We start from the raw sequence: 55,825 nt of genomic DNA on the forward strand, positions 1-55,825 counted from the left end.
CGAGCCGCGTCCGCTCCCGGGACGGGTCGATGTCCGCGACCCGCAGCCGGCCGCCGCTCGGCGTCAGGATGCCGGTCAGCATCTTGATGGTGGTGGACTTCCCCGCGCCGTTCGGCCCGATGTAGCCGACCATCTCCCCTCGCGCCACGGTGAACGAGATCGAGTCGACGGCCCGCACCTCGCGCCGCTCCCGCCGCAGGAACCCGGTCTTCTTCCGGACGTCGAAGACCTTCTCCACCCGGTCGAGTTCGATGAACGCGCTGTCTGTCATGGTCGGCACCCTCAGCTCCCTGTACTTCGATACGAACGCAGCCCCGCCCGCCACGCGAGCCCCGCCAGCGCACAGCAGGCCACGCCGACCAGCGGAGGCGCGAAGGCCGCCCAGTCCGGCAGGCCGAGGGGGTAGGGGCGGCCCAGGACGTACAGTCCGGGCACCCAGTTGACGAAGGCGAGCGGCAGGACGAAGGTCACCCCGCGCAGCAGGTCCTTGGCGAAGAGCGCGGGCGGGTACTGAAGGAGGGTCGCGCCGCCGTACGTGAAGGCGTTCTGCACCTCGGAGGCGTCCTGCGCGACGAACTGGAAGGCCGCGCCGCCGACGAACACCGCCGCGAAGATCAGCCCGCCGCTGCCCACCATCAGCGGGATCATCAGCGCCTTGGCCGGTGTCCAGGCGATGTCGAGCGTGGTCAGGGCGTACCCGAGGACGAACAGGCCCTGGGTGACCCGGCCGAGGCGGCGCAGCGCGAACTTGTCCGCGGCGACCTGGGCGAGCACCGGCACCGGACGGACGAGAAGGGTGTCGAGCGTGCCGTCGCGGACCCTGCGCCCCAGCCGGTCCATCGAGCCGATCATCAGGTCGGCGAGGCCGAAGGCGACGGCGGAGGTGCCGTAGAGCAGGGCGATCTCGGGCAGGGAGAAGCCGCCGAGCTCGTCGACCTGGGAGAACATCAGCAGGATCGCGACGAAGTCGAAGGAGGTCGCCGCGAAGTTGCCGAAGGTCGTCATCGCGAAGGAGGCGCGGTAGGCCATCGTGGAGCGGATCCACATGGCGGCGATCATGCGGTAGGCGCGCAGTCCGTCCCGTACCTGGTCGGTCCTGCCGTACGCGTCGAACGGCACCGCGTGCCCGTCCTGCGCCCTGGGCCGCTCGTCGAGGTCAGCCACCCTGGACCACCACCTTTCGGGTCGCCGCCGACTGGATCAGCCGCCCGACCGCCAGCAGTACGGCCGCCCAGGCGAGCTGGAAGGCGTACGTCCCCCACGGGTCGGCCTCGCCCAGCAGCACGTCCGCCGGGGCCTGGAGCAGCGCGGACCAGGGCAGGACGCGGGCGAGGTCGCCGAGGGCGCCCGGGAAGACGTTCAGCGGCAGGAGCATCCCGGAGAAGAAGACTCCGGTGAGCCAGGTGATCTGCATCGCTCCGGCGCCGTCGAGGAGCCAGAACGCCCACAGGGCGACGATGTACCGGATCGCGAAGCTGACGAGGGCGCCGAGGGCGACCGCGACGAGACAGGCGAGCCAGGGCCCCGGACCGTCGGGCAGGGCCAGGTCGAAGAAGAGGGCGCCGCACACCATGGGGACGACACCGCGTCCGAGCAGCTGGAACAGGGCGCGGCCCATGTCGGCGGCGAGCCACCACAGCTGGAGGTCGACGGGGCGGTAGAGGTCGACGGCGATGTCCCCGGTCCGGATCCGCTCGATCAGCTCCTCCTCGAAGCCGACGCTCCCCAGTACCATCACCGCGAACATGGCCTGGCCGACCCAGACATACGTGAGTGCCTGCGCCTGGTCGTAGCCGCCGAGGTGGGGCTTCTCGTGCCAGAGGGCCAGGTAGGTGTATGCGAGGATGAAGCCGAAAACCGTGTTGGTGAACACCCCCGCCGCGGTGGCCACCCGATATGTCGCGTACCGCCTGAAACCACCGGCGGCGACGGCGGCGTACAACCGCCCTGTGCCCACGAGGAAACTCCCATCCGCTGCGAAGAGTCAGGCGAGAAGCCGAGGCCGGAACCGATTCGGGCCGAAGCGAAGGAGCCTAGTCCGCGGCCGGAGGGACCCGCCATGCGTTTTCGGGGGCGGACGACGGCGCTCGGGGGGTGGTCGTGGGGTGCACATGGGGTGTGAGGGGGACGTGACGCGATCCGGGAACGGATCGAACAGTACGAGAGTCTTTACTCAGGGGTTCAGAACCGGCCCGGAGCGGGCGTAAAGCGTACGAGGCCGTACGGAAATGAACGTACGACGCGAAAACAGGAGCACGGCAGCACGATGAGCGACGAGCCGCAGCCGAAGCGGAACGGCCCGGGCTGGGCGCCGAGGGATCCGGAGCGACGTGCTCCGGAGTCGGGCGACAGCGCCGCCAAGGGGAACACCGACGGCACGCCCCCGGGCACCGGACCGGCCCCGTCATCCACCGGGGGGCCCACACGCCCCACCGGAGGCACGGGCACCCCGGCCTCTCCCCGGACGTCCCGAAGCACCGACGGGCCCGACGGCCACCCGGGCACGGCCTCGGGCGAACGATCCGACACGGCCTCGGACGACCGATCCGGCTCGCAGTCCGGCCCGGCCTCCGAAGGACGTCCCGGCACGCGGCCTGGCACCGCGCCCGGGGAACGATCCGGCGGGAAGCCCGGTGCGGGGTCCGACGAGAAGCCCGGCGCGGCTTCCGGCGGCGCGCCGGGCTCGCAGCCCGGCGGGAAGCCCGGCGGGAAGCCCGGCGGGAAGCCCGCCGCGGGACGTGACGATCAGCCCGGCGGAGGTGGCGGCGCCGGACGGGACGGCGACTCCGCCGCCGTCCCGGACGCCCGGGCCGCCCGGGCAGCCAGAGCGGCGAGGGCCGCCAAGGCCGCGGGGTTGGGCGGCAGCGCGGCCGGGGCCGGAAGCAAGGCCGGGGCCGCGGCCGGGACCGGAGCAGCCGCCGCTGCCTCCTCGTCCCCCTCCGCGTCGTCCCCGCCCTCCGGCGCGGCGCGCGGTGGTGCCGCCGAGGACACACCGACCACCACCCTGGCGGCCGTCACCCCCGCCCGGAAGACCGGTGGCGCCCCGGGCGCCCGCCCCGGTGCCGACACGCCCACGCAGGCCCTCGGTGTCATCCCCGCCGAGAAGGCGGCGGGCACGGCCACCGCGTCCGCCGCCGCGCCCGCCGTCGTCCCCGACATCACCCCCGAGCCCGCCCCCGGCGGCGGCAAGGCCAAGAAGCGCAAGCGGCCCAAGCGCACCGGCTGGAAGCGGCTGATCCCCACCTGGCGCTTCGTGCTCGGCTCCTTCGTCCTCGGACTCATGCTGATCGTCGGCGCCTTCGTGCTCGGCTACAACATGGTCCACATCCCGAAGCCGCAGGACGCCGCGACCAAGCAGTCCAACGTCTATCTGTACGCGGACGGCACCCAGATCGCCCGCGACGGCGAGGTCAACCGCGAGAACGTCCCGCTGTCGAAGGTCTCCAAGGCCGCCCAGCACGCCGTACTCGCCGCCGAGGACCGCGACTTCTACTCCGAGCCGGCCATCGACGCCAAGGCGATGATCCGCGCCGCCTGGAACACCGCGACCGGCAAGGGCAAGCAGTCCGGCTCGACCATCACCCAGCAGTACGTGAAGAACTACTACCTGGCCCAGGACCAGACCGTCACCCGCAAGGTGAAGGAGTTCTTCATCGCGATCAAGCTGGACCGCGAGGTCACCAAGGACGAGATCCTGGAGGGCTACCTCAACACCAGCTTCTTCGGCCGCAACGCCTACGGCATCCAGGCCGCCGCGCAGGCCTACTACGGCGTGGACGCCGACGAACTCAGCGCCGAGCAGGGCGCCTACCTCGCCGCCCTGGTCAACGCGCCGAGCATGTACGACGTCGTCGCCCACCCCGAGAACAAGGACGCGGCGGTCGCCCGCTGGAACTACGTCCTCGACGGCATGGTCAAGGAGGGCTGGCTCAAGCAGTCCGAGCGGACCGGCGCGAAGTTCCCGATGCCGAAGCAGGCCACCACGTCCACCGCCTTCTCCGGCCAGCGCGGCTACCTCGTCGAGGCCATCAAGTCGTACCTCATCGAGCACAAGATCATCGATGAGAAGGCGCTGGAGAACGGCGGTGGGTACCGCATCACCACCACCATCCAGCCCAAGATGCAGAACGCGTTCATCAAGGCCGTCGACGACCAGCTGATGGACAAGCTCGACAAGAAGAACCGCAAGGTCGACAACTACGTGCGCGCCGGCGGTGTCTCCATCGACCCGAAGACCGGCAAGGTCATCGCGATGTACGGCGGCATCGACTACACCAAGCAGTACGTCAACAACGCCACCCGCCGCGACTTCCAGAACGGCTCGATCTTCAAGCCGTTCGTGTTCACCTCCGCCGTGGAGAACGTCTCCAACAACCAGAGCAACCAGGCGATCACCCCGAACACCGTCTACGACGGCACCAACAAGCGCCCGGTGGTGGGCTGGCCCGGCCCGGCGTACGCCCCCGAGAACGAGGACTACGTCAACTACGGCGACATCACCGTCCGCCAGGCCACCAACAGCTCGGTGAACTCGGTGTACGCGCAGATGGCCGTGGACGTCGGCCCCGAGAAGGTCGAGAAGACCGCGATCGACCTCGGACTGCCCAAGAACACCCCGGACATGAACCCGTACCCGTCCATCGCCCTGGGCACCGCCACCGCGAGCGTCCTCGACATGACGGAGGCGTACGCCACGCTCGCCAACCACGGCAAGCACGGCACGTACACGATGATCGAGAAGATCAGCAAGGACGGCGAGGCGATCAAGGTCCCCACCACGGAGTCCACGCAGGCCGTCAGCCGCAAGGCCGCCGACACCACCACCTCCATCCTGCAGAGCGTGGTCCAGAGCGGTACGGCCACCGCCGCCCAGGCCTCCGGCCACCCGGTCGCGGGCAAGACCGGTACGGCCGAGGAGGACAAGGCGGCCTGGTTCGCCGGCTACACCCCGGACCTCGCCACCGTCGTCTCCGTCATGGGCCAGGACCCCAAGACGGGCGCGCACAAGCCGCTGTACGGCGCCATGGGCCTGCCGCGCATCAACGGCGGCGGGGCGCCCACCGAGATCTGGGCGCAGTTCACCAAGGCCGCGCTGAAGGGCAAGAAGGTCAAGGAGTTCGACCTCGACCTCCAGGTCGGCGCGGACGTCGTCTACACCCCGCCCAGCACCCCGGCCGACGAGCCGGGCGCCACGGGTGAGGAGGAGACCGGCGGTCCCACGGACGACGAGGAGACCAGCGACCCGGCGGACGGCGGCACCCCCGGCGGCGCACCCACCACCGACGGCGGCACCACCGCCGGCGCCACGGCCGACGGAGGTACCGGGGACGGCGGCACGGGTGACGGGGGTACCGGCACCACCGCCGGTGCCACGGCCGACGGCGGCACCGGGGACGGCGGCACCGCCACGCAGGGAACGGCCGACGGCGGCACCGCCACCGAGGGCACGGCGGACGGCGGCTCCGCCACCCAGGGCGACACCTCGGTGGGGCCGTTCGGCTAGCCGGGGTGACCGCGGCCGCTCAGTGGCCGGAGGTGGCCTTCAGCCCCACCACGGCCACGAGCAGCAGACACACGAAGAAGATCCGGGCGGCGGTGGCCGGCTCCCCCAGCCACACCATGCCGAACACCGCCGCCCCGGCCGCCCCGATGCCGACCCACACGCCGTACGCGGTGCCGATGGGCAGCGACTTGGCGGCGTAGGAGAGCAGCAGCATGCTGGCGACGATGCCGGCGCCGGTGAGGACGCTGGGCAGCGGCCGGGTGAATCCGTCGGTGTACTTCATCCCGATCGACCAGCCGACTTCGAGCAGTCCGGCGACGACGAGCAGAACCCAGGCCATGACGGCACCTCCGTGATCCATGAGAAGAATCGGGGGTGCGTCGTCTTTGCGAATCCCGGTACGGCGCGTCTCGTCGGGTCTTTCGAACATAGCAAAAATACGGCGTGAGGGGCTGGTGACCATGGTCACCAGCCCCTCACGCCTGAGAAAGCAATGCTCCCGTGCTTCAGAGATACAGACCCGTGGAGTCCTCCGACCCTTCGAACCGGTCCGCGGCCACGGCGTGCAGATCGCGCTCCCGCATCAGGACGTACGCCACGCCCCGGACCTCGACCTCGGCGCGGTCCTCGGGGTCGTAGAGGACACGGTCGCCGGGCTCGACGGTGCGGACGTTCTGGCCGACCGCGACGACCTCGGCCCAGGCGAGGCGCCGGCCGACGGCCGCCGTCGCGGGGATCAGGATGCCACCGCCGGAACGCCGCTCGCCCTCGGCGGTGTCCTGCCGCACGAGCACACGGTCGTGCAGCATCCGGATGGGCAGCTTGTCGTGCTGGGTCTTCTCGCTCACACCCCGAACCTACCGTCCCCGTCAGGCCCTGCGGCGCCGGGTGCCGAGGGCGAGGAGCCCGACCACACCGACGACCACGAGGGCGACGGGCACGATGCGCTCGACGCGGGGCGCCCCGTCCTCGTCGACGAACTGGCCCCGGACGTCGCTGACGACGCGGTTGACCGACACGTACGCCCTGCCGAGGGTGTGGTCGATGTTCGAGACGACCTTGGCCTTCGCGTCGCCCACGATGGTCTTCGGATGCACCCGGACGCCGATCTCGTCGAGCGTCTCGGCGAGGGTGTCGCGGCGGCGCTTGATGTCCGCCTCGATCTCGGCCGGGCTTCTGGTGTCCGAGGTGTCCGCCACCGCGCTGCCTCCGTTGTCGGTGAATGTCCTGTGTCCCCGGACAGTCTGTCAGCTCCACCCGGCACCGCACGGCCAGGGCCCGCCATTACGCTGGACCGATGAGCGAGCGACTCCAGCCCGGCGACGTGGCCCCCGCCTTCACCCTCCCGGACGCCGACGGCACCGAGGTGTCCCTGTCCGACCACAAGGGCCGCAAGGTCATCGTCTACTTCTACCCGGCCGCCCTGACCCCCGGCTGCACCAAGCAGGCCTGCGACTTCACCGACAACCTGGAGCTCCTCGCGGACGCCGGGTACGACGTCATCGGCATCTCCCCCGACACCCCCGAGAAGCTCGCCAAGTTCCGTGAGAAGGAGTCCCTGAAGGTCACCCTTCTCGGCGACCCCGACAAGACGGTCCTGGACGCCTACGCCGCCTTCGGCGAGAAGAAGAACTACGGCAAGACCTACCTGGGCGTCATCCGCTCCACGATCGTCGTCGACGAGGAGGGCAAGGTCGAACACGCCCTGTACAACGTCCGCGCGACCGGCCACGTGGCGAAGATCATCAAGGATTTGGGGATCTAGCGCGTCTGCCCGGCCAGTAACATGGCCGGGCAGCAGCGAGCGGCCGTGGTGGAATTGGCAGTCACGCTGGGTTTAGGTCCCAGTGGGGTAACACCCGTGAGGGTTCGAGTCCCTCCGGCCGCACCAGTACGTCTTTCCCCGGCTCAGCCCAACAGCTCCCGCAACACCGGCACCAGCCCCCGGAACGCCTCCCCCCGATGGCTGATCGCGTTCTTCTCCTCGGCCGTCAGCTCGGCGCACGTCCGGGTCTCGCCGTCCGGCTGGAGGATCGGGTCGTAGCCGAAGCCGTTCGTGCCGGCCGGTGAACGCAGCAGTACGCCCCTCAGCTGTCCCTCGACGACCCGTTCCGTGCCGTCCGGCAGGGCGAGGGCCGCCGCGCAGTTGAAGTGGGCGCCGCGGTGTTCGTCGGGGATGTCGCCGAGCTGGGCCAGGAGCAGGTCCAGGTTGGCCCTGTCGTCGCCGTGGCGGCCGGCCCAGCGGGCGGAGAAGATGCCGGGGGCGCCGTTCAGGACGTCGACGCAGAGGCCGGAGTCGTCGGCGATGGCGGGGAAGCCGGTGGCCCGGGCGAGGGCGTGGGCCTTCAGCAGGGCGTTCTCGGCGAAGGTGACGCCGGTTTCCTTGACGTCGGGGATGTCCGGGTAGGCGTCCGCGCCGACGAGTTCATGGGCGAGGCCCGCGTCGGCGAGGATGGCCTTCAGCTCGGTGAGCTTGCCGGCGTTGCGGGTGGCGAGGATCAGGCGGGTCATGCCCACCAGTATCGCCACCCGCGCCGGGCGTTCGCGGGGCCGTTACGAGGTGCAGACCTTCGTCAGCTCGCCGGCCGCGTCGGTGATGCCGCTGATGTCGGGGGTCGTGTCCCCGTTCTCCACGGCGGTCCGGGTGTCGGTGACGGCCTTCTGGAGGGAGTCGACGGCCTTGTTGACGTCGGTGTTGTCCGTCTTGTCGCCGATCTCGCCGAGGTTCTTGTCGATGGAGGCGAGGGACTCCTCCAGCTGCGTCGGGTCGTCGGCGGCGGTCTGCACGGCCTGCTGGAGGTCGTTCACGCTCTGGGCGATGGCGTCGGCGGTCTGGACGCAGTCCAGGGCCTTGTTCACCGCGTCGCAGCCGGTGGTGAGCCCGGCCGTGAGGGCGACGGCAGCTACGGCTCCGGCGATGGTGGTCATACGACGTCGGCGGCTCGCGGCCATGGAACGGTCCTCCTGATGGGCGGGTTGCAGGCCTGACGGCCCCCTGCGTGGTGCACGAACGGTCACTGCGGTGATGGCCGGGCGCACGGTGGTGTGCCGTGCGCCCGTATGGGCAAGGACGCGGGCGGGGCCGCCGTGGTTGCCACCGGCGGTCGTCGCCCTTGGTGCGCCCTTTACCCTTCTTTACCTTTCGAGGACCGTATCAAGCGCCTTGCGCTGCAGGGCCGCCAGTTCGTCACAGCCGGAAACGGCCAGGTCCAGCAGGGAGTTGAGCTCCTCGCGGGCGAACGGCTCGGCCTCGGCGGTGCCCTGGACCTCGACGAAGCGGCCGTCGCCGGTGCAGACGACGTTCATGTCGGTGTCGGCCTTCACGTCCTCCTCGTAGCGGAGGTCGAGGAGCGGGACCCCGCCGACGATGCCGACGGAGACGGCCGAGACGGTTCCGGTGAGGGGCTGCCGGTTGGCCTTGATCAGCTTCCGGCCCTGGGCCCAGGCGACGGCGTCGGCGAGCGCGACGTACGCGCCGGTGATGGCCGCCGTACGCGTGCCGCCGTCGGCCTGCAGGACGTCGCAGTCCAGGACGATGGTGTTCTCGCCGAGCGCCTTGTAGTCGATGACGGCGCGCAGGGAACGGCCGATGAGGCGGGAGATCTCGTGGGTACGGCCGCCGATCCTGCCGCGTACGGACTCGCGGTCGCCGCGGGTGTTGGTGGCGCGGGGCAGCATGGAGTACTCGGCGGTGACCCAGCCCTCGCCGCTGCCCTTGCGCCAGCGGGGGACGCCCTCGGTGACCGAGGCGGTGCAGAAGACCTTCGTGTCACCGAAGGAGACGAGGACGGAGCCCTCGGCGTGCTTGCTCCACCCGCGTTCGATGGTGACGGGGCGGAGCTGTTCGGGGGTGCGGCCGTCGATTCGAGACATGGCGCTGAGCCTATCGGCACATACGGAGGGGGCTCCTCCCCCGGGAACCCGGCGGGCAGGAGCCCCGTCCGTGGGCGCGAGTCCGGGCGCGCGCCCGGCTCACATCATGTCTTCGATCTCCGCGGCGATGGGGTCGGCGTCCGTACCGATGACGACCTGGATCGCGGTGCCCATCTTGACGACGCCGTGGGCGCCGGCGGCCTTGAGGGCGGCCTCGTCCACGAGGGAGGCGTCATGGACCTCGGTGCGCAGGCGCGTGATGCAGCCCTCGACCTCTTCGATGTTGTCGAGGCCGCCGAGCCCGGCAACGATCTTCTCAGCCTTACTGGCCATGCCCACTCTCCCCTTGTTCCCTTTTCCGCGGTTGTCGCGGCTTTCGCGGTTGTCGCAGTAACCCACAGTTGGCCCAGCTTCGCGAGCGGCCCTGCCGTGCGTACCCGAGGATGACGCTCACTGGTCTACACCACCGGACGAACGGTCGCCAAATGAACGCGAGCAGCGCGCTGCAGAGCACCCATCTGTTCCAGGGCATGCAGAAGATGGGCCGCAGCCTCCAACTGCCGATCGCCGTGCTGCCGGCCGCGGGCATCCTCAACCGCCTGGGCCAGCCGGACATGTTCGGCGACGAGGGGCTGGGGTGGACGGACGTCGCCAAGGTGATGGACGGCGCGGGCGGCGCGCTGCTCAACGGCGAGCTGGGGCTGCCGCTGCTGTTCTGCGTGGGCGTGGCGATCGGCATGGCGCGCAAGTCGGACGGGACGACGGCGCTGGCGGCGGTCGCCGGGTTCCTCGTCTACTACAGCGTGCTGCACGAGTTCCCCAAGGACTGCGCGGCCGGTTCCCAGGCCGTCGACACGGGGTGCCAGACCCCGGAGGGGACGGTGGCGGCGTTCTCGTACCAGAACCCGGGGGTCTTCGGCGGGATCGTGATCGGGCTGCTCACCGCGTATCTCTGGCAGCGCTACCACCGTACGAAGCTGGTCGACTGGCTCGGGTTCTTCAACGGGCGGCGGCTGGTGCCGATCATCATGTCGTTCGTGGCGATCGCGTTCGCCGCGCTCTGCCTATGGATCTGGCCGCCGGTCGGTGACGCGCTGGAGAGCTTCAGCGACTGGCTGGACGGTCTGGACGCGTGGGGCGCGGGGGTGTTCGGGGTCGCGAACCGGGCGCTGCTCGTGATCGGGCTGCACCAGTTCCTGAACGTGCCCATCTGGTTCCAGTTCGGCAGTTACACCAAGCCGGACGGGGAGGTCGTGCACGGTGACATCAACATGTTCCTCGCCGGGGACCCGGGCGCGGGGCAGTTCACCTCCGGGTTCTTCCCGATCATGATGTTCGCGCTGCCGGCCGCCGCGCTGGCCATCACGCACTGCGCGAAGCCGAACCGGCGCAAGGAGGTCGGCGGGCTGATGACCTCGGTGGCGCTGACGTCGTTCGTCACCGGGATCACCGAGCCCATCGAATACTCGTTCCTGTTCATCGCGCCGGGGCTGTATGTGGTGCACGCGTTGCTGACGGGTGTGTCGATGGCGGTGACCTGGGCGCTCGGGGTGCATGACGGCTTCAGCTTCTCCGCCGGGCTCATCGACTACGTCATCAACTGGAACCTCGCGACCAAGCCGTGGCTGATCGTGCCGATCGGGCTGTGCTTCGCCGCCGTGTACTACGTGATCTTCCGGTTCGCGATCACGAGGTTCGATCTGAAGACCCCGGGGCGGGAGCCGGAGGACGAGGTGGAGGACATGACGAAGCCGTAGCCCGGTCGCGGCGCGGGAAATTCCGTTGCCCCCACCTCCGGGGGGCGGGGTAGTCGTAGAGATCGCACCGCACCCGCGGTGCGGCAAGTCCTCGCGACGACCCGGAAGTTGACGCCCATGAACACACCCCCCACCGACCCGCCGCCCTCCTGCCGCGACCTCGTCGGTGTGCTCGCCCAGACCGACCGGCGGGACGCCTTCGCGGCGCTCGCGCTCGGCGCGACCTCCCTGGACGAGGTGGCGGAGCGGACGGGGCTGCGCCCGGCCGCCGCGGCGGTCGCGCTGCGCAGGCTCGTCGACGGGCGGCTCGCCGCGTACGACGCCGACGCCCGCGCCTACCGGCTCCTGGACGACACGTTCCGGCTGGCCGTCCGGGCGGAGGTACGGATCTCCGGGCGCGGCGGCGGGGACGGCGCGGGGGCCTATTTCCGCAAGGGCCGACTGACCTCGGTCCCCGGTTCCGCCGAGGTGCGCGCCCGGGTGCTGGCCGTCGTCGCCGACTCCTTCGACGCCGGGGCTGCCTACTCCGAGGCGCAGGTCAACGCGTTGTGCGGCCAGTGGTTCGACGACTGGGTGACCCTGCGCCGGGCGCTCGTGGACGAGGGGCTGCTGCGCCGCGACGAATCGGGCACGCGGTACGTACGGGTGTGACGCGCCGGTATGGCGTCCGGGTGTGACGCCCGGGTGGCCGCGGCACCGGGTGCCGTCCGAAATCCGGGAGGAATCGAGGGTTCCTGATCCGTTCCCCCATCTGCTACAACAGGTCTACACCACTGAGTGGTGTAGACCACCACCCGATGGAGGAAGTCTATGAGCACCGCCACCGCGCCAACGGCGGCCCCCACGAAGAAGTGGGGATCCGGTCTTTTCCAGGGCCTGCAGAAGGTCGGCCGCAGCCTGCAGTTGCCCATCGCCGTGTTGCCTGCGGCGGGCATCCTGCTCCGCCTCGGCCAGGCCGACGTCCAGGAGAAGCTGAACCTGCCCGACAAGGTCACGGCGGTCTTCGCCACGGCCGGTGGCGCCATCTTCGACAACCTGCCGATGCTGTTCTGCATCGGTGTCGCGATCGGCTTCGCCAAGAAGTCGGACGGCTCCACCGCCCTGGCCGCGCTGGTCGGGTTCCTGGTGTACAGCAACGTCCTGAAGGCCTTCCCCGTGTCGGAGGCCAAGGTGCAGGCGGGCGCGGACATAGCCGCGACCTACAACAACCCCGGTGTCCTCGGCGGCATCATCATGGGTCTGCTGTCCGCGGTGCTCTGGCAGCGCTACCACCGCAAGAAGCTGGTGGACTGGCTCGGCTTCTTCAACGGCCGCCGGCTCGTCCCGATCGTCATGGCCTTCGTCGGTACCGCCATGGGCGTCTTCTTCGGCCTGGTCTGGGAGCCGATCGGTGAGGTCATCTCCGACGCCGGTGAGTGGATCACCGGTCTGGGCGCCGCGGGTGCCGGTCTGTTCGGTCTGATCAACCGCGCGCTGATCCCGATCGGCATGCACCAGTTCGTCAACACGGTCTCCTGGTTCCAGATCGGCGACTTCACCAACGCCGCGGGCGACGTGGTGCACGGCGACCTCAACCGCTTCTTCGCCGGTGACCCGACCGCCGGTCAGTTCATGTCCGGCTTCTTCCCGATCATGATGTTCGGTCTGCCGGCCGCCGCGATCGCGATCGCCCACTCCGCCCGCCCGGAGCGCCGCAAGGCCGTGATGGGCATGATGATCTCGCTCGCCCTGACCTCCTTCGTGACCGGTGTGACCGAGCCGATCGAGTTCTCGTTCATGTTCATCGCCCCGCTGCTGTACGTGATCCACGCGGTGCTCACGGCCATCTCCATGGCGGTCACCTGGGCGCTCGGCGTCCATGCCGGCTTCACGTTCTCCGCGGGCGCCATCGACTACGGCCTCAACTGGAGCCTCGCCACCAAGCCCTGGTTGATCATCCCGATCGGCCTGGTCTTCGCGGCGATCTACTACACCGTCTTCCGCTTCGCCATCACCAGGTTCAACCTGCCGACCCCGGGCCGCGAACCCGAGGAGGAGGTCGAGGACCTCACCAAGGCGTGACCCGACCGCCGTGCGGCCTCCCCCCGTACGGCATGACGAAGGCCCCGGGACCGGGAAGGTTCCGGGGCCTTCGTGTGCGCGGCGGGACTCAGATCTCGTACGACGTCCTCGGCACCGCCAGTTCCACCGGGCCGTCGTACACCTCTCGGGCGTCGACGAGGTTGACCTGCGGGTCGGTCCACGGCGGGACATGGGTCAGGACGAGCCGGCGGGCACCCGCCCGCGCGGCGGTCTCCCCGGCCTCGCGGCCGTTGAGGTGGAGATCCGGGATGTTCTCCTTGCCGTGCGTGAAGGCGGCCTCGCAGAGGAACAGGTCGGCGTCGCGGGCCAGTTCGTCCAGGGTGTCGGTGACACCGGTGTCCCCGGAGTACGTCAGGACCCGGCCGTCGTGCTCGATCCGGATGCCGTACGCCTCGACGGGGTGCGCGACCCGTTCCGTGTGGACGGTGAAGGGGCCGATCTCGAACGTGCTCGGCTTGACCGTGTGGAAGTCGAAGACCTCGCTCATGGAGGAGGCCGACGGGGTGTCGGCGTAGGCCGTGGTGAGACGCTGCTCGGTGCCCTCCGGTCCGTAGACCGGGATGGGGTCGCAGCGGCCCCCGTCATGGCGGTAGTACCGTGCGACGAAATAGGCGCACATGTCGATGCAGTGGTCGGCGTGCAGATGGCTGAGGAAGATCGCGTCGAGGTCGTAGAGACCGCAGTGGCGCTGCAGCTCGCCCAGGGCACCGTTGCCCATGTCGAGGAGCAGCCGGAAGCCGTCGGCCTCTACGAGGTAGCTCGAGCAGGCCGATTCCGCGGACGGGAACGACCCCGAGCAGCCGACGACGGTGAGCTTCATGGGAGCTATAACCTCCGCGCTGGCGTGAAGTCGTGACAGTCGTGGTCAGTCGTGTCAGTCGTGTCAGTCGTGACGTGCAGACGGGTTGCTGATTGCAGAGTGCGGTGTGCAGTTGGCGGGGTTGCGAAGGACGGACAGGGGTGCGGTGGGAGTGGTGCGGTCCGTTGAGCGTAAGGCGCAAAAGGGTGGGTCGCTCCTCCGCCAGGGGCCGTTGTGGGCGAACTCACCTGTGCTGTCACCGGTTCGGCTGGTGGTAGACCCGCTACGGCGCGCTCGGGCCGGGGTGAGGGGGCACTGAAGGGCGCGGGGGCGTGCGACCAGGCGGGCGTGGGGTGGTGTGCGCCGGTACCGTCGGGGCCATGGACACGTCTTGGTGGTTGGCCCTCGCGGCGGTGGTGGCGCTGGCGGTGGTCGCGACGGTCGTCGACGGGTGGGGGCGGTCACGGCGACCGCCGCGGCGGTCACGCCGGCCGGGTGGGCGGGCCCGGCCGCCGGGGCGTCCCGAGCGGGCGCGGGGGCCTGTGCCGCGGCCCCGGCCCGCCGAGATCTGGTGGGCGAGTGTGCCGTTCGAGGACGGGCCCGGGGGCAAGGACCGGCCGTGTCTGGTGCTGGCCGTGCGGGGTGACCGGGCGCGGGTCGCCAAGATCACGAGCCGCTACCGCGACGAACGGGCCGGGGTGATCCCGCTGCCGCCGGGCGCGGTCGGTGACGCGCGGGGGCGTCCGAGTTACCTGGAGACGGGCGAACTGCGCGAGGTGCCGGTCCGCGACTTCCGCCGCAAGGCGGGGGTGGCCGACCCGACCCTCTGGGACCAGGTCCGCCATCTGTCCGGCTGAGGGGTTCGTCGTCGACCGCGGGCCCGGTGGGGGCTGGTCGCGCAGTTCCCCGCGCCCCTGAAAAACCAAGGCCCCTGCGGGCCTGAAAAGCCTGGGGCGCAGCCCCGGCTTTTCAGGGGCGCGGGGAACTGCGCGAGAAGCCCCACCCACCCGCACCCGCCGACGAGACCCGCACCCCCGAGCCATCAGGCGCCCTACGCCCAGAGCTGCCCCTGCAACGTCTCGATGGCCTCCTCCGTCGTCGCGGCGGTGTAGACGCCCGTCGACAGGTACTTCCAGCCACCGTCGGCGACCACGAAGACGATGTCGGCCGGCTCACCGGACTTGACCGCCTTGTTGCCGACCCCGATCGCCGCGTGCAGCGCGGCCCCCGTGGAGACCCCCGCGAAGATCCCCTCCTGCTGCAGCAGCTCCCGCGTACGCGTCACCGCGTCGGCGGAGCCGACCGAGAAGCGGGTCGTCAGCACGGACGCGTCGTACAGCTCCGGCACGAACCCCTCGTCGAGGTTGCGCAGCCCGTAGACGAGGTCGTCGTAGCGCGGCTCGGCGGCGACGATCTTCACGTCCGGCTTCTGCTCGCGCAGGTAGCGGCCGACGCCCATCAGGGTGCCGGTGGTGCCGAGGCCCGCCACGAAGTGGGTGATGGAGGGCAGGTCCGCGAGGATCTCGGGGCCGGTCGTGGCGTAGTGGGCGCCCGCGTTGTCGGGGTTGCCGTACTGGTAGAGCATCACCCAGTCGGGATGCTCGGCGGAGAGTTCCTTCGCCACGCGGACGGCCGTGTTGGAGCCCCCCGCCGCCGGGGACGGGATGATCTCGGCGCCCCACATGGCGAGCAGCTCGCGCCGCTCCTGGGAGGTGTTCTCGGGCATGACGCAGACCATGCGGTAGCCCTTGAGCTTGGCCGCCATGGCGAGGGAGATGCCCGTGTTGCCCGAGGTGGGCTCCAGGATCGTGCAGCCGGGGGTCAGCCGGCCGTCCTTCTCCGCCTGTTCGATCATGTGCAGGGCGGGCCGGTCCTTGACCGAACCCGTCGGGTTGCGGTCCTCCAGCTTCGCCCAGATGCGGACGTCGGCGGACGGCGACAGCCGCGGCAGGCGCACCAGAGGGGTGTTGCCCACCGCGGCCAGCGGGGAGTCGTAGCGCATGGGTGATCAGGCCATGCCGCCGGCCACGGCCGGCAGGATCGTCACGCTGTCGCCGTCGGAGAGCTTGGTGTTGATGCCCTCCAGGAAGCGGACGTCCTCGTCGTTCAGATAGACGTTGACGAAGCGGCGCAGTTCACCGCCGTCCACGATGCGGGCGTGGATGCCCGTGTGCCGGGTCTCCAGGTCGGTGAACAGGTCGGCGAGGGTGGCACCGGCTCCCTCCACCGCCTTCTGACCGTCGGTGTACTGGCGGAGGATGGTGGGGATGCGGACCTCGATGGCCATGGTGTGCGGCTCCTGTCGGGAGTGGTCGGGTCGGTGGGCGCGCGGCGGCGCGGAAGTGCGTGGTCACACGGAGGATGGCTCCCCCAGTTCTCGGCTTCGCTCGAACCGGGCGGTACCCCCATCGGCTCACGGCCGTACGGCGGCAGGGGTCGGCGTCAACAGATGGCGCTGGCAAGCCTGCACAGGTCGACGTGCAGCCGCGCCACGAGCAGGGCGCCCGGCGTCTTCTCGCTCACGTCGTCACAAACCATGGGCTCATCGTATCGATTCCCGGTCCGGGTCCCGGAATGTGATCCCACATGCCGGACGGATTCGGGCCGGGGAGTGAGACCCGGCTTCTCGGGACGAGGTCAGGCCGACCGCCGGACGACCAGCCGGGTGGGGGTGACCACCGAGGACAGCGGGCTCGCCGCCCCCGTCGCGCCGGGGCCCGCGGGGTCCTGCGCGCCGCTGAACAGCAGCCGGGCCATGAGCCGGCCCATGCCCTCGATGTCCTGGTGGACGGTGGTCAGCGGCGGGTCGGTGTGCTCGGCGATGGGCGCGAGGTCGTCGAAGCCGACGACGGCCACGTCGTCGGGCACCCGGCGCCCGCGCTCGCGCAGCACCTGCAGCGCGCCGGAGGCCATCAGGTCGGAGGCGACGAAGACGGCGTCCAGGTCGGGGCGGCGGTCCAGGAGTGCGGCCATGGCGTCGACGCCGCCCTGCCGGGTGTAGTCGGAGTGTTCGACGAGGACGGGTGAGGCGTCCGGCAGCACGTCCCGGTAGCCGTCGAGACGGTCGAGGGCGGAGGCCTCCCGGTCGACCGGGCCGGTGATCGTCGCGACGCGTTCGCGGCCCAGGGCGACCAGATGGCGGACGGCCTCGCGGGCACCGCCCCGGTTGTCGGCGTCGACGTACACCCGGTCGTGCACGGGCTCGCCCTCGCGGACCAGGGGACGGCCGCCGAAGACGGCGGGCAGGCCCAGCCGGTCGATCATGCCGGGCAGCGGGTCGTCGGCGCGCAGGGAGAACAGCAGGGCGCCGTCGACATGGCCGCCGCCCAGGAAGTCGCCGACGCGCGGGTACTCCTCGGGCTCCTCCAGGAAGAGGAGGACGGGCTGTGCGCCGTGGGCGACCAGTTCCTTGCGGATGCCGCGCAGGTGGAGGTCGAAGAAGGGGTCGATGAAGAGCCGGTTCTGCGGCTGGCTGGCGACGACCGCGATGGCGTTGTTGCGTCGGGTGACCAGTTGGCGGGCGGCGGAGTTCGGCACGTAGCCCAGTTCGGCGATGACCTCCCGGACCCGTTCGACGACCGCCGCGCGGACCTTGTCCTCGCCGTTGATGACCCGCGACACGGTGGACTTGGACACCCCCGAGCCGCGTGCGACGTCGTCGAGGGTGGGGCGGCGGCCGGGCAGTCGCCGTGTCTGTCGAGTCAACACCGTCTCCGTCGCGGGCTGTTGTGTGCGTGCGCGTGCGTACGGACACCGTAACCGTGAATGCCGCCCGCCAGGGTCCGGTCAGTACGCGTCGACGATCCGCACCTCCTCCTCGGTCACCTCGCCCTCGACGATCCGGAAGGAGCGGAACTGGAACTCGCCGAGGCCGTCGGTGTCGGCGGTGGAGACGAGGACGTAGTGGGCGTTCGGCTCACTGGCGAGGGAGATGTCCGTGCGGGACGGGCGGGCCTCGGTGGCCGTGTGGGAGTGGTAGACGACCACCGGCACCTCGTCACGGTCGTCCATCTCCCGGTACAGCTTGAACAGATCCCCCGAGTCGAACTCGTAGAACGTGGGGGACATGGCCGCGTTCAGCATCGGGATGAAACGTTCCGGCCGGTCCGAACCCTCGGGTCCCGCGATGACGCCGCACGCCTCGTCGGGGTGGTCCTTGCGCGCGTGGGCGACGATCTGGTCGACGAGTGCCTGGGTGATGGTCAGCATGCTCGCCAGGATAAGCAGAGGGGCCGTCCCGTACCGAAGAGTGGTACGGGACGGCCCACATGCTGGGCAACCGCCGGTGGGCGGGCCTCAGCCGATCTTCTCGAACGTCTCCGGCTCCGGGTCGCGGCGGTCGGTGACCTCCGGGTTGCGGGACTTCAGCACGGCCCAGCCGATGCCGAGGGCCGCCGCCCAGCCGGCCATGACGTAGAGGCTGACGCGGGCCTCGTGGTCGTAGGCGATCAGGCAGGTGACGAAGAGCAGGAAGACGATGGCGATCCAGCTGCCGACCGAACCGCCCGGGGCCGGGAAGGAGGAGGCGGGCAGCCGGCCCGCGTCGACCGCGCGGCGGTAGCGGACGTGGCTGATCAGGATCATCAGCCAGGTCCAGATGCCGGCGCCGGTGGCGACGGAGACGACGTACTCGAAGGCCTTCTCCGGGACGAGGTAGTTCAGGATCACGCCGATGCCCATGAAGAGCACGGAGACGGTGATCGCGAACGCGGGCGTCTTGGTGGCGGACAGCTTGTTGAAGGCCCCGGGCGCCTCGCCGCTGTCGGCGAGGGTGCGCAGCATGCGGCCCGTGGAGTACATGCCGGAGTTGCAGGAGGACAGGGCCGCGGTGAGGACCACGAAGTTGACGATGGCGGCGCCCGCCGGGATGCCGATCTTCGCGAAGGCGGCCACGAAGGGGCTGACGCCCGGCGCGAACTCGGTCCACTTCACCACGCACAGGATGACGGTGAGGGCTCCGACGTAGAAGAGCGCGATGCGCCAGGGCAGGGTGTTGATCGCCTTGGGGAGGGTCTTCTCCGGGTTCTCGGACTCACCGGCGGTGACGCCGACCAGCTCGACGGCGAGGTAGGCGAACATCACGCCCTGGAGGGTCATCAGGGAGGAGCCGATGCCCTTGGGGAAGAAGCCGTCGTAGGCCCAGAGGTTGGAGACGGCGGCCGTGTCACCGGCGGCGCTGAAGCCGAATGTGAGGACACCGAGGCCGATCACGATCATGCCGATGATCGCGGTCACCTTGATCATCGAGAACCAGAACTCGATCTCGCCGAACAGCTTCACCGAGATCAGGTTCGCCACGAACAGGACGACCAGGAAGGCCAGGGCCGAGACCCACTGCGGGACGTCGGGGAACCAGTAGTTGATGTAGATCGCGGCGGCGGTCAGCTCCGCCATCCCGGTGACGACCCACAGCAGCCAGTACGTCCAGCCGGTGAAATAGCCGAAGAACGGGCCGAGGAACTCGCGGGAGTACTCCGCGAAGGAGCCCGAGACGGGGCGGTAGAGCAGCAGCTCGCCGAGTGCCCGCATGATGAAGAAGATGATCACGCCGGCGAGGGCGTACATCAGGATGAGGCTGGGTCCCGCCTTGGCGATGTTCGCCCCGGCGTTGAGGAAGAGGCCGACGCCGATGGCGCCGCCGATCGCGATCATCTGGACCTGACGGCTGCCGAGCCCGCGCTCGTACCCCTCTTCGGGTGCGTCGCCGGGTACGGCCCCGTCGCCGTGCTTGTCGACCTGAGCGGAGGTCATGTGTGGTGTGCCTTTCGCCGATCCCCCCGGATGTGCTGGCAGTCCAGGAGATCTATCACGGCCGCACCCGTGACTCACCGACCGCTCTGTGGCGCACGACACAAGGAGAAGCGGACAAAGAACACCCGCGAGGGCATCCCTCGCGGGCGTGGTGACGCGATCGTTATTCGGATTTGAGTGTCCTCTGAGCGAACATCCGGCGAACGCCGACCGCCCCCGAGCGGCTTCTTCCCCAGGGGCGCGTCAGGGACCCCTCAGGGCATCAGCGTCGTGACGAGCGAGTCCTGCAGACCGCCCAGCCACAGGTACGCCATCACCATCGGCTTGCGCGGGTCCTCGTCCGGGAGGCGGTAGAGGAGGTCGGTGTCCTCCTCGTCGACGACGTCGAGCCGGGAGCCGATGGCGAGCCGCAGGTCGTTGAGGCAGCCGAGCCAGTGCCGGGACTCCTCCGCCGACAGCTTCAGCACGGCCCCGCCCTCACCGGTCGCGGCCAGCGCGTCCAGGGAGTGGATCACCGCGAGCGCCTTCTCGCGCTTGCCGGCCCGCAGGTCGTTCTCGGTGAAGCGGCGGAACTCCGAGGAGTACGCCCGCTGCTCCTCCGCCTCCCGGGCGCCCGGGGTGCCCTCGGGGTCGCTGTAGGCGTCCGGGAAGAGCCGGAGCAGGACGGGGTCCTTCGGCGGCTCGCTCGGGCCCTCGGCGAAGAGCTCGGCGAGCGGGTCGTCACCCGCCTCCTCGGCCGGTCCCGGGCCGATCAGCTCCAGGAGCTGGACCGCCAGCGAGCGGATGATGGAGATCTCGACCTCGTCGAGCGCGACGGCCGCGCCGCCGCCGGGGAGCGCTTCGAATTGTCCTGGCATCAGGTGCGTCGCTACTTCCGGTCCTGCTGGAGGGTGGCCCACAGACCGTAGCCGTGCATGGCCTGCACATCGCGTTCCATCTCCTCGCGTGATCCGCTGGAGACGACCGCGCGGCCCTTGTGGTGGACGTCGAGCATGAGTTTGTTGGCCTTGTCCTTCGAGTACCCGAAGTACGCCTGGAACACATACGTCACGTAGCTCATCAGGTTCACCGGGTCGTTGTGGACGATCGTGACCCACGGGACGTCCGGTTCGGGAACGGCGAAGGTCTCCTCCGCCGACTCGGTCTTCTCGATCTCCATGGGTACGGCTGCCGTCACACCGCCCATGCTGCCACCACAGGGGGGTGCCCGCACAAATGCGGGCCCGTGACCAGGGCCGACAAGAAACGATTCACCGGAGTCGCGCCGAAGATCCCCCAGAAATCGTCAGACTGACGAAATGGGAGTACGATCCCTTGCCATGAACACAGCGGACCTCGGTTTGCCGGTCGACGTCCCCTCGACCGCGCTCTTCACGGACCAGTACGAACTCACGATGCTGCAGGCCGCGTTGAAAGCGGGCACGGCCGAGCGGCGTTCGGTGTTCGAGGTCTTCACCCGCCGGCTGCCGGAGGGACGCAGGTACGGCGTGGTGGCCGGCACCGGACGGGTGCTGGACGCGGTCGAGAACTTCCGTTTCGACCCGGCCGTCCTCACCTACCTGCGCGAACGCTCCATCGTCGACGCGCAGACCCTCGACTGGCTCGCCGGCTACCGCTTCGGCGGGGACGTCTGGGGCTACCAGGAGGGCGAGGTGTACTTCCCGGGCTCGCCGATCATGCGGGTCGAGGGCACCTTCGCGGAGTGCGTGCTCCTGGAGACCGTGATCCTCTCCATCCTCAACCACGACTCGGCGATCGCCGCGGCCGCCTCCCGGATGTCCAGCGCCGCCGGGGGGCGCCCGCTGATCGAGATGGGCGCCCGGCGCACCCACGAGCTGGCGGCCGTGGCCGCCTCGCGGGCCGCGTACCTCGGCGGCTTCACCTCCACCTCGGACCTGGCCGCCGGCTTCCGCTACGGCATCCCGACGGTCGGCACCAGCGCCCACGCCTTCACCCTGCTGCACGACCGCGAGCGGGACGCCTTCCAGGCCCAGGTGGACTCCCTCGGCCGGAACACCACGCTGCTGGTCGACACCTACGACGTCGCCGAGGCCGTACGGACCGCCGTGGAGATCGCCGGGCCCGAGCTGGGCGCCGTGCGCATCGACTCCGGTGATCTGCTCCTGGTCGCCCACCGGGTGCGGCAGCAGCTGGACGAGCTGGGCGCGACCGACACCCGGATCATCGTGACCTCGGACCTCGACGAGTACGCCATCGCCTCGCTGGCGGCGGCGCCGGTGGACGCGTACGGGGTCGGCACCCAGCTGGTGACGGGGTCCGGGCACCCCACCTGCTCGATGGTCTACAAGCTGGTCGCCCGCGCGGAGTCGGCGGACCCCACGGACCCGCTGGTGGCCGTGGCGAAGAGGTCCAGCGGCGGGAAGACCTCCGTCGGGGGCCGCAAATGGGCGGCCCGGCGGCTGGACGAGCACGGGGTCGCGGAGGCCGAGGTGATCGGCACCGGGCCGGTGCCCGACGAGCTCCGGGACCGTCAGCTGCTCGTCCAGCTGATCGAGGACGGCCGGGTGCTCTCCCGGGAGCCCCTGGAGGCCGCACGCGAGCGGCATGTGGCCGCACGGGCGAACCTGCCGCTGTCGGCGACCCAGCTGTCACGCGGCGAGGCGGTCATTCCGACGGAGTACGTCTGACGCCGTACGCCGGACGGCGTACGTCCGGACCGCTCGGGTACGTGAGGGGCGGCGGCCGGGGGCACGCTGGGAGTGGGCCGGAGTGAATGTGTCCGGCGCGCTCTCCCGCGAGCCCCCGAGCGCCCGCGTGGTGGGCCCGTGCTCCGGTCCGCGCACCGGGCGAGCGCCGGATGCCCCCTCCCGAACAGCTCTCGAAGTCTCTAGGCTCGGAAGTTCGCAGTTTCCACCGCACCCGTATCCACGCCCGCGCCCTCACCCACACCCGACACCCACACCCGAGAACCGAAGAGTCTAAGGACACCGACACCATGCGCCGCGCCTTGATCGTCGTCGACGTGCAGAACGACTTCTGCGAGGGAGGCAGCCTCGCGGTGGCCGGCGGTGCCGATGTGGCCGCCGCCGTCACCGAGCTGATCGGCCAGGCCGCCGGTCCCGGCTACCGGCACGTCGTGGCCACCCGTGACCACCACATCGCGCCCGGTGGCCACTTCTCGGACAACCCGGACTACGTCCACTCCTGGCCCGCCCACTGTGTCGCCGGGACGGAGGGCGTGGGCTTCCACCCGAACTTCGCCCCCGTGATCGCCTCCGGGGCGGTCGACGCGGTGTTCGACAAGGGGGCGTACTCCGCGGCCTACAGCGGTTTCGAGGGCGCCGACGAGAACGGCGTGCCGCTCGCGGAGTGGCTCCGCGCCCGCGACATCACCGAGGTCGACGTCGTCGGCATCGCCACCGACCACTGCGTACGGGCCACCGCCCTGGACGCGGCCCGGGAGGGCTTCCGCGTCCAGGTCCTGCTGGACCTCACCGCCGGGGTGGCCGAGGAGACCACCGACCGCGCCCTGGAGGAGCTGCGCGAGGCGGGCGTGGAACTGTCGGGCAAGCCGGTGGTGTAGCCGGGCCGGGGACCGCGCGGCCCCGCCTCCGCTCACACCCGTCACACCCGCACCGTGGGCCTCCTCATCAGCGCTCGGATCGGGCGCCACAGCTCCGGGGTCGTGGAGCCCGTGCAGACCGGGGACGTGCGCCATATGAGGCCGTCCGGGTGGTGCAGGACGGCCGTGATCTCGTCCGGGGTCGGGGGCGCCGCGTTGCCGCGGAGGTAGACCGCTCGCATGCCCAGGTTGCGGAGCCGGGTCAGGGCCCGGGCGCGGTTCGCGGCCAGGACCAGGACCCGTACGGAGCCGTCGTCGGCCGGCGCCCAGGTGGTGCCGGGCATGCCCGGCGACGTCGCCCCGGGCACGTTCAGGGCGACGACCACATTGCCGTCCGGCAGTTTGCAGAAACCTCCTGCGGCCATGCAGGTCACACCCCCGTGCGTGTCAGTGTCAATAAGAAGGCCACACCACGCACCTAAACACGTCCGGCCGCGACCCGCCAAGAGGGTCACGGCCGGACATGCTCTGACCTGCGGAAATGCGAATTACTTCACCGCGGGGCCGACCTTGACCGACATCGTGGAGCCGTCAGCGGCCTCCTTGACGATCTCGATCTTGGTGTTGGTGTCAGTGATCTTGACACCGGCCAGCGGGGTGGCCGCGTCGTAGTAGGTGTTGGTCCGGTCGTTGAAGACGGACACACCCGCGGACGACGGGATCGTCGTCGGGACGTCGGCCTTGTGCAGCTTCAGACCGTCGGTGCGGTAGAGGCTGAACGGCGAGTCGTAGGACTGGATCCGGCTGCGCATCACCGTGCCGTCGGCCCACTTCAGCGCCGCCGGGTGCGAGTCGACCGGCAGGACCAGGCCCGCGCCCGGGTGGACGCTGGTGTTGTTGTCCGCCTGCGAGGTGTCCCACTTCCAGATCAACAGACCGTTCTGGTACGGGAAGTGCTCCACCCAGTCCGGACGCGTGGTCGAGAAGCCGAAGTTGTACGGGCCGACCTTCAGGGTCTCGTCGTACGACACGTACTGGCGGTTCTCGGCGATGTAGTACTGGGCGTAGTCGTCCGTGATCGACGCGCCCACGCGGGAGAAGCCCTTGGCGGTCCAGGCCGCGTCCGCGCTCTCCGCGTTGTCCGAGAAGACGACGGCACCGTCGGCGGTCAGCGCGATGGAGTCGGCCGCGAAGCCCTTCGGGGCCACACCGCCGTCCGTCTGGTAGCGGAAGCGGAGGTCGAACTTCTTGCCCGCGTAGGCGTTCAGGGAGTACGACAGCTTCTTGTACGCGGCGGAGGAGCCGGTCAGCGCGGGCTTGCCGCTGGCGTCGCGCGGGATCGCCGCGCCGTCCACCGTGCCGTCGACGGCGGTCCAGTTGGCGCCGCCGTCGGTCGACACCTCGGTGTAGAGGTAGTCGAACTCGGCCTCGATGTCGTACCAGCCGTCGAGGGTGAGCGCGGCCGAGGACTTGCCGGTGAGGTCCACGGAACGGGTCAGCGTGTTGGAGAGGTCGTCACCGCTGCCGCTCCACCACTGGGTCGAGCCCTGCGCCGGAACGACGATCTCGGTGGAGACCTCCTTCTCCGGCAGCTCGACCACCAGGGCCTGCTTGTCCTTGGAGTTGTACTCCGCGACTCCGAGCTTGTGCCGCGACTTCGTCGCCGCCTTCGCCGTGTCGTAGTCCAGCCAGCCGAGCTGCAGCTTGTCCCAGGCGGTCATGTCGCCGGGCAGGTCGCCGATGGCTTCCTTGCCGGTGCCCAGCCACGAACCGGACGACATCAGCGTCCAGAAGCCGGTGGAGTTGTCGCCGCCCGCGGTGTCGTAGTGGTCCGGCAGACCGAGGTCGTGGCCGTACTCGTGGGCGTAGACACCGAGTCCGCCGTTCTCCGGCTGGACGGTGTAGTCGCCGACCCAGATACCGGTGTCGCCGATCTTGGCGCCGCCGAGCTTGTTGCCGGCCGGGCCGGTCGCGCCCGCGTCGGTGCCGAACGCGTACCAGCGGTGGGCCCAGATGGCGTCCGTGCCCTGCGCGCCGCCGCCGGCGGACTCGTCCTCGCCGGCGTGCACGACCTGGAAGTGGTCGATGTAGCCGTCGGGCTCGTTGAAGTCGCCGTCGCCGTCGAAGTCGTAGCGGTCCCACTGGTCGAACTCGGCGACGTCGGCCTTGATCTCCGCGTCGGTGCGCCCCGCCGCCTTCTGCTGGGCGACCCAGGACGTGAGACCGTCACTGACGACGTTCCACACGCTGGAGCAGTTGGTCTGGCCGCACTTGTTGTTGCCGTAGCGGGCCTCGTTGTAGGGGACCTTGACCCAGTCGGAGACCTCGCCCTCGACCGAGTAGCGGCCCGAGGACTGCTTCTCGTAGTACTTCTTCACCGACTCGTCGTTCTTGCCGGTGCCGAAGTAGAGGTCCTGGAAGTACTTCTGGTCGTAGTCCGCCTGCCAGGCCGTGGAGTTGTCCTTGGCCCGGTCCGGCTCGGCGATCTGGTTGTGCAGCGGGCCGGGGGTGCCGCCGTAGCGGCTGTCGATCTGGTCGCCGAACTCGACGAGGATCGTGAAGATCTTGTCGGTCTTCTCGCGGCCGAGCTCGACGTACTTGCTCTTGCCCTTCTTGCTGTCCAGCTTCACGACCTGCGAGCCGTCACGGTCCTTGACCGTGACGTCGCCGGATATGACCTGCTTCAGGGCCTCCTCGCGCTGGGCCTCCTGAGTTTTGCTCAGAGGTCCGTCGAGGTCGTGCTCGCCGGCGTGCTCGTGGTCCGCCGGGTCGTGCCGGTCCACGGCGGCAGGCGCGGTGTCCGCGGCCTGCGCGACGGTGACGGCGGACATGGTCGCCGCCGCCGTGGCGACGGCGACGCCGATGGCAGCCGCTCGATATGTCCAGGGTCTACTGGTCACTTGAGGTCCTCCCCCGCGTCCGTTCGCGCGGAGGGGATGGCCCCGGATCGTGGAGGAGTCCGCGCGCGGTATACGCGTGTAGTCAAGTGACGCCATTCGACCGGAGTTTCGACATAAAAAACAGATCTTGACTTGGACAGGTCAAGTGCATTATCGGCGTCCAGAGGAAGCGCTTGTTCGTTACGCGGACGTTATGCGCGGCCCTCCATGACTCCGTGCGCCCCCTGTGCACCCGGCACCGTGTGTCAGGTCACGCTTACCCGTCGGTCCACTCGGGCACCCTGGCGAATAGAGTCGATTGGCGGAGCGCCGGAGGCCGGCGGAAGCCAAGCCGACTGCACTGCTTCACCTTTGATTCCCACCCGAGGACACGATTGCCATGCCTCGTCCGACGACCGCACAGCTCGCCTACGGCTCCTGCACCGTGATCTTGTCCACCCTCGCCATGCTGCTGCTGTCACAGACGAGTTCCGGCGCGGGCATCGCGGTGATCGCGCTGTCCGCCCTGGCCCTGGGCCTGCTCGTCGCCCTGACCGTGCCGCTGCCCAAGCCCGCGCCGGGCACCGCGGCACGCCGCTCCCGCGTCTCCGCCGCCCCGGCCCCGGCCCTGGCGACCAAGGAGTCCGAGGCGGTACGACAGCCCGTGCACGAGCCGACGGGGTCCTGAACCGGCACTCGGTGACAGCTTGCTGAAACGCTTCGGCGGGCCCGTGGCTCACGGGCCCGCCGAAGCTGTGCGAGCGGTCGCTCCACCGGTTCTCAACCGGTGCTGACCACCACCGTCTTGGCCGCCTTGTCGTGCAGACCCTGCTTGTACGGCTTGTCGAAGAAGCTCCAGCCGCCCGCGATCGCCGTCCAGATGCAGGCGCAGCAGAAGGCGAAGGGGATCCACAGCACGGCCGCGCGGATCAGCGCGGTCTGCACGGAGGGCGTGGAGCCGTCGTTGAGGTTCGCCACCCGCAGCTTGAACAGCCGCTTGCCGAGGGTCTGGCCGTTCTTGACGGAGAAATACGTGTCGTACGCGATGTAGAGGACCGCGGCGAGCGTCTCCTGCGCCAGGGACTTGCCGAACTCGAAGTCGTCCGAGTCCACCGTGTACTGGCTGATCCGGAACGCCCACGCCAGCAGCCCCACCACGATCCCCACCAGGATCATGTCGATGATCCGCGCGAGCACCCGCTTCCCGCTGTCGGCGAGCGGCGGCATGCCCGACAGCGGGTCGTTGGGGTACTGCCCGCCGCCGTAGGGGTCACCGCCGTAAGGGCCGCCGCCGTGCGGAGGCGGCTGGCTGCCGTACGGCGGTTGCTGGCCGCCCCCGTAGGGCGGCGGCTGCTGGGGCGGCGGGTCGTACGGGGAGCCGCCGCCCTGGTTCGGCGGGGGCGGCTGCTTGCTGAACCGGTCGTCGTCCGGGGACCGACCGGAGCCGAAGGGGGGCGGTTCGCTGCTCATGGCCCGAGTCGACCCCGAACCCCCCGGCTCCGCATCCGGCACGGGGCCGTACGGGGTACGGGACGCGGGGCGGGGGGTCCGCTACCCGCCCGCCACGAACGTGCGGGCCGCCTTGTCGTGCCAGCACTGGCGCCACGGCTTGTCCCACACGCACCACAGGACACCGATGACCCCGATGCCGAGCAGCCCGGAGACGGTGTGGACGAGCCAGCGGCGCAGGGAGCCCCCGAACGACGGGGGTTCGAGGCCCTCGATGTCCCGGACCTCGATACCGAGCAGCCGCTTACCGAGGGTGCGGCCCCACTTGGCGGTGGGCAGCACCTCGTAGAGGGCACTGACCAGGAACAGGACCCCGAGGATGATGCCGAAGTAGACGGAGGTCGTGCCGTCGACCAGCCAGACGGTGACCCGTTCGCCGGAGAGCTTCGCCGCGTCGATCTTCCCGTCGATGTGGTCCATCGCCTTGGTGCCGAACGGCACGGCCGCCACGGCTGTGACGGCACCGACGAGCAGGCTGTCCACGAGCCGGGCGGCCAGCCGTCTGCCGAGCCCGGCGGGCCTGGCCTCCGACTGCCGGCGCGCCGCCGCCTGGAAGGGGTCCTCCACCACCGGCTTCCACGGCGCGACGGGCTGCTCGCCCTCGCCCCCGGCCAGCCGGTGCACCTGCTGGGCCCAGGAGGGCTGCCCGCCACCGGTCCCGACGGCCATCGGCGGCTCGTTCGACTGCGGGGCACCGGCCTGCGGGGGCACACCCGGCGCGGGCTCGGGGAACTCGGGGAACTGCGGGGCGGGCGCGACCGGCGCGGTCTGGGGGGCCTGGTGCGGGAAGGCGTCGCCGAACTGGGGCTGCTGCGGCTCGGGTCGGCGCGGCGCCGGAGCGACGGGGGCGGCCGGGGCGATCGCCCCCGGGGCCTGGGCCGGGGCCGCGGGCGCGGTGCCGCCCGACTGCGGGCCCTGCTGCGGAGCCGGTGAACCCTGGGGACTCCGCGGCCCCTGCTGGGGTCCGGACGGTGCCGTCGTGGGCGCGGCGGACTGCGGGGCGAGGCCCAGGGCCTGCTGGGCGGCGGCCTGGGCGGGGGTCAGGGGCGAGCCGAAGGGGGCCGGGGAGGCGGGCGCGCTCCCGTCCTGCCGCCCGGCGCGCGAGGCGGGCGGACCGAACGTCATGGTGCCTTCCGACCGAGCGGCCTCCCCGCCGTCGGCCGGGCCCCCGGCGGTGTTCGGGCGCCGGAAGACCACCGTGCCCGGCGGGGACCCGGCCTCGTCGTCGTCGGCCGGCGGGATCGTCGCCGTACCGTCCGTGCTCGCCGTGGGCCCGGAGTCGCCGGGAGCGGCGGGGCCTGCGGTGTCGTCGCCGGAGCCGCCCGAGAGGGAGAGCCGGGGGTCCACTCCGCCGGACGAACCCCAGGACACCCGGCGGTCCTTGTCGCCGCCGAACCCGGTCTGCCGGGAGCGGTCGGCTCCCCACGCGGAGGCGGGCTCGGGGCGGATGCCGTGCAGCGGCTTGTCGGCCGGGGCCCGGCCCGGCTCGCCGTCGGGCGCGGGATCCTCGTCGAAGAAGTGCGGGCCCGTCTCCTCCACGGCGCCGGACGGGCCGGAGCCGGGCGGCGGGGCGAGCGGCTCGCCGTCGGAGGGCGCCGGACGGCTCGTACCCGGCACCCAGGCGGCGCCGTTCCAGTACCGGACATATCCAGGAATGGACGGGTCCGGGTAATACCCTTCGCGGGGCCTGTCGTCGCCGGGGGCCGGGGTTGGGGCGCTCATGTCCGTCGTCCCGTATCTGCTCGTGGGTTCGGTGAAGACATCCAGATCTACCAGACGCCGGCTCGGTCCATGACCGCTGCCTCCGGACCCGCCCCATTCGCGCACGGATCTGCTACGGGCGAAGCGGGCCGCGAGGTACCGGAAGCCGGTCGGTGGACTCGTCGGAAAAAAGTTTCGCGAACCCGCGTAATGCCGCGGGGCCTTCCGCCCTCTCACTCGTACGGGCCCGCTCACCGGGGCCCTCCGCGAGAACTACGAGAGAGGAACGATCACCATGCGGCACACCGTCGTGGAGCGCGAGCTGGAGCTCAGGCTCGTCCTGTCGCCCGAGCGCAGCATCCCCGTACCGGCCAAGCTCGGCTTCCGCAGCGACGACCCGTACGCCGTGCACATCACCTTCCACGTCAATTCCGACCGGCCGGTGCACTGGACGTTCGCGCGGGAGCTGCTGGTGGAGGGGGTGTTCCGGCCGTGCGGGCACGGGGACGTGCGGGTGTGGCCGACGAAGGTGTCGGGCCGCAGCGTGGTGCTGATGGCGCTCAGCTCGCCGGACGGGGACGCGCTGCTGGAGGCGCCGGCCGCCGCCGTGTCGGCCTGGCTGGAGCGGACCCTCAGGGTGGTGCCGCCCGGCTCGGAGTTCGACATGCTGCGCATCGACGACGGCCTGGCCGAACTCCTCGCCCAGTGAGGCGGGTACGCGGAGCGGGCCCGGGGGGTCAGAACAGCTTGCCCGGGTTGAGGATGCCCAGCGGGTCGAAGACGGACTTCACCGCCCGCTGCATCTCCAGCCCCACCGGGCCCAGCTCCCGCGCCAGCCACTCCTTCTTGAGGATGCCCACGCCGTGCTCGCCGGTGATCGTGCCGCCGAGTTCCAGACCGAGGGCCATGATCTCGTCGAAGGACTCGCGGGCGCGCCGGGACTCGTCGGGGTCGGCCGCGTCGAAGCAGACGGTGGGATGGGTGTTGCCGTCGCCAGCGTGGGCGCAGACCCCGATGGTCAGGTCGTACTTCTCGGCGACGCGCTCGACGCCCTCGATCAGCTCCCCGAGCTTGGAGCGCGGCACGCACACGTCGTCGATCATCGTCGTGCCCTTGACCGCCTCCAGCGCGGTGAGCGACATCCGCCGGGCCTGGAGCAGCAGTTCGGACTCGGCCGCGTCGTCCGCCGGGACGACCTGGGTGGCGCCCGCCGCCTCGCACAGCTCCCCCACCGCGGCGAGGTCGGCGGCCGGGTCCGGGGTGTCGAAGGCGGCGAGCAGCAGCGCCTCGGTGGTCTCCGGCAGCCCCATGTGCGCGAGGTCGTTGACGGCCTTCACCGTCGTACGGTCCATGAGTTCGAGCAGTGACGGGACGTGCCCGCCGGCCATGATCCGGCACACCGCGTCGCACGCGGCGGCGGCCGACGCGAACTCCGCCGCCAGCACCAGCTGCTGCGGCGGCCGCGGCTTGAGCGCGAGGGTCGCGCCGACGACGATGCCGAGCGAGCCCTCCGAGCCGACGAAGAGCCGGGTGAGGTCGTAGCCGGCGACGCCCTTCGCGGTGCGCCGGCCGGTGGACATCAGCCGCCCGTCGGCGAGGACGACGTCGAGCCCGAGGACGTACTCGGCGGTCACCCCGTACTTCACACAGCACAGGCCCCCGGAGGCCGTGCCGATGTTGCCGCCGATCGTGCACATCTCCCAGCTGGAGGGGTCCGGTGGGTAGGAGAGGCCGTGTTCGTCGACCGCGCGGGAGAGCGTCGCGTTGACGACGCCGGGTTCGACGACGGCGATCCGGTCCACGGGGTTGATCTCCAGGATCCGGTCCATCTTCGTCAGGGACAGCACGACGCAGCCCTCGGAGGCGTTGGCGCCGCCGGACAGGCCCGTGCGGGCGCCCTGCGGGACCACCGGGACGCGGAGTTCCGTGGCGACGCGCATCACGTGCTGCACCTGTTCGACGGTCCGGGGCAGGACGACGACCGCCGGGACACCCGCCTCGCAGAAGCTCGCCATGTCGTTCGCGTACGAGGTCATGACGTCCGTGTCGGTGAGGACCGCCTCCGGGGGGAGGCCGCTCAGCAGACGGTCGACGAGGTTGCCGGTCGTCTCGTCACCGGGGGCTTGGATACGGCTCATGATCACAGGTTCGCATTCACGGCCATCGGTGTGAACCCGTCGGCGCGAGCGTTCGGGTGCGGGATGTGGTCGTCGTATTGACGCACAGTGAGCGGCATGGCTGTGGAGCACGAGGAGCGGACGGCGCGGGCGGTACGGATGGTACGGGCGGTACGGACCACGGCGCGGGTCGTACGGGCGGCGGTGCGGGGGCTGGGGCATGTGGTGGGCGGGGCGATGGAGCGGGGGCGGGGGGCGGCCTGGGCGGTCACCGGGTGTTTCGTGCTCGGGGGTGTGCTGATGGCGGTGCCGTCGGACGGCGGCGGTGACTCCGGGCGGGCGGCGGGCGGGCGGGGCGCGGCCGGGCCCGAAGGACGGCGGACGGTGGCGGCCGGGGTGCCCGCCGCGCTGCCTCGGATCGCCGCCGCCGTCCGGGAGCACGAGGCCCGGGTGCGGGCCCGGCCCCGCGACCACGTCTCGTGGGCGGTGCTCGGCACGGCGTACACGGAACGGGCGGTGCGCACCGGCGCCGTCGCCGACTACCCCCGGGCCGAACGCGCCCTGCGGACCTCGCTGCGGCTGCGGCCCGGCGCCAACGCGGACGCGCTCGAAGGCCTCGCCGCCCTCGCCAACGCCCGCCGTGACTTCCGGGCCGCGAAGGACTGGGGCGAGGAGGCCGTACGGGTGGCGCCTCGGCGCTGGACCTCGTACGCGCAGCTCGTCGACGCGTACGACGGGCTCGGCCGGTACAAGAAGGCCCGCGCGAGCCTGGCCACGCTCCTCACCCTGGACTCCGGCCCGGCGGCGCGGGCGCGCGCCGCGCAGGTGTACTGGGACCAGGGGGCGCGCGAGGACGCCGCCGCGGCGCTCTCGGACGCGGCGGCCTCGGAGACGACGACGGCGGGGCCGTCGGCCGCGGGGTCCGCGTGGTGGGTCCGGGCCGGGGAGCTGGCCTGGGAGCGGGGGGAGGCGGCGGAATCGCTGCGGTACTGCTCGGCCGCGCGGGGTGAGCCGGAGGGCGAGGCGTGCCGGGGGCGGGCGCTGGCCGCGCTGGGCCGGACGGCGGAGGGGGTACGGGCGTACCGGGTCTCCCTCGCCCGGCGGCCGTCCGCGGGGGTCGCGCTGCGGCTGGGCGAGCTGTACGAGTCGCTGGGGCGGGGGCGGGAGGCGCGCGAACAGTACGGGGTGGTGCGGACGCTGGTGGCACGGTCCGCCGCGGCCGGGGTGAACGAGTCACTCGTCCTCGGGGCTCTGGAGGCGGATCACGGGTCGCCGGCGGTGGCCGTGGGGCTGCTGCGGGCCGAGTGGGAACGTCAGCCGGGGCTGCGGGTGGCCGACGCGCTCGGGTGGGCGCTGCATCGTGCCGGAGAGGACGGGGAGGCGCTCGGGTTCGCCCGGCGGGCGACGGATCGGGCGCGGGGTGGGGAGGTGCGGAGTGCGACCTACGCGTATCACCGGGGGGTGATCGAGCAGGCCTTGGGGCTGGCGGCTCCGGCGCGGCGGCATCTGGAGGAGGCGCGGCGGTTGAATCCGTATGTCGCGTGAGGGGGTGGGGGGTGCGGTTTCGTGGGCGGGTGCGGGTGGGTGGGGGCTGGTCGCGCAGTTCCCCGCGCCCCTTGGTCACCCGGGCGCACCCCGTGCTCTTGAGGGGCGCGGGGAACTGCGCGAGAAGCCCCAACGGACCCGCACCCGCCGACGAACCCGCACCCCCGAGCTATGAGGCGCCCCGGATCACAGGTTGCCCCGCTTCTCCTGCTCCCTCTCGATCGCCTCGAACAACGCCTTGAAGTTGCCCTTGCCGAAGCCCATGGACCCGTGCCGCTCGATGATCTCGAAGAAGACCGTCGGCCGGTCCTGGACCGGCTTGGTGAAGATCTGCAGCAGATACCCGTCCTCGTCCCGGTCCGCGAGGATCTTGAGTTCGCGGAGGGTGTCGACGGGCACCCGGGTGTCCCCGACCCACTCCCCCAGCGTGTCGTAGTACGAGTCGGGCGTGTTGAGGAACTCGACCCCGGCCGCCCGCATCGTCCGTACGGTCCGGACGATGTCGTTCGTGTTCAGGGCGATGTGCTGGACGCCCGCGCCGCCGTAGAACTCCAGATACTCGTCGATCTGCGACTTCTTCTTCGCGATCGCGGGCTCGTTGATGGGGAACTTGACCTTGAGCGTGCCGTCGGCGACGACCTTCGACATCAGCGCGCTGTACTCGGTGGCGATGTCGTCCCCCACGAACTCCTTCATGTTCGTGAAGCCCATGACCCGGTTGTAGAACGCGACCCACTCGTTCATGCGCCCGAGTTCGACGTTGCCGACACAGTGGTCGATCGCCTGGAAGGTGCGGTGCGCGGGCGGCTCGACGAGGGGGCTCGCGGCGACGTAGCCGGGGAGGTACGGCCCGTCGTAGCCGGTGCGCTCGACGAGGGTGTGCCGGGTCGTGCCGTACGTGGCGATCGCGGCCAGGACGACCGTGCCGTGCTCGTCCTTCACCTCGTACGGCTCGGTGACCGAGCGGGCCCCGTGCTCGACGGCGTAGGCGTACGCGCGGCGGACGTCCGGGACCTCGATGGCGAGGTCGACGACGCCGTCGCCGTGCTCGGCGACGTGCTCGGCGAGGAAGTGGCCCCAGGTGGTGGCGGGTTTGACGACCGAGGTGAGGACGAACCGGGCCGAGCCGTTCTCCAGGACGTAGCTCGCCGTCTCGCGGCTGCCCGTCTCGGGGCCGGCGTAGGCGACCAGGCGCATGCCGAACGCGGTGGAGTAGTAGTGGGCGGCCTGTTTGGCGTTGCCCACGGCGAAGACGACCGCGTCCATTCCCTTGACCGGGAAGGGGTCTGCCTGCCGTGCGGTGCGGGGAGTGTGATGCGTGGTCTGCGTCATGGCCGCAGACTCCTCCCGTACCCGCAAGGTGCGCAACAGTTCGCGTATCCGCTGGACAATATGTGCAGCCGGATGCCCACTTTCGGGCTTGTTCTGTACAGGATGACCATCTCGGGAGGCCTCATGGCGATCGATCATCTGGACGGGCGGCTGATCGTCCTGCTCGCGCGCGAGCCGCGGATCGGGGTGCTGGAGATGTCGCGGCGGCTGGGGGTCGCGCGGGGCACGGTGCAGGCGCGGCTCGACCGGCTTCAGTCGAATGGAGTCATCCGCGGGTTCGGCCCCCAGGTGGACCCGGCCGCGCTCGGCTACCCGGTCACGGCGTTCGCGACCCTGCAGATCCGGCAGGGGCAAGGGCCGGACGTACGGGCCCACTTGGCGACCGTGCCGGAGGTGCTGGAGCTGCACACGACGACCGGCAGCGGGGACATGCTGTGCCGGCTCGTGGCCCGGTCGAACGCCGATCTCCAGCGGGTGATCGACCGGGTCGTCGGTTTTGATGGCATCGTCCGGGCCGCCACGGCGATCGTCATGGAGAACCCCGTTCCGCTGCGGTTCATCCCGCTGGTGGAGCAGGCGGCGCTCCAGGAGGGCGCCGAGCGCACCGAAGGGACCCGGGAGACGACGACCTAGCCGACCCTGGGGGTGCGCGCCGGTGAGCTTCTGGGAGTACGTCGGCAGCTACCGCGAGAAGCTGCTGTTCGACGCGTATCAGCACGCCAGCGCGGTGTTCCAGTGCATGGTCGTGGCCACGGCCGTCGGGGTCCTCGTCGGTGTCGTCAGCTATCGGCGGGAGTGGGCCGCCGCGCTCGCCACGACCACCACCGCCACCCTCCTCACCGTCCCCTCCCTCGCCATGATCGGCCTGCTGATCCCGGTGGTGGGCCTCGGCGTGGCCCCGACGGTGATCGCGCTGACGCTGTACGGGCTGCTGCCGGTCGTCCGGAACGCGATCGTGGGGCTGCGCGGCGTCGATCCGGCGCTGGTGGACGCGGCGAAGGGCATCGGGATGTCCCGGACCCTGCGGCTGCTGCGGGTCGAACTGCCGCTGGCCTGGCCGCCGATCCTCACCGGGATCCGGATCTCCACGCAGATGCTGATGGGTATCGCCGCGATCGCCGCGTACGCCTCCGGGCCCGGACTCGGCAACGAGATCTTCCGCGGTATCGCCTCCCTGGGCAGCGCGAACGCCCTCAACCAGGTGCTCGCGGGCACGCTCGGCATCGTCGCCCTGGCGTTGCTGTTCGACGCCGCGTACGTCCTGCTCGGGCGGCTGACGATTCCGAGGGGGATCCGTGACTGAGCACGGTGTGGCGGGGGCGACCATCGAGCTGGTCAACCTCAGCAAGAGGTATCCCGGCAGTCGTCAACCCTCCGTCGACAGCGTCAATATGCGGATCAACGCCGGCGAGACCGTCGTGCTCGTCGGGCCGTCCGGCTGCGGAAAGTCGACGACGCTCAAGCTGATCAACAGGTTGATCGAGCCGTCCGGCGGTTCCGTCCGGATCAATGGTGAGGACGTCACCGGCATTGATCCGGTCAAGCTGCGGCGCAAGGTGGGCTATGCCATCCAGTCGTCGGGGCTCTTCCCGCACATGACCGTCGCCCAGAACATCGCGCTCGTACCGAGGATGGCCGGCTGGTCCGTGTCCCGGGTGAGGGCACGGGTGGCGGAGATGCTGGAGCTGGTGGGGCTCGACCCGGGCGAGTTCCGCGACCGGTATCCGCGGCAGCTCTCCGGGGGCCAGCAGCAACGGGTGGGCGTGGCACGGGCCCTGGCCGCCGATCCGCCCGTCCTGCTGATGGACGAGCCGTTCGGGGCGGTGGACCCGATCACCCGCGACCACCTCCAGGACGAACTGCTGCGGCTCCAGCGCGAGTTGCGCAAGACGATCGTGTTCGTCACCCATGACTTCGACGAGGCGGTCAAGCTGGGCGACCGGATCGCGATCCTGCGGGAGCGGTCGCGCATCGCGCAGTTCGACACCCCGGAGGCGATCCTCGCCGGACCGGCCGACGACTTCGTCTCCGGTTTCGTGGGCGGGGGCGCCACGCTGCGGCGACTCGGTCTGACCCGCGTACGGGAGATCGCGGTGACCGACTGGCCGACGGCCGGCGCGGACGATCCACCGCGCCGGGTCCTCGAACGGCTGCGGACCGGCGACACGGACGAGCTGCTGCTCCTCGACGGAAGCGGACGCCCCTTCAAGTGGCTGCGCCGCGAGGACCTGACGGGGGCGGGGCGCGGTGAGGGGGCACTCGCGCGGGCCGGGACCCCGGTCCGCAGGACCGTCGCCGGGGACGCCACGCTGCGGGACGCCCTGGAGGCCGTGCTGACCGACGGCTCGGGGCGGGTCGCGGTCACCGGGCCGGACGGCGAGTACACGGGTGTGGTGGACATGGAGACCCTGGTCGCCTCGGCCCGTGGGCTCCTGGAAGCGGACCGGCTGGCCGCCCTGGAGCACCGGCACGCACGGGAGGAGGCCGGGTGACCGCGGCGGAGACGGGTGCCACGACCGGGGCGGGCCCGACGACGAGGACCGCGGCCTCCACCGAGACGGCGGCCCCGGCGCCCGCCCCGGACACCCTGCCCACGCCGGACGGCACCTTCGCGGGCCCCGCCGCCCCTCCCACCGGCCAGGCCCCGCCGCCCGGACAGCCCCTCGTGCTCCGGGTGAGCAGGCGGAAGCTGACCATCCTGCCCTCTGTCCTCGTCGTCGTCCTGTTCGCCACCTGGGTCTGGTTCGAGCAGGCCGAGCTGGACGCCATCTCCGCGAACGCGCTGTCGAACGGGCAGGTGTGGCAGGCCCTGTGGCAGCACATCCGGCTGACGGTGATCTCCACCTTCTTCGTGCTGATCATCGCGATCCCGCTGGGCATCGCGCTGACCCGGGAGGCGTTCCGCAAGGCCACCCCGGTGGCCATGACCGTCGCCAACGCGGGCCAGGCCACCCCCGCCATCGGCCTGCTCGCGCTGCTGGTGATCTGGCTCGGCATCGGCACCACGGCGGCGCTGATCGGCATCATCGCCTACGCCGTCCTGCCCGTCCTCTCCAACACGATCGCCGGACTGAAGGCGAACGACCCGACCCTCCTCGAAGCCGCCCGGGGCATCGGCATGTCCCCGAAGGAGGTCCTCACCCGTGTCGAACTCCCCTTGGCCGTACCGCTGATCCTGGCGGGCGTCCGCACCGCCCTCGTCCTGAACGTGGGCACGGCCACCCTCGCCACCTTCGGCGGGGGCGGCGGCCTCGGCGTACTGATCACCACCGGCATCACCAACCAGCGCATGCCCGTCCTCGTGCTCGGCTCGATCCTCACGGTGGCCCTGGCCCTGCTGGTCGACTGGCTCGCCTCACTGGCCGAAGTGCTGCTCCGGCCGCGGGGTTTGGAGACGGACCCGTGAACCGGCGCACGCCCCTGCTGCTCTGCTGTCTGCTGATGACCGGCTGCGGGCTGACCAGCGGCTCCCCCATGACCGACGACGTCCTGCCGGGCTCGGTCGGGCGGGGACAGCCACTGAAAGGGGCCCGGCTGACCGTCACCGCCAAGGACTTCACCGAGAACCTGATCCTCGGCGCCATGATGGGCATCGCCTTCCAGGCGGCCGGCGCGGAGGTACTCGACCGCACCGGCATCCAGGGGTCGTTCGGCGCCCGGGAGGCGGTGCGGAGCGGGGACGCCGACGCCATGTACGAGTACACGGGCACCGCCTGGATCACCTACCAGGGCAACAGCGCCCCCGTCCCCGACCCGCGCCGGCAGTGGGAGGAGGTCCGTGACGCCGACCTGGAGAACGGTCTGACCTGGCTGCCGCCGTCCGCGCTCAACAACACCTACGCCCTCGCCCTGAACCGCGCCCACTCCGCCGAGTACGGCACGAGGACCCTCTCCGACGTGGCCCTGCTGGCGGCGAAGGAACCCGGGGCGGTCACCCTGTGCGTGGAGAGCGAGTTCGCCAACCGCGCGGACGGGCTGCCGGGCATGCAGAAGGCGTACGGGATGAGCCTGCCCGCGGGGAACATCACCCTGATGGACAGCGGGATCATCTACACCCAGGCGGCGAAGGGGAGTTGTCTGTTCGGGGAGGTCTACACGACCGACGGGCGGATCGAGTCGATGAGGCTCGCGGTGATGGCCGACGACCGGCGGTTCTTCCCCAACTACAACGCGGCCCCCGAGATCAACTCCGCGACGCTGAAGGAGTGGCCGGAGATCGCCGACGTCCTCGCCCCCGTCACGAAAAGGCTGGACAACGCCGTGGCCCGCGAGCTGAACGCCCGGGTGGACGTCGACGGCGAGGACCCGCACCGGGTGGCGCTGGACTGGATGGTGGCGGAGGGGTTCGTGCGGGAGGGTTGAGCCACCGGGGAGTGCCTCCGGGGGGGCCGCCGGGGCGTGAGCCGCGATCGTGGCTCAGCAGCTGGGCACGGACCCCTTGCCCGTCTCCAGGGCCACGAGCGAGGCGACCGCGCCCTTCAGGGTCGTCACCGGGACGAGCCGCAGCCCCTTGGGCAGTTCGGTCTGCGCGTCGGAGCACTCGGCCTCGGGGACGAGGAAGACGGTGGCGCCGTCGCGGCGGGCCGCCTGCGTCTTGAGCGCGACCCCGCCGACGGCACCGACCTTGCCGGCGGTGTCGATGGTCCCCGTACCGGCGATGACGCGGCCGCCCGTGAGGTCGCCGCCGCTGCCGTCGCCGTCGAGCTTGTCGACGATGCCGAGGGAGAAGAGCAGGCCGGCGCTGGGGCCGCCGACGTCCGCGAGCCGCAGGGTGACCTCGATGTCGCCGGAGTCCTCGCCGAGGTAGGCGAGCGCGGCCTCGGTGGCGGTGTCCTGGGACTCCTTCATCTCGGCCTGGTTGTGCTTCTGGATCTCCTCGGTGGTGTCACCGCTCGGGTAGACCGCCTCGCGGGGCATGACGGCCTGGTCCGTGCGGAACCAGCCGTCGATCACCTCGCCGAGCCCGACGCGGGCGTCCGGTCCGGTCGCCTCGATCGTCGTCATCCGCAGCTGCCCGGTGGTCTTCCGGGCCTCCGTGCCGCTGATGGTGATCACCGGTTCGCCCTTGTTCTCGCCCAGCACGTTCGCCGTCATCCCCGGCTGCGCCACGGAGAACGGCAACGGCGCGAACACCGCCGTGGCGAGCAGCCCCACCACCGGCAGGGCACAGACGGCTACGGCCACGGGACGCGAAAGGCTGGAGAGACGAGAGAGCACGGGGTCAATCTACGTGAGGAGCGATTTCGGCCAGGGGCCGGTGGCGGTCCGGGCCTCACCGGGCGGGTCCGGGCCTCACCGGGCGGGTCCGGGCCTCAGTTGACGTCCACGTCCTCGAAGAGGGTGAGGAGCTGGGTCAGCACCCGTACGCACGAGTCGACGTCGGCCCCCGTCAGGTCCCCGCCCGCCCGCTCCAGCAGCACGCTCTCCCGGGCGACCAGCTCGTCGACGGCCGCCCGGCCGGCGTCGGTCAGCCGGATCAGGGAGGACCGCTGGTGCGCGGGGTTCGCGACGGCCTCGACGAGGTCCCGCGCCGCCGCCTCATTGACCATCCGCTGGACGAACTGCCTGCTCAGCGCGAGGGTCCGCCCCATCTGCGGGACGGTCATGGGCCGCCCGCCCATGCGCAGCAGCTCCAGCACCGCGCGCACCCCGACGGGGAACCCCTCCTTGCGTTCCTTCAGCTCCAGCGCGCGGGTCGTCCGCCGGTAGAGAGGCCCCAGGACGGCGAACACCTCGGACAGCCGCCCGGCGAGCACGTCGGGCGGCAGCGGCTCATTGGTCTCTGTCACGGGCTCATTCTCCGCCACGCCCTCCCACCACCACAGAATGACAACTGGGTTGTCATTCTGCCTCCAACATGACACCTTGGTTGTCATGAATGCCGCCTCGCAGGTCCTCACGCGCACGTTCCAGTCCGACGACGGCCCCCTCGCCTACCTGGACACGGGCCAGGAATCCGGCCGGAAGGCCGGCCCGGGCACCCCGCTCGTGCTGCTGCACGGCGGTTTCACGGATCACCGCATGTGGCGCGACCTGGTGCCCGCCCTGGTGGCGGCCGGTCATCGCGTCATCGCCCCGGACGCCCGAGGCCACGGCGCCTCCGCCAACGCGAGCAGGCCCTTCCGCCTCACCGACGACCTCGCCGCGCTGCTGCGCCACCTGGACACGGGCCCGGCGGTCCTGATCGGCATGTCGATGGGCGGCGGCACGGCCGTCGACACGGCGCTGGAACACCCCGACCTGGTGCGCGCCCTCGTCGTCAGCGGCGTCGGCACGAGCGAGCCCGAGCACACGGACCCCTGGACCAAGGACAGCGTCGCCCGGTACTACGGCACGCTGATGTCCGGTGACATCGAGGCCTGGCTGAACGTGGTCGGCGAGGCGGTCGCCGGCCCGTACCGCACGGTCGGCGAGGTGGACCCCGACATCGTCCGGCGGGTACGGGAGATGAGCCGCGCCACGGCCCTGAAGCACACCGTCGGCGAGACGGACTGGCACGTCCCGGTGACCGACACCTGGGCCCGCGCCGCCACCGTCACCGTCCCCACCCTCGCCGTCAACGGCGCCCTCGACGCCCCTGACCTCATCGCCATGGCCGAGCGCCTGATCGAGACGGTCGCCGGCGGCAGCCGGTCCCGGTCGATCGAGGGCACGGGCCACTACGCGAACATGGAGGCACCGGACGCCTTCACCGGGCACCTACTGACCTGGCTGAACAGCCTGGAGGAAACGGCCGCGTAGCTCCGGCCCCGGGGCCCGGCGTCACCGCAGCGCGTCGGCCACTTCCCTGGCCGCGTCCATCACCCGCGGCCCCACCCGCTCCGGCACCGCGTCCGCCAGCATCACGACCCCGACACTGCCCTCGACCCCGCTCACCCCGAGCAACGGCGCCGCGGCCCCGCTCGCCCCCGCCTCCAGCTCCCCGTGCGTGAGCGCGTACCCGGGCCAGTCCCCCGGCTGCTGCCGCCCCGACAGGATCGCCCGCCCCGCGGCGCCCCGGTCCAGCGCATGCCGGAACCCGGCCCGGTACGCCACGTGATAGTCCGTCCACGTCGGCTCGACCACCGCGACCGCCAGCGCCTCGGTCCCGTCGACGAGCGTGAGATGGGCGGTCGCGCCTATGTCCTCGGCCAACGACCGCAGCGCGGGCAGCGCGGCCTCCCGCACCAGCGGATGCACCTGCCGCCCGAGCCGCAGCACCCCCAGCCCCACCCGGGCACGTCCGCCCAGGTCACGCCGTACGAGGGCATGCTGTTCCAGCGTCGCGAGCAGGCGGTACACCACGGTCCGGTTGACGCCGAGCTTGTTGGACAGCTCGGTGACGGTCAGCCCGTGGTCGGTGTCGGCCAGCAGCTTGAGGACACGCAGTCCCCGATCAAGCGTCTGAGAGGTCTCCGCGGTCACGACGCCCACTCCTTCTTGGGTGAGGGCGGCGACCCCTGTCACGGCTGATGCGTCACCGGTCCCGTCGGCGACGCGCTACAGAGGCCGCCGATCGGCTGAACCCGGATGATCCGGGCGGAGTCGCTTCACGGCTGCGCTCCGCGGCGGCGCTGCCACGGGGCGTATGCGTAGCGGGACAGTAGACGAGCCGGTTCGCTGAGCGGAAGACTCCGTCCAGAATCCGGTCAGTGACCGGTACGGACTACTTCGATTTGTCGCGAAATGTACGGGCGTACGACGCGGAGTGCGCCCGGGAGCACACTCGGGGCGCGCGCTCCCACGAAGCGGAGCGCGCTGCCGAGCGCACTCCGCTGCGTACGGCCGGCCTCACTTCATCCGGGTCGCCCACTCCTGCACCTTGGCGATCCGCTGCCGCAGCTGCCCCGCGGTGGCCTCGGCGCTCGGCGGTCCGCCGCACACCCGCCGTACCTCGGTGTGGATGACACCGTGCGGCTTGCCGCACTGGTGGGAGTACGCGCCGACCATGCCGTTGAGCTGTTTGCGCAGCTCCAGCAGTTCCTTGTGGGTGACGACGGGCCGCCGCTCGGCCGGCAGCTCCACGAGGTCGGCCTCGGCGTCCGGCTTCTTGCGGCTGTGCGCGATCTGCCGCGCCTGCCGCTTCTGCAGCAGCAGCTGCACCTGGTCGGGCTCCAGGAGCCCCGGAATCCCGAGGTAGTCCTGCTCCTCCTCGCTCCCGGGGTGGGCCTGCATGCCGAACTCGGCGCCGTTGTACATGACCCGGTCGAACACGGCGTCGGACTCCAGCGCCTCGAACGGCAGCATGTCCTGGTCGCCGGTGTCCTCGTCCTGCTCCCGCTCGGCCTCCGCGAGGAGCTTGTCCTCCTCGGCGTACGGGTCCTCCTCGCCCTCCTTCTTCGGCTTGTCGAGGGCGTGGTCCCGCTCCACCTCCATCTCGTTGGCGAAGGTGAGCAGGTCGGGGATGGTCGGCAGGAACACGGACGCGGTCTCGCCACGCCGCCGGGACCGCACGAAGCGTCCGACGGCCTGGGCGAAGAAGAGCGGGGTGGAGATGGTGGTGGCGTACACCCCGACCGCCAGCCGGGGCACGTCGACGCCCTCGGACACCATCCGGACGGCGACCATCCAGCGGTCGGTGCCGTGGCTGAACTCGTCGATACGGTTCGAGGCGCCGGTGTCGTCGGAGAGGACGACGGTCGCGCTCGTCCCCGTGATCTCCCGGATCAGCTTGGCGTAGGCGCGGGCGGAGTCCTGGTCGGTGGCGATGACCAGGGCACCGGCGTCCGGGATGCCCTTCCTGACCTCGGTGAGCCGCTGATCGGCGGCGCGCAGCACACTCGGCATCCACTCACCGCGCGGATCCAGCGCCGTACGCCAGGCCTGGCTGATCGCGTCCTTGGTCATGGGTTCGCCGAGCCGGGCCTCGATCTCGTCGCCCGCCTTGGTCCGCCAGCGCATGTTGCCGCTGTAGGAGAGGAAGATGACGGGCCGGACGACGTTGTCGGCGAGCGCGTTGCCGTAGCCGTAGGTGTAGTCGGCGGACGACCGGCGGATGCCGTCCGTCCCCTCCTCGTACGTCACGAAGGGGATGGGGTTGGTGTCGGACCGGAACGGCGTACCGGTGAGCGCGAGCCGGCGGGTGGCGGGCTCGAACGCCTCCAGGCACGCCTCGCCCCAGGACTTGCTGTCACCGGCGTGGTGGATCTCGTCCAGGATCACGAGGGTCTTGCGCTGCTCGCTGCGGTTGCGGTGCAGCATGGGCCGTACGCCGACGCCCGCGTAGGTGATCGCGACCCCGTCGTACTCCTTGCTGAGCGGGCCCGCGCTGTACTCCGGGTCCAGCTTGATCCCTATCCGCGCGGCGGCCTCGGCCCACTGCTTCTTCAGATGCTCGGTGGGCGCCACGACCGTCACCTGCTGCACGACATGGTGGTGCAGGAGCCAGGACGCGAGCGTCAGCGCGAACGTCGTCTTCCCGGCGCCCGGGGTCGCGACCGCGAGGAAGTCCCGCGGCTGCTCCTGGATGTACCTCTCCATCGCCCCCTGCTGCCAGGCACGCAGCTTGCTGGCGGTACCCCACGGGGCACGGCCCGGGAAGGCGGGCGAGAGGTGGTGGTTCGAGGAGGTGGCGGTGGTAGTCACGGTCTCCGATGGGGTGGTCGAGCGGCTCGGCGGGTAGCCCCGGGCGACTCGCGCAGCGACTCGGACACCTCGGCTACGTATGACAACCGGGCCACCCTACCGGCGCACACGTCGTGTCAACGCGCGTACGACACCCCCTCCCCCGTCGATGGGACCCACCTCACAACCCCCGCAACCGCTCAGCGATCAGCTCCACCTCGCCCTCCTCACCGGACGCGACATCGACGACCAGGCCGTACGCCCGCTCCTGGTCCACCGCGGCCAGGTCCACACCGTTGACCGCGAGGAACGTCGCGGCGGCGAGCCAGGCCGTCCGCTTGTTCCCGTCCACGAGGGGGTGGTTGGTGGCGAGGGCGTGCAGCAGGGCCGCCGCCTGGTCGTAGAGGTCGGTGTAGGCGGCGGTCCCGAACATCCGGGCACGCGGCCGGTGTACGGCGGACTCCAGCAACCCCGCCTCCCGGGTCTCGGGCGGCTTCCCGCCGAAGGCGATCTCGGCGATGGTGATCACCTCGGCCACGGTCAGATGACGGCTCACTCCCCGAGCCTCCGCAACAGCTCGGCGTGCTCCTCCGCGAGCCGCTCGGCCCGCGCCCGCACGAGCCCGCTCTCCGCCCGGAGATACGTCTCGACGGCCGCCTCCACCAGCTCCTCGGGCCGCCGCCCCTGGGCATCGGCGAGGTCGGCGAGGGCTCGGAGCCGGTCGGGGGCGAGGTGGAGAGTGATCTCGGTCATGGGGAGAGGCCAGGGGCAGCGATCACCCGCTTCCCACCGCTTTACGCAGTCACGGCCGCAAGCCCCCTGCTGCTCCTCCCCTCCTCCTCACCGCTCCCGCAACCGCGTCGTCACCCAGGCCCCCACCACCGCCACCGCCGCCATCGGCAGGAACACCACGACGAACGCGGCCGGATGCGAGGCGGCACCGGTGGCCGTGGTGGTCGTATGGCCGACCGTGCCGCCGCCCAGCGCGGCGAACGCGGCGCCGCCCGCGGCGAGGAGGAGGGCGTTGGAGAGGCCGTCGGACATCTGGAGCGCGGCGGAGTTGGTACCGGCCTCCTCGGGGGCGGAGAGGTGCAGCAGCAGGACGCTGGTGGAGGAGATGACGAGCCCCATCCCGAAGCACCCGAAGGCCCAGGCGACGGCCACGCTCCACACCGGAACGGAGTCGATCAGCACCCCCGGCAGTGTGGTGATCGCCGCCGCGACCAGCAGCATCCCCAGCGTCATCAGCCGCTCCCGGTACGGCTCCACCGCCGTCCGCGCCTGTATCCAGGACCCCAGGGCCCAGGTCCCGCCGCCCGCCGCGAGCGAGAACCCGGCGAGCGTCGGCGACAGCCCCCGCTGGGTGACCAGCATCAACGGCACGAACGACTCGGCCGCGACGAACGACCCCGCCGCCACGCCGCGCAGCAGCACCACCGACGGCAGCCCCCGCGCCGCCCGGTACGTCCCCTTGGGCAGCAGCCCGAGCACGGCCGGCACCAGCAGCCCGGCTCCCGCGGCGGCCGGCACGAGCGACCACCACCGCAGGTCCTGGGCCGCGTACTGCAACAGCCCGGCCCCGAGCGAGATCCCGAACGCGAGCCGGATACGCCGCCGGTCGACCGAGGCGGAAGCGGAGGAGGCGGAGGAGGAGGCGGATTCCACCGGCCCGGAGGCCCTCCGCCGTATCTGCGGCAGCGCCAGCCCCAGCGGCAGCACCACGAGCAGCGGAATCCCCACGAACACCCAGCGCCAGCCCAGCTGTTCCGTCACCGCGCCGGAGGCGAGCGGGCCGACGATGGACGGGACGACCCAGCTCGCCGCGAAGGCCGCCATGATCGCGGGCCGCAACCGCTCGGGATACGCGCGCCCGACCACCACGTACAGCGCGACGATCACCAGCCCGCCGCCGAGCCCCTGCACGGCCCGCCCGAGCACGAACAGCCACATCGCCCCGGCGGTCCCCGACAGCACCAGACCGGCGGCAAACCCACCGATCCCCGCCGTCAGCGCCCCCAACGGCCCCCGCCGGTCCGCCCACTGCCCGGCCAGCACCATCCCGAACAGACTCGTCGTGAAGTACGCCGAGAACGCGAACCCGTACGCCGAGACGCCGTCCAGCTCCCGGGCCGCGACCGGCATGGCCGTCCCGACCGCCATCGCCTCGAACGCGATCAGCAGCACGACCGAGACGATCCCGATACTGAGCCCCCGGTAGGAACGGCTCAGCACCCCTTCCTCACCGAGGGCCGGGGCAGAGGGGGCAGGGGCTTGTGCGACGTCCGTGTCACGCGGTTCGAGGTCGGCCATGCCCGCCAGCGTAAGGGGCACCACCGACATTCGCCCCTGTCCGGAGTCCCCCACCACCTGGGACCTTCGTCGTACGCCCCGCCCTCCCCGGCCCCCGTTCATGAACGGCGTATGGCAGTCCCGTTGCAGCACCCCCGCTCCCCTTGAGCCCCGCCCCGAGCCCGGCCTACGGTCGATCCATCGAGTTCGAGAATGGCCGTGTGCCCGAGTGGTTCAGGGACTCGCCTGCAAAGCGAGTTACGTGGGTTCGATTCCCGCCACGGCCTCCACCTGCCCGACCAGGCGGCACGTAAGGGCGGCACCCCGCGAGGGGCGCCCTTACGGCTGTCCGTCTCAGATGTCGGCGTTGCCCATGGCCTGCGCTCCCTGGACGGTCGGTGAGAGCGGGCCGTTGCGGTGTGCCGCGTGGCAGAGGAATTCGTGATCCGTACGCGGCCGTGCAAGTGGTGTCATGTGCCGGTGCGGCAGCCGCCCGGTCGGTGGCGCAGACAGCGGTACTGCAGTAAGCCGCACCGTCGCCTGTACCGCTTCTGGGATGCCGTCGTGCGGGCCTTCGACTACCTGTAGCTGTCACTCATCCCGCGTCCGGCAGGACGTTCGGGAGGCTCTCCTCGTCCGCCCTGCGTCGTGCCCGGCGGGCGTTCTCCGCTCGGATGGTGTCGAGCCATCGCCACAGCCCGATCTCCTCCAACTTCAGGCCCGGGCAGGCGATGTGGTGCGGGATCCGGCACACGGCCCCTGGTGCGGGCTCGTCCTCCTGGCTGTTCCATCCGACGCCGTGGGAGTCGACGTACCACCGATGCCAGGCCGGCACCATGTGGGCGGGAGCGGACAGGCCGGGCTCCAGGAGGACGTGGGCGTCGTAGTACGTGGGACGGCGATCACCGGTGAGCCCGCAGTCGGGGCAGACGGGCGGAGCCGGGGGCTCGGGCCCCGTGGCTCCTTCCCGGGCGGCCTGGGCACGATCGGTGTTCTCCCACGGCCGTGGTGTGTCCGGCGGTGGCTGGCGATGTCCGTCGGCGCCCGGTAACGGGACGATGCTCGGCTTGTCCGTGTCCCCCATCGTTGCAGCGTGCGCGTGTCACCCGGGTGTGGGGAGGGCGCAATCAGGGCGCATCGGGGCATGGTCGGCTCTTCGCTGCATCCGGGACATGCCGCGGCAGTGGATGCGCGACCGCGGTCAGAGCTCCGCGCAGGCCTCGTTGCGCAAGGTCTCGATCCAGCAACCCGTCGCCGTCTTCTCGTGTTTCTCGCGGTGGAGGAGCCAGAGGGTGAAGGCGAGGGTGGAGATGTCGGCGTCGAGGGGGCAGAGGGTGGACTCCGGCTCGCTCCAGTTGAGGATCGCGCCGGTGGTGCCGTCGACGACGAGGCTGTTGCCCTCGACGAAGTGGCCGAGGCGGATCAAGTGGGCGGCGCCGGGAGGGAGTTGGGCGGGGGTGGCGTCCCCGGGGCGGTCCGTCGCGTAGTACTCGGCGAGGGTCGGGAGCGGGATGTCCGTGTCGAGGTGGAAGAAGCCGTGGTCCTCGGGCAGGCCCATGTCCCGCAGGAAGCGGCGGGTCGGCTCGTGGGTGAGCGTGGCCGGGAAGTCGAAGTCCTCGAAGCGCCACACCGTGCTTCTGCCGAACTCCTCGTCCAGCAGCCGGGCGGGCAGGTCCAGCGCCAGCCCGGAGAGCGTGACCGGGCCCCCGGTCAGCACCGCCAGGTCGTTCGGCCGATGGCGATCAGCCGGTCCGTCCTGGTTGTTCAGGTCGTTCAGGTTGTTCAGGTCGTTCAGGTTGTTCAGGTCCGTCAGGCCCATTGTCCCCATCGTCATTGTGCTCATGGCTCCCCCCGGCACATGGTGCTCAGCGTGCTTCCCCCGGCGGGGATCGACGTCGTACCGGCGAGCGGTTGTCGTCCCCACTGTCGAGAACCATACGCCGCCCCACTGACAACGCCCGCCGTACGCGCGAACACGCACCTCAAGGGCGACACCGGGGGCGGCTCACCACCCCCTCGCGCCCCCTACGCGCCCGTCACCACCGCCGCCTGCGGGCGGATCGGCAGACGGTTCACCGGACGGCCGGTGGCCGCCCGTACCGCGGCGGCGATGGCCGCCGGGGAGGTGACCACCGGTACCGCGCTGGCCGCCTTCGCGCCGAAGGGGGCCACGACGTCCCGTTCCTCCACCAGTTTGACGATCTGGATGTCGGGGATGTCGAGCGCGGTGGGCAGGGCGTAGCCCGTGAGGTCGGGGTGGCGGATCAGGCCCCGGGGGGTGCGCAGGTTCTCCGTGAGGGCCACGCCCACGCCCTGGGTGACGCCCGCCTCGATGCGGGAGTTGAGCTGGGCGGGGTTGAGGATCCGGCCGACGTCCTGGGCGACGGCCAGCTCCACGACCCGTACGGAGCCGAGTTCGATGTCGACGTCCACGACCGCGCGGATCGCGCAGAACGCCAGGCCCACGAAGGCGTCGCCCTGGCCGGCCTCGTCCAGCGGTTCGGTCGGGTGCGGGCGGCACTGGGCGGTGGCCCACAGCTCCTTGCCGTCCATCGCCTCCGCGACCGTGGTCGACAGGACACCGTCGTACGAGGTGATCTTGCCGTCGGTGATCTGCAGCAGCTCCGTGGACATGCCGAACTTGTGGGCGAGGGGCTGGAGGAGCTGGGTGCGGACCATCTTCGCCGCGCGCTCCACCGCTCCGCCCGAGACCCAGGTGTGGCGGCCCCGGCAGCTCGGGCCCGCCGGCGGCTGGTCGGTGTCGACCTGGGCGATGTGGACCTCGTCGATGCCGAGGGTCTCCTGGACGATCTGCCGGGCGAGGGTGGAGAACCCCTGGCCGGTGTCGACGGCCGCGCACAGGACGGTCGCGATGCCGTCGGCGACCTTCACGGTGGCCGTGGAGACCTCGTCCGCGCCCTCGGCGCCGAGCATGTGGACCATGCCGAGGCCGTAGCCGACGCCCCGCCGGACGGCGCCGGGTTCACCCGCGCCCTCGGGGCCGCCCGGGAGCAGCCACTCGTCCTCGGGGGTGTCCTTGGGCAGGGCGGGCAGCGGGAACTCCTGGACGGCCTGGAGGAGTTCGGCGACGGGGGCCGGGCAGGTCACGGACTGACCCGTCGGCAGGACGTCGCCCGTGGACATCACGTTGCGCATGCGCAGCTCGGCCGGGTCGATGCCCAGCTTCTTCGCCAGCTTGTCCATCTGCGCCTCGTACGCGGCGCAGACCTGCATCGCGCCCTCGCCGCGCACATGGCCCGACGGCGGGTTGTTGGTGCGCACCGCCCAGCCCTCGATGAAGGCGTTGGGGACGACGTACGGGCCGCAGGCGAAGGAGACGGCGGCGGCCAGTGCCTCCGAGGAGGTGTCGGCGTACGCGCCCGCGTCGAGCAGGATCTGTGCCTCGACCTTGACGATCCGGCCCTCGGCGTCCGCGTGGTGGCGGTAGCGCAGCAGGGTGGGGTGGCGGTGGGCGTGGCCGAGGAAGGACTCCTCGCGGGTGGCCGTCAGCTTGACCGGGCAGCCGGTCTTGAGGGCGAGCAGGCCGAGCGGGAGCTGGAAGCCCTGGTCCTCGCGGTCGGCGGTGGCGCCGGGGACACCGGTGACGACGATCTTGACGCGGTCGGGGGCCAGGCCGTAGCAGGCGGCGGCGGCGTCGCGGTCGGTGTGCGGGTCGGTGGAGGCCACGTACAGCTCGACGCCGCCGTCGGGGCGGGGCACGGCGAGGCCGGCCTCGGCGCCGATGGGGGCCGGGTCGGCGCGGCCGATGCGGTACTGGCCCTCGACGACGATCTCGCCGGCCGCGTTCGGGTCGCCGTGGCGCAGCGGGATGTGGCGGATGAGGTTGCCGTCGGGGTGCAGCGGCTCGGCCTCGAAGGCCTGCTCCGGGTCGATCACCGGGTCGAGCACCTCGTACTCGACGATGACGGCGGCGGCGGCCATCCGCGCGGTGTCGGGGTGGTCGGCGGCGACCGCGGCGATGGGCTCGCCGTGGTGGCGCACGATCTCGGAGGCGAACAGCGGCCGGTCGGCCTTGCCCCGGCCGTGCAGGGCGACGCCCGGCACGTCCTCGTGGGTGACGACGGCCCGGACGCCGGGCATCTCGCGCGCGTGGGACGTGTCGATGGACACGATGCGCGCGTGCGGGTGCGGCGAGCGGAGCACGGCGGCCCACAGCAGGCCCTCGGCCCACAGGTCGGCCGCGTACGGGAAGGTGCCCTCGGACTTGGCCCGGGAGTCGGCGGAGGGCAGGTTGGCGCCCAGGCCGTGCGGGAGTTGCTCCGGCGCGGGCGCGGCCTCGCCGGGGCCCGTGGGCGTCGCGATGACGGTTTCGTTGCTCACGCCTGGCCTCCGTCCTGGCCGAACGACCGGCCCTGACCGCCGTACGAGTCGTCCGGACCGACGAATGACTGGCCCTGACCGCCGTAGGTGTCGTTCTGACCGGCGAAGGACTGACCCTGACCGCCGTAGGTGTCGCCCTGGTTGCCGAACGACTGTCCCTGGCCGCCGTAGGTGTCACCCTGCCCGCCCTGCTGGGCGAACGACTGGCCCTGGCCGCCGTACGAGTCGTCCGGGCCGGTGAACGACAGCCCCTGGCCGCCGTAGGACCGGTCGGGGTCGTGCGGGGCCGCCTGGGGTGCGTGCGGGGAGTCGTACGCCGCCGTGTTGACGCCGCCCGCGCCGGGGCCCGCCTGGTGCGGGATGCGGGCCTCCTCGGCGTCGGCGGCGGCCTCGTTCTCGGCGGCGCTGTGCGCCTCGCGCTCGGCGACGACGTCACGGACGGCCGCGAGGACGCCCCGGTAGCCGGAGCAGCGGCAGAGGTTGCCGCAGAGCGCCTGGCGGGTCTCCAGGTCGGTGGGGGCGGGGTTGCCCTCCAGCAGGTCGTGCACGGTCATCGCCATGCCGGGCACGCAGAAACCGCACTGCACGGCGCCGCACTTGGCGAGGGCCCGCTGCACGTCCGAGGGCTGTCCGTCGGCGGCGAGGCCCTCGACGGTGCGCACCTCGCTGCCGGCGGCGGTGACGGCGGGCACCAGGCAGGACGCCACGAGCCGGCCGTCGACCTGGACGTTGCAGGCGCCGCACTCGCCCTGCGAGCAGCCGTCCTTGGCGCCCGCGAGGCCGAGCCGCTCGCGCAGCACGTAGAGCAGCGACTCGCCGATCCAGGCGTCGCTGACGGGCCGCTCGGTGCCGTTGACGCGCAGGACGTACGAGGCGAGGGGGTGGTCGTCGTGCGGGGGCGGGCTCGGGGCGGGCTCGTCGGCGGGGGCGTCCTCGGGGCCGGAGGCCTCGGATGCGCCGTCGGCCGGCTCCGGCTCCTCGGGATCCGCCGTCACCGCGCCGGTCCCGCCGACGGCCTCAGCGGGCTCCTGGGCGGCCTCCGGGGCCTCCCCGGCGGTCTCGGGGGCCGGGGCGGCGTACGCGTCCCCAGGAGCCGTGGAGGGCTCCTCGGAGGCGTCCGGGGCCCCGTCCGACGCGCGCTCCCCCGACGTACCGCCGTCCGCCGTGTGCGGCTCGTCCCGGTGGTCCTGGGGGCGGTGCTCGTCGGGGTGGTGCTCCTCGGGGCGGACCGGCGGCGGCGCGGTCCACGCCGTGCCGATCTGCTCGGTCGCCCAGGGCGCGGCGGCGCCGCCGGGCAGGGTCGCGGGCGGGTTGCCGCCCCACTGCTCGACGAGGGCCGAGGTGCTGAACTCACCGGATTCGTCCGGAAGATCACCCCCGGCGACCGGAATCGACCACTCGCCGGTCACATCGTGACCGGCAGCGGCGCCTTCCCGGGCGGCCGGCTCCTCGAACGTCCACTGTCCGGTCGAGGCGGGGTTGTACGTGAACCCGTCCTGCGTCGGGGGCCCCTGCTGCCCGGCGTTCGGGTCGTGCCACTGGGCACCCCCGGCCGGCATCGCCCAGGTACCGGGGACGGACGGGTCCGTCCCGGCGGTGTGGGCCGTGTCCATCGGGTTGGCCGGGTCGACCGGGCCGACCGGCTGCGCCAGGTTGGCCGCTATCTGCGGGGGCACATAGCCGTGGCCGGGCGCGGCCAGCGGGCTGTCGGCGGCGAGCAGCGCGTCGATGCCCCCCTCGGGGAGCTGGACGAACGTGGTCGCGCCGTCGTCGTAGTCGCCCTGCGGCAGCCGCTCCCAGCCGCCCTGGCCCCCCTGCTGCGGGGTGCCCTCTCCGTGCTGGTCGTCGGTCACGACAGTGCCCTCCCCAGTGCTCGTCGGGCCAGCGCGGCGACGGTGCGCCGCAGGTGCAGTACGGCGGGCGGAAGCGGTGGTACGGAGCCGTCGACCTCGGGGGCCGGGTCCGGGATGCAGGCGGCGGCCACGTACTCGCCGAAGGCCTGGAGCGCCTCGGGCACGAGGGTGCGCTCGCCGTCCCAGTCGATCAGCCGGCCGACCCAGGTCTCGGCGTCCAGGGGGCGCAGCGGCATCGGCGCTATGGCTCCGACGGCGCACCGCACCCCGCGCCGGGCGGGGTCGAGGACGAGGGCGACGGAGGCGACCGCGCGGCCGGGGCCGGTGCGGCCGGTGGCCTTCAGGAAGACCTGGGGCGCGTGCAGCAGGGGCACGCGCACGAAGCCGATGAGTTCACCGGGCCGCAACATCTCCATGCCCGCCAGCAGGTGCGAAACGGGCATCTCGCGCCGGGCCCCGCCCGGGCCCGCGATGATCAGGGTGGCCTCCAGGGCGGCCAGCACGGGCAGCGCGTCCCCGGTGGGGGCGGCCGTCGCGATGTTGCCGCCGAGGGTGCCGGCGTTGCGGATCTGCGGGGGTCCGGCGGCGCGCGCGGCGGCGGCGAGCGCCGGAATGAGCGCCGCGAAATCCGGGCGCCCCATCCGGGCGTGCGTCAGTCCCGCCCCCAGGAGGGCGTGTCCGTCCTGGTACTGCCAGCCGCGGATCTCGCTGATCCGGCCCAGGCCGACCAGCGCGGCGGGCCTGAGCTGCCCGGAGTTGACCGCGGCCATGAGGTCCGTGCCGCCCGCCACCGGAACCGCCCAGGGCATGGCGGCGAGGGCCGCCACGGCCTCGTCCAGCGAGCCGGGCAGGGTCACGGCCTGCGCCGCCTGCGGTGCGTGCGTGGTCAAACCGAGTGCCCCTTCCCGCTGCCCCACCTGGTCCGCCTGTGTTGCCGTACGGTACGTGCTGACAGGGCGGACGTGGCAACTCTGGCACATTCTCACGAGGCCCGAACGCGGGGGTCCGCTAGGAGGCATTCGCCCACCTCACCCGAGAGATGGTCCGTTTTGACACGGCATCCCCCATAGGCACCCATTGCCACTTCCGGTGATCCTTGCCCCTCTTGTTCCTTCGGTGGCCACCGTCGCAGGGCACGCGCTTTCGGTCCTACGGGTTCGCCGCCGCCTCACACGTTCGGGGGCGCCCCCTCGATCGGGCGTCCGAGCACACCGGGTCGCCGTTGCCACGGACGCGGGCCGGAAGGCGGCCGATAACCGACCCCCAGGGCGTCAAGTCGCGCGTAGTGGGCCGTCATCCGGCGTGCGAAGCCGGCGAAGTCCCGTCCGGCGGGTTCCGGCAGTCTGCTCCAGGCCACCTCGGCGAAGGCCGCCAGGCGCGGGTACGTCTGGTAGTCCACGCGCGCGGGGTCCTCCATCACCTCGGTCCACACATTGGCCTGGGTGCCCAGGACGTGCCGCGCCTCGTCGGGCGTCAACTCCGGTGGAACCGGCTCGAACCGGAAGACGTCCTCCAGGGTGCGCACGAAGCCGATGGGCACCGGCTCGTCGGGGCCGCCGTCCTGACGGTGGTCCAGATACACCTGCTGCTCGGGACACATGACCACGTCGTGGCCCGCGCGGGCCGCCGTGATGCCGCCCGCGTAGCCCCGCCAGGACGACACGGCCGCCCCCGGCGCGAGGCCGCCCTGAAGGATCTCGTCCCATCCGATCAGGCGACGCCCGCGCGCGGTCAGCCAGTTGTCGAAGTGCCGCACGAACCACGACTGCAGCTCGTCCTCGTCCGCGAGCCCGAGGTCCCGGATCCGCGCCCGCGCCGTGGCCGACTCCCGCCACTGGTCCTTGGGGCACTCGTCGCCGCCGATGTGCACGAAGGACGAGAAGGCGGCGGCGTCGGCCGGGAACAGTTCCAGGACCTCCTCGAACACCCCCTCGTAGAAGCGCAGGGTGGTGTCGGTGGGGGCGAGGACGTTCTTGTTGATGCCCCAGGTGTCCCAGACCGTGAGGGAGGCCGTGTCGACGACATCGGAGTTGCCGAGTTCCGGATACGCGGCGATGGCGGCCTGGCTGTGTCCGGGGACGTCGATCTCGGGGACCACGGTGATATGCCGCTCGGCCGCGTAGGCGACGATCTCGCGGATGTCGTCCTGGGTGTAGAACCCCCCGTGCGGTTTCTCCTCCCACAGCGGTGACGCCCGGTGGCCGAATTTGGTGCGCGCCCGCCAGGAACCGACCTCGGTCAGCCGGGGATATCTCTCGATCTCGATCCGCCAGCCCTGGTCGTCCGTCAAGTGGAAGTGCAGGACGTTGAGTTTGTGCGCGGCCATCAGGTCGAGATGGCGCAGCACCTGGTCCTTGGGCAGGAAGTGCCGGGCCACGTCGAGCATGAGGCCGCGCCAGGCGAAGCGGGGCGAGTCCTCGACCGTGACGTACGGCACGGCCCAGGTCCGGTCGCGCCGGAGCGGGGCCCGGCGGAACGCGTCGGGGCCGAGCAGTTGCCGCAGCGTCTGGGCGCCCCAGAAGACACCGGCCGCGCTGCCGCCCTCGACGAGGACACCGGACGGGCCGCTGACGAGGCGGTACTCCTCGCGGCCGAGTCCGGGGTCGAGGACCAGACCGATGCCGTCCCCTTCCGTGTCGTCGAGTTCCCGGCCCTCGCGCAGCGGCAGCCCGGTGGCGTCCCGCAGGGCGGTGCGCAGCCAGTGCCCGACGCCCTCCGCCCCTTCGCCGGCGCAGAGCCGCGAACGGGCCGTCAGCCGCACCTCGCCGGTGCCCGGGTCGACGCCGCGGGGCGCCGGAATCAGGTCCGCATTCATCACGTCAGTCCTTCACCGCGCCGCCCAGTCCGGAGACCAGCCGTCGCTGTACGAGTACGAAGAAGATCAGCACGGGAACGGTCATCACCGTGGACGCCGCCATCACACCGCCCCAGTCCGGCTCTTCCGGCTTGTAGAACACCAGCAGGGCCATCGGCAGGGTCGACTGGGAGGTGTCGCTGATGATGAACGACTTGGCGAACAGGAAGTCGTTCCAGGCCGAGATGAAGGAGAAGACACTGGTGGCCACCAGTCCCGGGAAGACCAGCGGGAAAAGGATCTGCCAGAGGAATCGGGAACGGCTCGCCCCGTCCAGGTAGGCCGCCTCCTCCAGCGCCTCCGGTACGGCCTTCACGAATCCCCGCAGCATCCAGATCGCGAACGGCAGCGAGAACGCGATGTGCGGCAGGATCAGCGCGCCCAGGGTGTTGAGTTGGCCGAAGTCCCGCATCTGGAAGAAGAGCGGGATGGTCAGTGCCTCCACCGGCACCATCTGCGCGACCAGGAACATGATCAGCAGGGTGGTCCGGAACCGGAAACGGAATCGGGTGACCGCCGTCGCCGCGAGAAACGCGATCAGCGCGGAGACGACCACCACCGTGCAGGCGACGAC

56 protein-coding genes, 2 tRNA genes and 1 riboswitch (2 of these 59 running past the window's edge) are annotated in these 55,825 nt (G+C 71.4%); of the genes, 19 read left to right on the plus strand and 39 right to left on the minus strand.

The annotated features are described in order from the left end of the window. The 3 genes in view from J8M51_RS05225 to J8M51_RS05235 are tightly spaced (at most 37 nt apart) and all read right to left on the minus strand, a layout consistent with a single transcriptional unit that may run on beyond the window. Positions 1 to 271, minus strand: partial view of an ABC transporter ATP-binding protein gene (locus J8M51_RS05225; RefSeq protein ID WP_086759893.1) — the beginning only. Its footprint begins 749 nt before the window's first position; only the first 271 of its 1,020 coding nucleotides appear in the window; it begins with the start codon at positions 269 to 271; the stop codon falls past the left edge of the window. 11 nt (positions 272 to 282) lie between these two features. Then, positions 283 to 1,119, minus strand: coding sequence for an ABC transporter permease (locus J8M51_RS05230; RefSeq protein WP_086759891.1), 837 nt, complete (start codon positions 1,117 to 1,119; stop codon positions 283 to 285). A gap of 37 nt (positions 1,120 to 1,156) precedes the next feature. Further along, positions 1,157 to 1,957 carry an ABC transporter permease gene (locus tag J8M51_RS05235; protein ID WP_086759883.1) on the minus strand — a complete coding sequence of 267 codons (801 nt, stop codon included), beginning with the start codon at positions 1,955 to 1,957 and terminating at the stop codon, positions 1,157 to 1,159. Between the two features lie 1,047 nt (positions 1,958 to 3,004). Between J8M51_RS05235 and J8M51_RS05240 the strand changes: the two genes are divergently transcribed. Continuing rightward, entirely contained in the window at positions 3,005 to 5,503 is a 2,499-nt protein-coding gene (locus tag J8M51_RS05240; protein WP_398856277.1) for a transglycosylase domain-containing protein, read from the plus strand. 19 nt (positions 5,504 to 5,522) lie between these two features. Here the strand turns inward: J8M51_RS05240 and J8M51_RS05245 are convergent, their stop codons facing one another. The 3 genes from J8M51_RS05245 to J8M51_RS05255 form a co-directional block, all read right to left on the minus strand. After that, positions 5,523 to 5,843 (minus strand): DMT family transporter, encoded by a 321-nt coding sequence (locus J8M51_RS05245; RefSeq protein ID WP_086759881.1) that lies wholly within the window; start codon positions 5,841 to 5,843, stop codon positions 5,523 to 5,525. A 34-nt stretch (positions 5,844 to 5,877) separates the two neighbouring features. Next, a riboswitch (guanidine-III (ykkC-III) riboswitch) is annotated at positions 5,878 to 5,944 on the minus strand. Positions 5,945 to 6,009: 65 nt separating this feature from the next. Continuing rightward, complete coding sequence (locus J8M51_RS05250) at positions 6,010 to 6,351, minus strand: GroES family chaperonin (protein ID WP_033525031.1); 342 nt, start codon at positions 6,349 to 6,351, stop codon at positions 6,010 to 6,012. A gap of 21 nt (positions 6,352 to 6,372) precedes the next feature. After that, entirely contained in the window at positions 6,373 to 6,702 is a 330-nt protein-coding gene (locus J8M51_RS05255; protein ID WP_086759879.1) for a DUF3618 domain-containing protein, read from the minus strand. A gap of 98 nt (positions 6,703 to 6,800) precedes the next feature. Here J8M51_RS05255 and bcp point away from each other — a divergent pair, with 98 nt between their 5' ends. Both bcp and J8M51_RS05265 read left to right on the plus strand, forming a co-directional pair. Beyond that, a complete protein-coding gene (gene bcp / locus J8M51_RS05260) occupies positions 6,801 to 7,268 on the plus strand; it encodes a thioredoxin-dependent thiol peroxidase (RefSeq protein WP_086759877.1) in 468 nt (155 codons plus the stop codon). Between the two features lie 39 nt (positions 7,269 to 7,307). Continuing rightward, a tRNA-Leu gene (locus J8M51_RS05265) sits at positions 7,308 to 7,394 on the plus strand. A 17-nt stretch (positions 7,395 to 7,411) separates the two neighbouring features. Here J8M51_RS05265 and rdgB read toward each other — a convergent pair. The 4 genes from rdgB to J8M51_RS05285 all read right to left on the minus strand — a co-directional run bounded on the left by rdgB (position 7,412) and on the right by J8M51_RS05285 (position 9,775). Continuing rightward, entirely contained in the window at positions 7,412 to 8,014 is a 603-nt protein-coding gene (rdgB, locus tag J8M51_RS05270) for an RdgB/HAM1 family non-canonical purine NTP pyrophosphatase (RefSeq protein ID WP_086759887.1), read from the minus strand. A gap of 42 nt (positions 8,015 to 8,056) precedes the next feature. Continuing rightward, on the minus strand, positions 8,057 to 8,455 hold the full coding sequence (locus tag J8M51_RS05275; protein ID WP_086759875.1) for a hypothetical protein: 399 nt from the start codon (positions 8,453 to 8,455) through the stop codon (positions 8,057 to 8,059). Positions 8,456 to 8,638: 183 nt separating this feature from the next. Beyond that, a complete protein-coding gene (gene rph, locus J8M51_RS05280; protein WP_086759873.1) occupies positions 8,639 to 9,376 on the minus strand; it encodes a ribonuclease PH in 738 nt (245 codons plus the stop codon). Between the two features lie 99 nt (positions 9,377 to 9,475). After that, positions 9,476 to 9,775 carry a glucose PTS transporter subunit EIIB gene (locus J8M51_RS05285; protein ID WP_086759869.1) on the minus strand — a complete coding sequence of 100 codons (300 nt, stop codon included), beginning with the start codon at positions 9,773 to 9,775 and terminating at the stop codon, positions 9,476 to 9,478. 86 nt (positions 9,776 to 9,861) lie between these two features. Here J8M51_RS05285 and J8M51_RS05290 point away from each other — a divergent pair, with 86 nt between their 5' ends. The 3 genes from J8M51_RS05290 to J8M51_RS05300 all read left to right on the plus strand — a co-directional run bounded on the left by J8M51_RS05290 (position 9,862) and on the right by J8M51_RS05300 (position 13,194). Further along, positions 9,862 to 11,133, plus strand: a complete 1,272-nt coding sequence (locus tag J8M51_RS05290) for a PTS transporter subunit EIIC (RefSeq protein WP_086759865.1) — start codon at positions 9,862 to 9,864, stop codon at positions 11,131 to 11,133. Positions 11,134 to 11,250: 117 nt separating this feature from the next. Continuing rightward, positions 11,251 to 11,784, plus strand: a complete 534-nt coding sequence (locus J8M51_RS05295; RefSeq protein ID WP_086759863.1) for a DUF2087 domain-containing protein — start codon at positions 11,251 to 11,253, stop codon at positions 11,782 to 11,784. Positions 11,785 to 11,943: 159 nt separating this feature from the next. Then, positions 11,944 to 13,194, plus strand: a complete 1,251-nt coding sequence (locus tag J8M51_RS05300) for a PTS transporter subunit EIIC (RefSeq protein WP_086759861.1) — start codon at positions 11,944 to 11,946, stop codon at positions 13,192 to 13,194. A gap of 88 nt (positions 13,195 to 13,282) precedes the next feature. Here J8M51_RS05300 and J8M51_RS05305 read toward each other — a convergent pair whose 3' ends face one another. Further along, complete coding sequence (locus J8M51_RS05305; protein ID WP_086759860.1) at positions 13,283 to 14,035, minus strand: MBL fold metallo-hydrolase; 753 nt, start codon at positions 14,033 to 14,035, stop codon at positions 13,283 to 13,285. Between the two features lie 359 nt (positions 14,036 to 14,394). Between J8M51_RS05305 and J8M51_RS05310 the strand changes: the two genes are divergently transcribed. Further along, positions 14,395 to 14,871, plus strand: a complete 477-nt coding sequence (locus J8M51_RS05310; protein WP_216589295.1) for a type II toxin-antitoxin system PemK/MazF family toxin — start codon at positions 14,395 to 14,397, stop codon at positions 14,869 to 14,871. 194 nt (positions 14,872 to 15,065) lie between these two features. Here the strand turns inward: J8M51_RS05310 and J8M51_RS05315 are convergent, their stop codons facing one another. From J8M51_RS05315 to clpS, 8 genes are all read right to left on the minus strand, one after another. Continuing rightward, the gene (locus tag J8M51_RS05315) at positions 15,066 to 16,016 is read right to left on the minus strand and encodes a PLP-dependent cysteine synthase family protein (protein WP_033525021.1); all 951 of its coding nucleotides are present in this window, start codon (positions 16,014 to 16,016) and stop codon (positions 15,066 to 15,068) included. A 6-nt stretch (positions 16,017 to 16,022) separates the two neighbouring features. Beyond that, positions 16,023 to 16,301, minus strand: a complete 279-nt coding sequence (locus tag J8M51_RS05320; RefSeq protein WP_086760440.1) for a MoaD/ThiS family protein — start codon at positions 16,299 to 16,301, stop codon at positions 16,023 to 16,025. Between the two features lie 155 nt (positions 16,302 to 16,456). Then, positions 16,457 to 16,552 (minus strand): putative leader peptide, encoded by a 96-nt coding sequence (locus J8M51_RS46095; protein WP_317852974.1) that lies wholly within the window; start codon positions 16,550 to 16,552, stop codon positions 16,457 to 16,459. 99 nt (positions 16,553 to 16,651) lie between these two features. Further along, on the minus strand, positions 16,652 to 17,719 hold the full coding sequence (locus tag J8M51_RS05325) for a LacI family DNA-binding transcriptional regulator (protein ID WP_086760438.1): 1,068 nt from the start codon (positions 17,717 to 17,719) through the stop codon (positions 16,652 to 16,654). 81 nt (positions 17,720 to 17,800) lie between these two features. After that, complete coding sequence (locus tag J8M51_RS05330) at positions 17,801 to 18,223, minus strand: Mov34/MPN/PAD-1 family protein (RefSeq protein WP_086760436.1); 423 nt, start codon at positions 18,221 to 18,223, stop codon at positions 17,801 to 17,803. A gap of 87 nt (positions 18,224 to 18,310) precedes the next feature. Then, a complete protein-coding gene (locus tag J8M51_RS05335) occupies positions 18,311 to 19,765 on the minus strand; it encodes an amino acid permease (RefSeq protein WP_086760434.1) in 1,455 nt (484 codons plus the stop codon). Positions 19,766 to 20,019: 254 nt separating this feature from the next. Further along, positions 20,020 to 20,622 (minus strand): DUF2017 domain-containing protein, encoded by a 603-nt coding sequence (locus J8M51_RS05340; RefSeq protein ID WP_086760433.1) that lies wholly within the window; start codon positions 20,620 to 20,622, stop codon positions 20,020 to 20,022. Positions 20,623 to 20,633: 11 nt separating this feature from the next. After that, on the minus strand, positions 20,634 to 20,951 hold the full coding sequence (clpS, locus tag J8M51_RS05345) for an ATP-dependent Clp protease adapter ClpS (protein ID WP_086760431.1): 318 nt from the start codon (positions 20,949 to 20,951) through the stop codon (positions 20,634 to 20,636). A 133-nt stretch (positions 20,952 to 21,084) separates the two neighbouring features. On the opposite strand from clpS, the gene J8M51_RS05350 reads away from it, so the two are divergent. Both J8M51_RS05350 and J8M51_RS05355 read left to right on the plus strand, forming a co-directional pair. Continuing rightward, positions 21,085 to 22,413: a nicotinate phosphoribosyltransferase gene (locus J8M51_RS05350; protein ID WP_086760429.1), complete on the plus strand. Its 1,329-nt coding sequence runs from the start codon at positions 21,085 to 21,087 to the stop codon at positions 22,411 to 22,413. 308 nt (positions 22,414 to 22,721) lie between these two features. Continuing rightward, the gene (locus J8M51_RS05355; protein WP_086760427.1) at positions 22,722 to 23,309 is read left to right on the plus strand and encodes an isochorismatase family protein; all 588 of its coding nucleotides are present in this window, start codon (positions 22,722 to 22,724) and stop codon (positions 23,307 to 23,309) included. 41 nt (positions 23,310 to 23,350) lie between these two features. Here J8M51_RS05355 and J8M51_RS05360 read toward each other — a convergent pair whose 3' ends face one another. Continuing rightward, positions 23,351 to 23,713, minus strand: coding sequence for a hypothetical protein (locus tag J8M51_RS05360; RefSeq protein ID WP_086760444.1), 363 nt, complete (start codon positions 23,711 to 23,713; stop codon positions 23,351 to 23,353). Positions 23,714 to 23,836: 123 nt separating this feature from the next. Continuing rightward, entirely contained in the window at positions 23,837 to 26,188 is a 2,352-nt protein-coding gene (locus J8M51_RS05365) for an immune inhibitor A domain-containing protein (RefSeq protein WP_179203322.1), read from the minus strand. Positions 26,189 to 26,567: 379 nt separating this feature from the next. On the opposite strand from J8M51_RS05365, the gene J8M51_RS05370 reads away from it, so the two are divergent. Further along, positions 26,568 to 26,855, plus strand: coding sequence for a hypothetical protein (locus J8M51_RS05370; protein ID WP_086760423.1), 288 nt, complete (start codon positions 26,568 to 26,570; stop codon positions 26,853 to 26,855). Positions 26,856 to 26,947: 92 nt separating this feature from the next. On the opposite strand, the gene J8M51_RS05375 is transcribed toward J8M51_RS05370, so the two are convergent. After that, entirely contained in the window at positions 26,948 to 27,637 is a 690-nt protein-coding gene (locus tag J8M51_RS05375; RefSeq protein WP_086760421.1) for an RDD family protein, read from the minus strand. An 81-nt stretch (positions 27,638 to 27,718) separates the two neighbouring features. Further along, positions 27,719 to 29,398, minus strand: a complete 1,680-nt coding sequence (locus J8M51_RS05380) for an RDD family protein (protein ID WP_267298998.1) — start codon at positions 29,396 to 29,398, stop codon at positions 27,719 to 27,721. Positions 29,399 to 29,672: 274 nt separating this feature from the next. Between J8M51_RS05380 and J8M51_RS05385 the strand changes: the two genes are divergently transcribed. Continuing rightward, positions 29,673 to 30,086 (plus strand): SsgA family sporulation/cell division regulator, encoded by a 414-nt coding sequence (locus J8M51_RS05385; RefSeq protein ID WP_086765061.1) that lies wholly within the window; start codon positions 29,673 to 29,675, stop codon positions 30,084 to 30,086. 28 nt (positions 30,087 to 30,114) lie between these two features. On the opposite strand, the gene J8M51_RS05390 is transcribed toward J8M51_RS05385, so the two are convergent. Then, positions 30,115 to 31,521 (minus strand): FAD-binding oxidoreductase, encoded by a 1,407-nt coding sequence (locus J8M51_RS05390; protein ID WP_267298999.1) that lies wholly within the window; start codon positions 31,519 to 31,521, stop codon positions 30,115 to 30,117. An 81-nt stretch (positions 31,522 to 31,602) separates the two neighbouring features. On the opposite strand from J8M51_RS05390, the gene J8M51_RS05395 reads away from it, so the two are divergent. Then, on the plus strand, positions 31,603 to 33,039 hold the full coding sequence (locus tag J8M51_RS05395; RefSeq protein ID WP_398855580.1) for a hypothetical protein: 1,437 nt from the start codon (positions 31,603 to 31,605) through the stop codon (positions 33,037 to 33,039). A 186-nt stretch (positions 33,040 to 33,225) separates the two neighbouring features. Here J8M51_RS05395 and hppD read toward each other — a convergent pair whose 3' ends face one another. Continuing rightward, complete coding sequence (gene hppD / locus J8M51_RS05400; protein ID WP_086757078.1) at positions 33,226 to 34,371, minus strand: 4-hydroxyphenylpyruvate dioxygenase; 1,146 nt, start codon at positions 34,369 to 34,371, stop codon at positions 33,226 to 33,228. Between the two features lie 123 nt (positions 34,372 to 34,494). Here hppD and J8M51_RS05405 point away from each other — a divergent pair, with 123 nt between their 5' ends. The 5 genes from J8M51_RS05405 to J8M51_RS05425 all read left to right on the plus strand — a co-directional run bounded on the left by J8M51_RS05405 (position 34,495) and on the right by J8M51_RS05425 (position 38,733). Continuing rightward, complete coding sequence (locus J8M51_RS05405; protein WP_179203169.1) at positions 34,495 to 35,004, plus strand: Lrp/AsnC family transcriptional regulator; 510 nt, start codon at positions 34,495 to 34,497, stop codon at positions 35,002 to 35,004. Between the two features lie 22 nt (positions 35,005 to 35,026). After that, positions 35,027 to 35,674: an ABC transporter permease gene (locus tag J8M51_RS05410; protein WP_086757080.1), complete on the plus strand. Its 648-nt coding sequence runs from the start codon at positions 35,027 to 35,029 to the stop codon at positions 35,672 to 35,674. After that, a complete protein-coding gene (locus tag J8M51_RS05415; protein ID WP_086757082.1) occupies positions 35,667 to 36,863 on the plus strand; it encodes an ABC transporter ATP-binding protein in 1,197 nt (398 codons plus the stop codon). Before J8M51_RS05410 ends, J8M51_RS05415 begins: the two co-directional genes overlap by 8 nt. Positions 36,864 to 36,958: 95 nt before the next feature. Then, positions 36,959 to 37,777 (plus strand): ABC transporter permease, encoded by an 819-nt coding sequence (locus J8M51_RS05420; protein ID WP_398856279.1) that lies wholly within the window; start codon positions 36,959 to 36,961, stop codon positions 37,775 to 37,777. A gap of 35 nt (positions 37,778 to 37,812) precedes the next feature. Continuing rightward, complete coding sequence (locus J8M51_RS05425; RefSeq protein WP_086764402.1) at positions 37,813 to 38,733, plus strand: glycine betaine ABC transporter substrate-binding protein; 921 nt, start codon at positions 37,813 to 37,815, stop codon at positions 38,731 to 38,733. A gap of 54 nt (positions 38,734 to 38,787) precedes the next feature. Here J8M51_RS05425 and J8M51_RS05430 read toward each other — a convergent pair whose 3' ends face one another. After that, positions 38,788 to 39,588, minus strand: a complete 801-nt coding sequence (locus tag J8M51_RS05430; RefSeq protein ID WP_256966354.1) for a S16 family serine protease — start codon at positions 39,586 to 39,588, stop codon at positions 38,788 to 38,790. Between the two features lie 95 nt (positions 39,589 to 39,683). Next, a complete protein-coding gene (locus tag J8M51_RS05435) occupies positions 39,684 to 40,160 on the minus strand; it encodes a MarR family winged helix-turn-helix transcriptional regulator (RefSeq protein ID WP_216589523.1) in 477 nt (158 codons plus the stop codon). Between the two features lie 85 nt (positions 40,161 to 40,245). Here J8M51_RS05435 and J8M51_RS05440 point away from each other — a divergent pair, with 85 nt between their 5' ends. Further along, positions 40,246 to 41,112 carry an alpha/beta fold hydrolase gene (locus tag J8M51_RS05440; RefSeq protein WP_267299001.1) on the plus strand — a complete coding sequence of 289 codons (867 nt, stop codon included), beginning with the start codon at positions 40,246 to 40,248 and terminating at the stop codon, positions 41,110 to 41,112. A 21-nt stretch (positions 41,113 to 41,133) separates the two neighbouring features. On the opposite strand, the gene J8M51_RS05445 is transcribed toward J8M51_RS05440, so the two are convergent. From J8M51_RS05445 to J8M51_RS05465, 5 genes are all read right to left on the minus strand, one after another. After that, entirely contained in the window at positions 41,134 to 41,775 is a 642-nt protein-coding gene (locus J8M51_RS05445) for an IclR family transcriptional regulator (protein WP_216589524.1), read from the minus strand. 366 nt (positions 41,776 to 42,141) lie between these two features. Continuing rightward, entirely contained in the window at positions 42,142 to 43,935 is a 1,794-nt protein-coding gene (locus J8M51_RS05450; RefSeq protein ID WP_086761342.1) for a DEAD/DEAH box helicase, read from the minus strand. 160 nt (positions 43,936 to 44,095) lie between these two features. Then, positions 44,096 to 44,470: a type II toxin-antitoxin system death-on-curing family toxin gene (locus J8M51_RS05455; RefSeq protein WP_086761340.1), complete on the minus strand. Its 375-nt coding sequence runs from the start codon at positions 44,468 to 44,470 to the stop codon at positions 44,096 to 44,098. Further along, a complete protein-coding gene (locus J8M51_RS05460; protein WP_086761338.1) occupies positions 44,467 to 44,667 on the minus strand; it encodes a hypothetical protein in 201 nt (66 codons plus the stop codon). Before J8M51_RS05460 ends, J8M51_RS05455 begins: the two co-directional genes overlap by 4 nt. An 87-nt stretch (positions 44,668 to 44,754) precedes the next feature. Continuing rightward, positions 44,755 to 46,224, minus strand: coding sequence for an MFS transporter (locus tag J8M51_RS05465; RefSeq protein ID WP_086761344.1), 1,470 nt, complete (start codon positions 46,222 to 46,224; stop codon positions 44,755 to 44,757). A 194-nt stretch (positions 46,225 to 46,418) separates the two neighbouring features. On the opposite strand from J8M51_RS05465, the gene J8M51_RS05470 reads away from it, so the two are divergent. Continuing rightward, a tRNA-Cys gene (locus J8M51_RS05470) sits at positions 46,419 to 46,493 on the plus strand. A 305-nt stretch (positions 46,494 to 46,798) separates the two neighbouring features. Here J8M51_RS05470 and J8M51_RS05475 read toward each other — a convergent pair. The 7 genes from J8M51_RS05475 to J8M51_RS05505 form a co-directional block, all read right to left on the minus strand. Then, complete coding sequence (locus J8M51_RS05475) at positions 46,799 to 47,287, minus strand: DUF6083 domain-containing protein (RefSeq protein WP_086761336.1); 489 nt, start codon at positions 47,285 to 47,287, stop codon at positions 46,799 to 46,801. Positions 47,288 to 47,404: 117 nt separating this feature from the next. After that, on the minus strand, positions 47,405 to 48,037 hold the full coding sequence (locus J8M51_RS05480; RefSeq protein ID WP_267299002.1) for an SUKH-4 family immunity protein: 633 nt from the start codon (positions 48,035 to 48,037) through the stop codon (positions 47,405 to 47,407). A gap of 191 nt (positions 48,038 to 48,228) precedes the next feature. Beyond that, a complete protein-coding gene (locus J8M51_RS05485; protein ID WP_086763779.1) occupies positions 48,229 to 50,544 on the minus strand; it encodes a xanthine dehydrogenase family protein molybdopterin-binding subunit in 2,316 nt (771 codons plus the stop codon). Further along, the gene (locus J8M51_RS05490; RefSeq protein WP_267299003.1) at positions 50,541 to 52,397 is read right to left on the minus strand and encodes a 2Fe-2S iron-sulfur cluster-binding protein; all 1,857 of its coding nucleotides are present in this window, start codon (positions 52,395 to 52,397) and stop codon (positions 50,541 to 50,543) included. The genes J8M51_RS05485 and J8M51_RS05490 overlap by 4 nt, the downstream gene beginning before the upstream one ends. After that, on the minus strand, positions 52,394 to 53,287 hold the full coding sequence (locus J8M51_RS05495; protein ID WP_086759678.1) for an FAD binding domain-containing protein: 894 nt from the start codon (positions 53,285 to 53,287) through the stop codon (positions 52,394 to 52,396). The genes J8M51_RS05490 and J8M51_RS05495 overlap by 4 nt, the downstream gene beginning before the upstream one ends. Before the next feature lie 278 nt (positions 53,288 to 53,565). Next, positions 53,566 to 55,212 carry a beta-N-acetylhexosaminidase gene (locus J8M51_RS05500; protein WP_086759687.1) on the minus strand — a complete coding sequence of 549 codons (1,647 nt, stop codon included), beginning with the start codon at positions 55,210 to 55,212 and terminating at the stop codon, positions 53,566 to 53,568. Positions 55,213 to 55,216: 4 nt separating this feature from the next. After that, positions 55,217 to 55,825, minus strand: the 3' portion of a protein-coding gene (locus J8M51_RS05505; protein ID WP_086759680.1) for a carbohydrate ABC transporter permease. 234 nt of this gene lie beyond the right edge of the window; only the last 609 of its 843 coding nucleotides appear in the window; the start codon falls outside the window, past its right edge; it ends in the stop codon at positions 55,217 to 55,219.

This window comes from Streptomyces griseiscabiei, from assembly GCF_020010925.1.
GTDB lineage: Bacteria > Actinomycetota > Actinomycetes > Streptomycetales > Streptomycetaceae > Streptomyces > Streptomyces griseiscabiei.

Bases quoted from the DNA above. Each gene is read 5' to 3' on its own strand.
- J8M51_RS05245 (WP_086759881.1), bottom strand. From the start codon at position 5,843: ATGGCCTGGGTTCTGCTCGTCGTCGCCGGACTGCTCGAAGTCGGCTGG.
- clpS (WP_086760431.1), bottom strand. From the start codon at position 20,951: ATGGGCGGTGTGACGGCAGCCGTACCCATGGAGATCGAGAAGACCGAG.
- J8M51_RS05370 (WP_086760423.1), top strand. From the start codon at position 26,568: ATGCCTCGTCCGACGACCGCACAGCTCGCCTACGGCTCCTGCACCGTG.
- J8M51_RS05460 (WP_086761338.1), bottom strand. From the start codon at position 44,667: ATGACCGAGATCACTCTCCACCTCGCCCCCGACCGGCTCCGAGCCCTC.
- J8M51_RS05385 (WP_086765061.1), top strand. From the start codon at position 29,673: ATGCGGCACACCGTCGTGGAGCGCGAGCTGGAGCTCAGGCTCGTCCTG.
- J8M51_RS05295 (WP_086759863.1), top strand. From the start codon at position 11,251: ATGAACACACCCCCCACCGACCCGCCGCCCTCCTGCCGCGACCTCGTC.
- J8M51_RS05340 (WP_086760433.1), bottom strand. From the start codon at position 20,622: ATGCCAGGACAATTCGAAGCGCTCCCCGGCGGCGGCGCGGCCGTCGCG.
- bcp (WP_086759877.1), top strand. From the start codon at position 6,801: ATGAGCGAGCGACTCCAGCCCGGCGACGTGGCCCCCGCCTTCACCCTC.
- J8M51_RS05335 (WP_086760434.1), bottom strand. From the start codon at position 19,765: ATGACCTCCGCTCAGGTCGACAAGCACGGCGACGGGGCCGTACCCGGC.
- rph (WP_086759873.1), bottom strand. From the start codon at position 9,376: ATGTCTCGAATCGACGGCCGCACCCCCGAACAGCTCCGCCCCGTCACC.
- J8M51_RS05275 (WP_086759875.1), bottom strand. From the start codon at position 8,455: ATGGCCGCGAGCCGCCGACGTCGTATGACCACCATCGCCGGAGCCGTA.
- J8M51_RS05425 (WP_086764402.1), top strand. From the start codon at position 37,813: ATGACCGGCTGCGGGCTGACCAGCGGCTCCCCCATGACCGACGACGTC.
- rdgB (WP_086759887.1), bottom strand. From the start codon at position 8,014: ATGACCCGCCTGATCCTCGCCACCCGCAACGCCGGCAAGCTCACCGAG.
- J8M51_RS46095 (WP_317852974.1), bottom strand. From the start codon at position 16,552: ATGGTTTGTGACGACGTGAGCGAGAAGACGCCGGGCGCCCTGCTCGTG.
- J8M51_RS05305 (WP_086759860.1), bottom strand. From the start codon at position 14,035: ATGAAGCTCACCGTCGTCGGCTGCTCGGGGTCGTTCCCGTCCGCGGAA.
- hppD (WP_086757078.1), bottom strand. From the start codon at position 34,371: ATGACGCAGACCACGCATCACACTCCCCGCACCGCACGGCAGGCAGAC.
- J8M51_RS05500 (WP_086759687.1), bottom strand. From the start codon at position 55,212: ATGAATGCGGACCTGATTCCGGCGCCCCGCGGCGTCGACCCGGGCACC.
- J8M51_RS05375 (WP_086760421.1), bottom strand. From the start codon at position 27,637: ATGAGCAGCGAACCGCCCCCCTTCGGCTCCGGTCGGTCCCCGGACGAC.
- J8M51_RS05480 (WP_267299002.1), bottom strand. From the start codon at position 48,037: ATGACGATGGGGACAATGGGCCTGACGGACCTGAACAACCTGAACGAC.
- J8M51_RS05475 (WP_086761336.1), bottom strand. From the start codon at position 47,287: ATGGGGGACACGGACAAGCCGAGCATCGTCCCGTTACCGGGCGCCGAC.
- J8M51_RS05350 (WP_086760429.1), top strand. From the start codon at position 21,085: ATGAACACAGCGGACCTCGGTTTGCCGGTCGACGTCCCCTCGACCGCG.
- J8M51_RS05315 (WP_033525021.1), bottom strand. From the start codon at position 16,016: ATGCGCTACGACTCCCCGCTGGCCGCGGTGGGCAACACCCCTCTGGTG.
- J8M51_RS05320 (WP_086760440.1), bottom strand. From the start codon at position 16,301: ATGGCCATCGAGGTCCGCATCCCCACCATCCTCCGCCAGTACACCGAC.
- J8M51_RS05405 (WP_179203169.1), top strand. From the start codon at position 34,495: ATGGCGATCGATCATCTGGACGGGCGGCTGATCGTCCTGCTCGCGCGC.
- J8M51_RS05380 (WP_267298998.1), bottom strand. From the start codon at position 29,398: ATGAGCGCCCCAACCCCGGCCCCCGGCGACGACAGGCCCCGCGAAGGG.
- J8M51_RS05440 (WP_267299001.1), top strand. From the start codon at position 40,246: ATGAATGCCGCCTCGCAGGTCCTCACGCGCACGTTCCAGTCCGACGAC.
- J8M51_RS05330 (WP_086760436.1), bottom strand. From the start codon at position 18,223: ATGCTGACCATCACCCAGGCACTCGTCGACCAGATCGTCGCCCACGCG.
- J8M51_RS05300 (WP_086759861.1), top strand. From the start codon at position 11,944: ATGAGCACCGCCACCGCGCCAACGGCGGCCCCCACGAAGAAGTGGGGA.
- J8M51_RS05360 (WP_086760444.1), bottom strand. From the start codon at position 23,713: ATGGCCGCAGGAGGTTTCTGCAAACTGCCGGACGGCAATGTGGTCGTC.
- J8M51_RS05465 (WP_086761344.1), bottom strand. From the start codon at position 46,224: ATGGCCGACCTCGAACCGCGTGACACGGACGTCGCACAAGCCCCTGCC.
- J8M51_RS05355 (WP_086760427.1), top strand. From the start codon at position 22,722: ATGCGCCGCGCCTTGATCGTCGTCGACGTGCAGAACGACTTCTGCGAG.
- J8M51_RS05310 (WP_216589295.1), top strand. From the start codon at position 14,395: ATGGACACGTCTTGGTGGTTGGCCCTCGCGGCGGTGGTGGCGCTGGCG.
- J8M51_RS05290 (WP_086759865.1), top strand. From the start codon at position 9,862: ATGAACGCGAGCAGCGCGCTGCAGAGCACCCATCTGTTCCAGGGCATG.